At 48.9% G+C, this 57,671-nt stretch carries 42 protein-coding genes and 1 riboswitch (1 of these 43 running past the window's edge); of the genes, 30 read left to right on the plus strand and 12 right to left on the minus strand.

All coding sequences use genetic code 11. The features are described 5' to 3' along the window. Nucleotides 1–673: 673 nt before the first annotated feature. Both BMY11_RS00015 and BMY11_RS00020 read right to left on the minus strand, forming a co-directional pair. Nucleotides 674–1,075 (minus strand): VOC family protein, encoded by a 402-nt coding sequence (locus BMY11_RS00015; RefSeq protein WP_090572429.1) that lies wholly within the window; start codon nt 1,073–1,075, stop codon nt 674–676. 306 nt (nt 1,076–1,381) lie between these two features. Then, a complete protein-coding gene (locus tag BMY11_RS00020; RefSeq protein WP_177182414.1) occupies nt 1,382–2,149 on the minus strand; it encodes a VOC family protein in 768 nt (255 codons plus the stop codon). 460 nt (nt 2,150–2,609) lie between these two features. On the opposite strand from BMY11_RS00020, the gene BMY11_RS28645 reads away from it, so the two are divergent. The 5 genes from BMY11_RS28645 (at nt 2,610) to BMY11_RS00040 (ending at nt 6,160) form a co-directional block, all read left to right on the plus strand. Next, on the plus strand, nt 2,610–2,777 hold the full coding sequence (locus BMY11_RS28645; protein ID WP_177182415.1) for a hypothetical protein: 168 nt from the start codon (nt 2,610–2,612) through the stop codon (nt 2,775–2,777). Nucleotides 2,778–3,762: 985 nt separating this feature from the next. Beyond that, nucleotides 3,763–4,530 carry a hypothetical protein gene (locus tag BMY11_RS00025; RefSeq protein WP_090572431.1) on the plus strand — a complete coding sequence of 256 codons (768 nt, stop codon included), beginning with the start codon at nt 3,763–3,765 and terminating at the stop codon, nt 4,528–4,530. 211 nt (nt 4,531–4,741) lie between these two features. Continuing rightward, on the plus strand, nt 4,742–4,990 hold the full coding sequence (locus BMY11_RS00030) for a hypothetical protein (RefSeq protein ID WP_090572432.1): 249 nt from the start codon (nt 4,742–4,744) through the stop codon (nt 4,988–4,990). Between the two features lie 458 nt (nt 4,991–5,448). Next, complete coding sequence (locus BMY11_RS00035; RefSeq protein ID WP_090572433.1) at nt 5,449–5,931, plus strand: DUF2975 domain-containing protein; 483 nt, start codon at nt 5,449–5,451, stop codon at nt 5,929–5,931. 10 nt (nt 5,932–5,941) lie between these two features. Next, nucleotides 5,942–6,160: a helix-turn-helix domain-containing protein gene (locus tag BMY11_RS00040; protein ID WP_090572434.1), complete on the plus strand. Its 219-nt coding sequence runs from the start codon at nt 5,942–5,944 to the stop codon at nt 6,158–6,160. A gap of 56 nt (nt 6,161–6,216) precedes the next feature. Here the strand turns inward: BMY11_RS00040 and BMY11_RS00045 are convergent, their stop codons facing one another. Continuing rightward, on the minus strand, nt 6,217–7,578 hold the full coding sequence (locus tag BMY11_RS00045) for a hypothetical protein (protein ID WP_090572435.1): 1,362 nt from the start codon (nt 7,576–7,578) through the stop codon (nt 6,217–6,219). Between the two features lie 352 nt (nt 7,579–7,930). Between BMY11_RS00045 and BMY11_RS00050 the strand changes: the two genes are divergently transcribed. The 6 genes from BMY11_RS00050 (at nt 7,931) to BMY11_RS00075 (ending at nt 25,944) form a co-directional block, all read left to right on the plus strand. Further along, the gene (locus BMY11_RS00050) at nt 7,931–8,611 is read left to right on the plus strand and encodes a hypothetical protein (RefSeq protein WP_090572436.1); all 681 of its coding nucleotides are present in this window, start codon (nt 7,931–7,933) and stop codon (nt 8,609–8,611) included. A gap of 190 nt (nt 8,612–8,801) precedes the next feature. After that, a complete protein-coding gene (locus BMY11_RS00055; protein WP_090572437.1) occupies nt 8,802–11,576 on the plus strand; it encodes a hypothetical protein in 2,775 nt (924 codons plus the stop codon). 5 nt (nt 11,577–11,581) lie between these two features. After that, nucleotides 11,582–15,070, plus strand: a complete 3,489-nt coding sequence (locus tag BMY11_RS00060; RefSeq protein WP_143069181.1) for a DUF6603 domain-containing protein — start codon at nt 11,582–11,584, stop codon at nt 15,068–15,070. Then, nucleotides 15,067–18,459, plus strand: coding sequence for a hypothetical protein (locus BMY11_RS00065; protein WP_090572439.1), 3,393 nt, complete (start codon nt 15,067–15,069; stop codon nt 18,457–18,459). Before BMY11_RS00060 ends, BMY11_RS00065 begins: the two co-directional genes overlap by 4 nt. A 17-nt stretch (nt 18,460–18,476) precedes the next feature. Continuing rightward, nucleotides 18,477–24,068, plus strand: coding sequence for a hypothetical protein (locus BMY11_RS00070; protein WP_090572440.1), 5,592 nt, complete (start codon nt 18,477–18,479; stop codon nt 24,066–24,068). Further along, nucleotides 24,061–25,944 (plus strand): hypothetical protein, encoded by a 1,884-nt coding sequence (locus BMY11_RS00075; protein ID WP_090572441.1) that lies wholly within the window; start codon nt 24,061–24,063, stop codon nt 25,942–25,944. The genes BMY11_RS00070 and BMY11_RS00075 overlap by 8 nt, the downstream gene beginning before the upstream one ends. A gap of 228 nt (nt 25,945–26,172) precedes the next feature. On the opposite strand, the gene BMY11_RS00080 is transcribed toward BMY11_RS00075, so the two are convergent. Beyond that, a protein-coding gene (locus BMY11_RS00080; protein ID WP_371262741.1) for an IS3 family transposase occupies nt 26,173–27,344 on the minus strand; the annotation gives its coding sequence in 2 pieces (ribosomal slippage) (nt 26,173–27,071 and nt 27,071–27,344; 1,173 coding nt in all). Between the two features lie 517 nt (nt 27,345–27,861). Here BMY11_RS00080 and BMY11_RS00090 point away from each other — a divergent pair. Beyond that, entirely contained in the window at nt 27,862–28,350 is a 489-nt protein-coding gene (locus BMY11_RS00090) for a GNAT family N-acetyltransferase (protein ID WP_090572443.1), read from the plus strand. Nucleotides 28,351–28,516: 166 nt separating this feature from the next. Here the strand turns inward: BMY11_RS00090 and BMY11_RS00095 are convergent, their stop codons facing one another. Beyond that, on the minus strand, nt 28,517–29,113 hold the full coding sequence (locus tag BMY11_RS00095; protein WP_090572444.1) for a hypothetical protein: 597 nt from the start codon (nt 29,111–29,113) through the stop codon (nt 28,517–28,519). A 209-nt stretch (nt 29,114–29,322) separates the two neighbouring features. Here BMY11_RS00095 and BMY11_RS00100 point away from each other — a divergent pair, with 209 nt between their 5' ends. The 6 genes from BMY11_RS00100 (at nt 29,323) to BMY11_RS00125 (ending at nt 33,530) form a co-directional block, all read left to right on the plus strand. Next, nucleotides 29,323–29,790 (plus strand): hypothetical protein, encoded by a 468-nt coding sequence (locus BMY11_RS00100; protein ID WP_090572445.1) that lies wholly within the window; start codon nt 29,323–29,325, stop codon nt 29,788–29,790. Between the two features lie 43 nt (nt 29,791–29,833). Next, nucleotides 29,834–30,208 (plus strand): hypothetical protein, encoded by a 375-nt coding sequence (locus tag BMY11_RS00105; RefSeq protein WP_090572446.1) that lies wholly within the window; start codon nt 29,834–29,836, stop codon nt 30,206–30,208. A 398-nt stretch (nt 30,209–30,606) separates the two neighbouring features. Next, on the plus strand, nt 30,607–30,996 hold the full coding sequence (locus tag BMY11_RS00110) for a hypothetical protein (protein ID WP_090572447.1): 390 nt from the start codon (nt 30,607–30,609) through the stop codon (nt 30,994–30,996). 238 nt (nt 30,997–31,234) lie between these two features. Continuing rightward, on the plus strand, nt 31,235–32,371 hold the full coding sequence (locus BMY11_RS00115; RefSeq protein ID WP_090572448.1) for a serine hydrolase domain-containing protein: 1,137 nt from the start codon (nt 31,235–31,237) through the stop codon (nt 32,369–32,371). A gap of 52 nt (nt 32,372–32,423) precedes the next feature. Beyond that, nucleotides 32,424–33,062: a GDSL-type esterase/lipase family protein gene (locus BMY11_RS00120; protein ID WP_090572449.1), complete on the plus strand. Its 639-nt coding sequence runs from the start codon at nt 32,424–32,426 to the stop codon at nt 33,060–33,062. Between the two features lie 54 nt (nt 33,063–33,116). After that, complete coding sequence (locus BMY11_RS00125; protein ID WP_256217241.1) at nt 33,117–33,530, plus strand: cupin domain-containing protein; 414 nt, start codon at nt 33,117–33,119, stop codon at nt 33,528–33,530. Between the two features lie 91 nt (nt 33,531–33,621). Here BMY11_RS00125 and BMY11_RS00130 read toward each other — a convergent pair whose 3' ends face one another. Beyond that, nucleotides 33,622–33,885 carry a hypothetical protein gene (locus tag BMY11_RS00130; protein ID WP_090572450.1) on the minus strand — a complete coding sequence of 88 codons (264 nt, stop codon included), beginning with the start codon at nt 33,883–33,885 and terminating at the stop codon, nt 33,622–33,624. Nucleotides 33,886–33,985: 100 nt separating this feature from the next. Here BMY11_RS00130 and BMY11_RS00135 point away from each other — a divergent pair, with 100 nt between their 5' ends. Together BMY11_RS00135 and BMY11_RS28650 are read left to right on the plus strand one after the other, a co-directional pair. After that, nucleotides 33,986–34,741 carry a DUF429 domain-containing protein gene (locus tag BMY11_RS00135; protein ID WP_177182416.1) on the plus strand — a complete coding sequence of 252 codons (756 nt, stop codon included), beginning with the start codon at nt 33,986–33,988 and terminating at the stop codon, nt 34,739–34,741. A 19-nt stretch (nt 34,742–34,760) separates the two neighbouring features. Next, nucleotides 34,761–34,922: a P-loop NTPase family protein gene (locus tag BMY11_RS28650; protein WP_177182417.1), complete on the plus strand. Its 162-nt coding sequence runs from the start codon at nt 34,761–34,763 to the stop codon at nt 34,920–34,922. A 145-nt stretch (nt 34,923–35,067) separates the two neighbouring features. Here the strand turns inward: BMY11_RS28650 and BMY11_RS00140 are convergent, their stop codons facing one another. After that, nucleotides 35,068–35,877 carry a methyl-accepting chemotaxis protein gene (locus BMY11_RS00140; protein WP_218150156.1) on the minus strand — a complete coding sequence of 270 codons (810 nt, stop codon included), beginning with the start codon at nt 35,875–35,877 and terminating at the stop codon, nt 35,068–35,070. A 203-nt stretch (nt 35,878–36,080) separates the two neighbouring features. Here BMY11_RS00140 and BMY11_RS00145 point away from each other — a divergent pair, with 203 nt between their 5' ends. Genes BMY11_RS00145 through BMY11_RS00155 form a run of 3 tightly spaced genes read left to right on the plus strand, consistent with a single transcriptional unit; the run spans nt 36,081 to nt 39,399 of the window. Continuing rightward, the gene (locus tag BMY11_RS00145; RefSeq protein WP_090572453.1) at nt 36,081–37,364 is read left to right on the plus strand and encodes a phytoene desaturase family protein; all 1,284 of its coding nucleotides are present in this window, start codon (nt 36,081–36,083) and stop codon (nt 37,362–37,364) included. A gap of 18 nt (nt 37,365–37,382) precedes the next feature. Beyond that, the gene (locus tag BMY11_RS00150; RefSeq protein WP_090572454.1) at nt 37,383–38,303 is read left to right on the plus strand and encodes an RNA polymerase sigma-70 factor; all 921 of its coding nucleotides are present in this window, start codon (nt 37,383–37,385) and stop codon (nt 38,301–38,303) included. Nucleotides 38,304–38,355: 52 nt separating this feature from the next. Beyond that, the gene (locus BMY11_RS00155; RefSeq protein WP_090572455.1) at nt 38,356–39,399 is read left to right on the plus strand and encodes a DUF4037 domain-containing protein; all 1,044 of its coding nucleotides are present in this window, start codon (nt 38,356–38,358) and stop codon (nt 39,397–39,399) included. 322 nt (nt 39,400–39,721) lie between these two features. Here the strand turns inward: BMY11_RS00155 and BMY11_RS00160 are convergent, their stop codons facing one another. Continuing rightward, on the minus strand, nt 39,722–42,547 hold the full coding sequence (locus tag BMY11_RS00160; protein WP_090572456.1) for a GxGYxYP domain-containing protein: 2,826 nt from the start codon (nt 42,545–42,547) through the stop codon (nt 39,722–39,724). A gap of 219 nt (nt 42,548–42,766) precedes the next feature. On the opposite strand from BMY11_RS00160, the gene BMY11_RS28655 reads away from it, so the two are divergent. From BMY11_RS28655 to BMY11_RS00170, 3 genes are read left to right on the plus strand one after another with little or no spacing between them, the layout of a single operon-like run. Continuing rightward, entirely contained in the window at nt 42,767–42,931 is a 165-nt protein-coding gene (locus tag BMY11_RS28655; RefSeq protein WP_177182418.1) for a hypothetical protein, read from the plus strand. After that, nucleotides 42,855–45,230, plus strand: coding sequence for a GH116 family glycosyl-hydrolase (locus BMY11_RS00165; RefSeq protein ID WP_090572457.1), 2,376 nt, complete (start codon nt 42,855–42,857; stop codon nt 45,228–45,230). The genes BMY11_RS28655 and BMY11_RS00165 overlap by 77 nt, the downstream gene beginning before the upstream one ends. A gap of 31 nt (nt 45,231–45,261) precedes the next feature. Beyond that, entirely contained in the window at nt 45,262–46,302 is a 1,041-nt protein-coding gene (locus BMY11_RS00170) for a protein kinase family protein (protein ID WP_090572458.1), read from the plus strand. Nucleotides 46,303–46,361: 59 nt separating this feature from the next. Here BMY11_RS00170 and BMY11_RS00175 read toward each other — a convergent pair whose 3' ends face one another. Further along, complete coding sequence (locus BMY11_RS00175) at nt 46,362–47,279, minus strand: aminoglycoside phosphotransferase family protein (RefSeq protein WP_090572459.1); 918 nt, start codon at nt 47,277–47,279, stop codon at nt 46,362–46,364. A gap of 241 nt (nt 47,280–47,520) precedes the next feature. Next, nucleotides 47,521–50,436, minus strand: coding sequence for a family 78 glycoside hydrolase catalytic domain (locus BMY11_RS00180; RefSeq protein ID WP_256217242.1), 2,916 nt, complete (start codon nt 50,434–50,436; stop codon nt 47,521–47,523). A 348-nt stretch (nt 50,437–50,784) separates the two neighbouring features. Here BMY11_RS00180 and BMY11_RS00185 point away from each other — a divergent pair, with 348 nt between their 5' ends. Together BMY11_RS00185 and BMY11_RS00190 are read left to right on the plus strand one after the other, a co-directional pair. After that, nucleotides 50,785–52,017 carry an MFS transporter gene (locus BMY11_RS00185; protein WP_090572461.1) on the plus strand — a complete coding sequence of 411 codons (1,233 nt, stop codon included), beginning with the start codon at nt 50,785–50,787 and terminating at the stop codon, nt 52,015–52,017. An 18-nt stretch (nt 52,018–52,035) separates the two neighbouring features. After that, nucleotides 52,036–53,808 (plus strand): Rieske (2Fe-2S) protein, encoded by a 1,773-nt coding sequence (locus BMY11_RS00190; protein ID WP_090572462.1) that lies wholly within the window; start codon nt 52,036–52,038, stop codon nt 53,806–53,808. Between the two features lie 54 nt (nt 53,809–53,862). On the opposite strand, the gene BMY11_RS00195 is transcribed toward BMY11_RS00190, so the two are convergent. Further along, a complete protein-coding gene (locus BMY11_RS00195; RefSeq protein ID WP_090572463.1) occupies nt 53,863–54,108 on the minus strand; it encodes a hypothetical protein in 246 nt (81 codons plus the stop codon). A 115-nt stretch (nt 54,109–54,223) separates the two neighbouring features. On the opposite strand from BMY11_RS00195, the gene BMY11_RS00200 reads away from it, so the two are divergent. Further along, nucleotides 54,224–56,056 carry an ABC transporter substrate-binding protein gene (locus BMY11_RS00200; RefSeq protein ID WP_090572464.1) on the plus strand — a complete coding sequence of 611 codons (1,833 nt, stop codon included), beginning with the start codon at nt 54,224–54,226 and terminating at the stop codon, nt 56,054–56,056. A gap of 242 nt (nt 56,057–56,298) precedes the next feature. On the opposite strand, the gene BMY11_RS00205 is transcribed toward BMY11_RS00200, so the two are convergent. Next, nucleotides 56,299–56,715, minus strand: coding sequence for a cupin domain-containing protein (locus tag BMY11_RS00205; RefSeq protein ID WP_090572465.1), 417 nt, complete (start codon nt 56,713–56,715; stop codon nt 56,299–56,301). Nucleotides 56,716–56,895: 180 nt separating this feature from the next. Between BMY11_RS00205 and BMY11_RS00210 the strand changes: the two genes are divergently transcribed. Beyond that, a complete protein-coding gene (locus tag BMY11_RS00210; protein ID WP_090572466.1) occupies nt 56,896–57,447 on the plus strand; it encodes an ATP-binding protein in 552 nt (183 codons plus the stop codon). Between the two features lie 76 nt (nt 57,448–57,523). Then, a riboswitch (cobalamin riboswitch) is annotated at nt 57,524–57,671 on the plus strand (it continues 55 nt past the right edge of the window).

A 57,671-nucleotide genomic window follows, 5' to 3' on the forward strand; every position in this document is an offset into this window, starting at 1 on the left:
CTTTTATTATATGGGGGTCTTTATTCATTTTCATATACAGCTTAATAAATCTCAGTAGAATAAGTCATGTTAACAAAGGTAATTGAGCTAACGAGGAACGATAGTTCAACGAAACAAGGAGCACTTTGCCGTTGGCAGCGGCTCCATGTGTGTAAAGTGTGCAAAATCGTTTTAGGAGCTGTTTGGATGAAGAAGAAAAGTACTTACATAATAATTCTATTATCATTCTTCTTAGTGATACTTAGCTTTAAATGTATTGAATCCCAAAGTCAAAGAAGAGAACTTCAAAAATCAATTGATACCTCGTTTAGGTATCAACTAGGTAATGTTCTAGGAAGCTTCGGTATGCAAGTAATGATTATACGTACAGATCGATGATTTCAAGTGTATCTAGTGTGGCAGCGATGTCGGAGCTGACTTCTTTTGAGGATGTTAACGATGATCTAGATATAAGCTTACACAACCTCTATATTTCATTAAGAGAAGTAAAGTCGAAAGACAGAGTCTTAGCACGAACCGAGGAATTACACGAAGTATTTTTTACATTGGTTCAAGATCCATCAAGTAAAGAAGCAACTAATAAATTGATCCAGATCGCAAACGAAACGTTTTTTAACGTCAAAGAATAAATCAAAACACCGGTGACCTTAAGCAGGTGACCGGCGTTTCCATATTAGAGTTTCGGCATTTTGCTCTCATCCATGTACAGCAGGTTCCAGCGGTGACCGTCCAGGTCGGCAAATCCTGCGCCGTACATCCACCCGTCAATTTCATTCGGCTTGCCAAAAATGCTTCCTCCGGCAAACTCTACTTTTTGAATAAAGGTATCAACTTCTTCTCTGCTATCAGCACCAATGGAGAATATTACTTCTGCGCTATGGGAAGTATCTGCGATTTTCGAACCTGTAAATTTCTCAAACTCCGCATCCGGGAACAGCAGAATCGTTGTTTGGCCTATGGCAAGTTTGGCTCTCTCGTTACCAACGCTCACCGCATGGAGTCCAATCTCATTGAAAAAGGCTGTTGACCTCTCAACATCTTTGACTGGCAGGTTAATCCAAATTTCCTGTGACATGGTTGTAGCCTCCTGGAATATATTTTCAACTTCTACTACTATACTATACTATACCTACTTCTGGCAGCAGAAGCGAGCAGTCTGCCAACGTAGCTGCTCCTTGTTTCGTTGTTTATATCATTCCTTAAGCTAACGGAGAACAACACTACAATAAAGCAACAGCCTGCTGGAGAAATCCAGCAGGCTGTTAAAAAGTGTTTAGATTATAAAAAGACGAGCTGCTTGTTACGTTAGCCATTCTGGAAACGGTGGTAAAAGCTGCGAAAGCCCCTTTCGATCAATACGAGAGGGCTTTCAATGATATGATTAGGCTTCGCCGCTCCTTCTCATGCCTCCAAGAATAATGCTGTACCCGTCCGGGTCCGTAATACGCGCATCGAGAAAGTCCCATCCATCATTTGAGGTTTCAAACGGTTCCGTTCCGATCGTACCGCCTTGGGATCGTACTTCGTCAACGATAAGAAGTACATCCTCCCATGATACATGAACAAATGTATCCCACGGGAAATCGGGGCCTTCCCATAAACCCTCAACGTCTCTGACTTTAGCGCATTGGGCATTCGGACATACATCGTGCGGAGATGCCGCCTGCTGCAAAATCACTTCCATCACAGGATACGGTGCCTCCGGATCACCTCGTCTTGCATACCCGGAATCGTTCACCTCGTCGCATCCCAGCACTTTTTTGTACCAGTCTAGCGATTTCTTCAAATCGGAAACAAGGCGTACTTGAACCGTCTTTATAAACTTATCTTCCGGCAGCTGCGAAATCGGTTCTTCCGTCTGTGAACGGTTGGCGCTCAAAACAATGTTGTAACCGTCATAATCGGTAATATGCGCTTTCATGTAGAGTCGGCCTTCGTGCGCGTATTCATAAGGCTCTACTGAAATTTTACCACCTCTGCTGCGTACTTCCTCGATGATATAAGCGAGGTTATTCCACGCGACCTCAACTAAAGAATCACAGCCATACGCCGAGCTTGCCGCTTCCGCTAGTTCATCCGTGCACTTCTGTGCAACTGCGTTCGGGCGAATATGGTCCGGCGAAGCGGCTGTGCTGACAATGAGCCCCATGCCCCCTCTGTCTCCCCGAGTTGCATGTCCATAGCCACTGATGTCGTGACATTGCAGAACATTGCGATACCATTCCTGAGACTTTCTGATATCGGATACTAGACGTACAGGGAACGTTAATCCAAATTCTCCTCTTCCGACCGGTTCGTTGGAAGTCCAAATGACAGCTCCTCTGCTACAAATATTGGTGATACCATCTTCGCCTGACAGGCTCCACAACAAATATATCATATGAACTTAAACCAAACTATTACTTAATTGCTATAATTATCCTAAATATAAAATAGCTGTATCCAACAGGATCTATATTAATTGCAAGTGGGAGACTGCCATGGCTCAGCCAGGGGGAGGAATGACCGCAGTAGCATCGGCAGCCTGTTCCGAACGGGGCAGAATAGTTGAATAAGCAATATCTTTTATATAATGAAATGAAGGATACGTTGGGGAGGGATACAGTGCTATGTCACATCCGTATGGACAATTTGAAGGCTCACCATTATGGGAAGTTATTAATAAAGGGATAAATGACCTTGTAGAGAATAACGACCTCGAAGAAATAACAAAAAGAGAATACATAGTTGGCTATCTTTGTAAACTAATCAATGAATCAATAATGGCAAAACCCTAAATAGTAGGTACTGAACTAACAGGACACGTTAGCTGAACAAACAAGGAGCAGTTTGCCGGCGACAGCTGCTCCTTGTTTCGTTGAAGTAACGGGCAGAATAGTTCCATACATATGTGTTAAATGTAGTGTTCTGTCCATACATAACCCGGGGATATCGAACGATTGCCTTCTAATTATTTGGGAGGCATTTGGACGAACCGGATCGATCGAATCGCGAAGTTATACAACGATCATTCTTCTGAATAATGCATTTATCAAGGGAATGTTTCGATCTGTTCGAGGAAAGAAATAGTTGAGTTTGTATTGAGTAGTGGAGCTCATATTTTTACTAGGATAGAAGATATTGAAGGTTATGAGCGAGTTCATTATTTATTCTTTCCGCAACTAGGAGCAACAGTACCAAAAAGGCATCCGGCTCTTAAAGCACATGGGAAGCATTCACTACAATCGTGGAATTAATGTATAATTTTATTTAGTAAGAAAGATGGATTGCGAAGTTTTTAAAGTCGGAAGGAAGGAGCGAAAGGGTTTTCTGAAACGAGAGTATGACGGGGCTATTTTTACGAGATTCCGCGAAGTATTATCTTGAAAAGGGAGCGTGCATGACATGGAATGGGCATTGGTAATAATGACGGGTATTATTTGTATAACTATTGGCGTATGCGTATGGATTAATCGAAATAAACCGAGAAGTGAACATTGTGCAGAATGCAAACAAAGACTACAAAACAATTAAATAAAATGAACACGACTCATCTTTTGGGCTTTTCTATCATAATAGCCGCGTGCTACGCGGTTTTTTATTTTATGGATACGACTTCTTGTCCTTTCCAAAAAACAAGAAGTTGTATATTCCCGATAAAATGATTTTAGAACAAGGCTATCTGCGTGGTAACCATTTACGTTCTTTTGAACTAACGAGGAACGATAGTACATCCAGGCAGCCTGTTATGTGAATGGGCCCAAAAAAGGGAGGGCAATATGAATGGACAGGATTCAAGAACTTGCATTTGTTTTTCCACAGAACACAGAAGCAGAGCGAGAGTGGGGAGCTCAATTTAGCAATATTCTGGAGGGAATCCCTTCGAGTAGGCTAGGTAGTACGGCTTTGCCTAGAATCGCATTTCGGTGGGAGAAAGTAGCATTACCAACTGTCTCGTGGAGCAATATAACGGACTCGGAAAACACATTCCCTCTTGGCCATGCAGTTGATCAATTGGTATCGGTGCAGGAGGAAGCGATGTCAATCGAACAACTATACCGGCGACTTGAAGGTAGGCTTATTGGTATGGATCATGCAGGCATAAACATTCCTGCAGCATCAATGCCGCCTTTAAAGTGGAAGGACATGCTTGTGGAACTCGCAAAAAGAGCTGCATTATATCGCTACCCGGGTGAGGACTGGCCGTTCATCATACCTGCGGAGGAAGAGGAATTCGCGACTGATATTACTAATTTTTCAATCAAACGCACACCAAAGTTTGAGCTCGTTTACGATCAGTACACGAATGTTCCAATTTTCCAATTTGCGTTAGAAACAGATCTAACGAGAGACGAGTTAGAGAACCTTTTCCCTGACCCGATTGGATTCGCGATTCCTGGTCTGGACGAGATTTTTCGATCACTATTTATTCGTCATCCTTGGGAAGGGGAGATGGCCATCCGGTTTGATCTCTACTATAAGCCTACTAGCAATGAGCTGTCTGACTGGGAGACCGGGGAATGGTTAGTTGTGAGCGGCGGACGAATGTAAGATGATTCCTAACGCTCGGGTACCAGGAGCATGCCAATTCTGATGTTTAGCCGCGGACAATCGATGCGTGTGGGTAGCAGATTTTTATGGACGATCTTTCAATCTGTCGTGGTATAATATATGAATGGAAACTATACTTCTACAAAAATGGTAGCCGAAGGGTTTTCTCTTAAATTCTTTGATTAGACGCTAAAATCGGAGGTAAATCATTGTGAAGAAGTATTTTACGAATTTCACGAAAAAGAACATGTTAATGATTTTGGGCAATGCGTTGGCGTATATTATCTTAGGATTTCTTCTATTAATGGTACTGGTAATGCTTGGAGCTATAGAAGGCGATGCGATAAAAGGAATTATCAATATATTTGTTACAGTTATTGTAGGTTTGATGTTATTAGGCGTTATTGCTTGGTGTGTAAATGCATTTTTGATATCGCGATTTGTTAAACGCGACAAATAGTAAGCCTAAAACCCGATCTCTGGATTGGGTTTTTTTGATTCCGAATGGCTGTTGACAACAGATCAGGAGATGTAAAAACGAAATCGAAAGTGAAAATAGGGTATATATGACAACGGATCGGATTAGTAATTAAGTGTTGAGTTTGCAATACAGAAGAAATGGAGGCGATAGTAAAATGGAGTCGAACTGCGAAGGGATGGAAATAATCTTGGGTTTATTCAATGCTAACGAGCACAAAATCTCGACCCCCTTATTAAATATAACTTAGACCCGCAGCCTGTTGCTGTGGGTCTCTTTTTTAGTCCCACTAACGGACAGCTTTATTGAACAAGTTGTAAATCAAGCATCAATATGCTACATTAACAACAATAATATAATAAAAAACAATACTAATTTATTGTAAAACAATAAACGGTATGTTAGAATTTTTTCATAATTAGATTAGCGAGGTGCTCTTTATGAAACGGGGAACAACACTCTTTTTGAAGATGGCTGATATTCTTATTGGAATCCCAGTTCTTGCCTTCTGCATATTTTTGGTGCCAAGGATCGGGAATTTTGCTGGAGAATCGTATCCAGATATTGCTTATATGAAATCGCTCGTTTTAATTGATATGTACGCGGCAGCGATACCTTTTTACTTTGCTTTGTATCAAGCTTTTAAGCTTTTGAACTATATTGACCAGAACCAAGCGTTCTCGGAATTATCCGTAAAGGCTTTAAAGAATATTAAAGTCTGTGCCATCACAATCAGTACTGTGTACCTGCTAGGTATGCCGCTCTACTATCTCATGGCGCAGAAGGTTGACCCTCCAAGTTTCATGCCAATCGGATTGGTTATTATTTTCTCATCTATGGTGATCGCCGTGTTTGCTGCTGTTCTCCAAAGACTTTTGCAAGAAGCTATAAAGATAAAATCAGAATCTGATTTAACGATCTGAGGTGAATATCATGGCGATTATCATTAATGTTGATGTGATGTTGGCAAAAAGGAAAATGAGCGTAACTGAGCTTTCGGAGAGGGTTGGAATTACGATGGCGAATCTCTCTATTCTGAAGAATGGGAAGGCTAAAGCGATTCGTTTTTCAACATTAGAAGCGATATGTAAGGCTTTGGAATGTCAGCCGGGTGATATTTTGGAGTATAAAAGCGATGAAGAAACTCAATAAAAACAGACAATAAACAAGCCATGCGCACCTGTGAGTGCACATGGCTTCATTTATTATTAGCCGGAAGTCGCCGCCAGCTTCTTCACGTTCTCCCGGAGCTCCTCGATCAGCTGCGGCCACCATTCCGTCTGCTCCGACCACGCCGCGGTCTTTGTATCCGCCTCCGACCACACTTTCATGGCTTGATCCGCGATTTCCGTCGTCGCCGTCAAGCTGCCGTAATCCTTCACGAGCCACTTGCGTCCAATCTGGGCATGCAGCACCTCATCCGCCCAATCGTAATCCTGGATCAGCATGGCGATTGGGTTGCCCGTATCCTTGGCGATTTCCCATTCCTTCTGCTTGCCGGTCTGTTTCGGCATCAGGCTTTGCTCGATCCGCCACAGAATAAGATGTGCCTCTGTAGGGCTGAGATCCGTGTTCAGAATCATGGAGGCCCCCATCGGAATCGGATATTTATAGAACGGGACGCCGCCGTAATAGAGACCAATTTCTCCGAGCATCGCATGCCTTGTTTCATCCCACAGCTGTCGGCTCAGATCGGTGTAGTACTCCCACGGTTTGCCCTCGATTTTGTATAAAATAGGTCCCATCCATTCTGGCACGTCCATTTCCCGGAGCCGTTTGTAGACGAGGGAATACGCGCGCTCTTCCTGGGAGCAGCTTTCGTCCCAGAAATACGTATCGATTTGTGCGGATGTATTGTAGGGGTCAATAAACCGTTCATCTCTTCTCGGCACAGGGTCCATCTCGTACTTCTGCCCGTCGGAGCGCGGCGTCAGTTCACACGCTACTAGCATGTCATCGCCGAATATGCCGCCGGCCTCACGAAGAAATGATTGGAGATGTTGCTCCCACTGCTCCGCATGACGCTCCTTCTCAGGCGAATCGACTAGTGCGGCCAGCGCCTGCTCGCCCCATGCTAGCATTTCCTCTTGATCCTGCAGCATGCCGCGCAGCAGGCGGTAGGTAGGGTGCTCGGTAATCCGGTTCATCTCATCAAGATATCGGTTAAGCGCCTTGATGGCCTCCGTGCGAATGACGCGATAAAATCCGACGAGTAGCTCGATCGTATCATCACCGCGGATCGCTTCGTCGAGCCAGACGCGAAGCTTCTCATCTGGCACTTGGTCAAGACCGAGAGGCGGCTCGCGCATCTCGGACACTCGTTTGCGGATGGCGGCGCTGTGTTCGGCGTCAAGCCACAGATGATAGCCGAAGGCGCATTTCACTTCCCACTCTGGCACTCGGGCCAGATGCGCGGCCAGCATTTGATTGAGTCCTTTGGAAATATAGTTAAACCGTTTCAGCAGCTCGACGCTCCGGTCGACGGTGAATCCGGGCTTGCATGCATCTTCGTACGAGCAAATGCCAGCAAGAGGAGGTATTCCTTTATTGTCAATAATCGTTCTCTTCAATTGCTTGCCACTCCCTTACGGATACGATAATATCTTTATTATAGTAGTCGTTGGGGAGTTATTCTTGGTCTAAAGAACCTCATTTCTTTGTCAAAAACAGTTATATGATTCCTCCAATAATTTTCGAGGAATCGCAATATAGTGCTCAACTATGCAAAATCTACGATTGAGCTAACGGGACACGTTAGTTGAGAAGACAAAAGAGCAGTTTGCCGGTGGCAGCTGCTCCTTTTTTCATTAAGCTAACGGGCAGGATAGCGGAATCACTTCGCGAATACCTTAGGCATGGCGAATTTACGAAGTTCGCGAAAAAGACGTTATAAGAAATCGGCGAGTTCAAGAGCGAAGGGAAATGATGAATATGTTTACTTGGATATCTCTTTATACTAAACCTGAGAAATCCGACATACCTAATCATCGTGAATCGTTTTACCTCAAAAAAATCCAAACAGAGCACCCTGAATCTATAACTGAATTAGCTTTATTTTTCATTGCAGGGTCGATGATTGTTTCAGAGGAAATGATGATAAGTCTCCCAGTTCGAAACGAAGAATCAAAAGCACTTATACATGAAGAGATGGCAGTTCATTTTGAAGATGTTAAGCTTGTTTACCGGGATGATCAATTGACGAATATAAATATGCGACTACCTAAGGTAAAGTCGAAGGAGCTTTTTAATTGTTCTGTTTCAGACATTAAGGAAATGATGTTTGATCTCTATAGAACAAATGAAATGAATAATTGGACAACCCCACATAGAAGATCTTTTAGCCATTACAGGATATTGAATAGAGAATTAGAAATACTAGAAGTTCCAAATACAGATAAATTAAGGAAGTATATTGTAGAAGAATATTTTAGATATAATGAATCCCTTTGTTTAATTCCTTCAGGATGGAATTTTAAAGAGAATTTGAAAAGTTCATTAGTATTAAGATTCCTTTCAAGTTTTGTTCCACTGATTAATATAGGAGTAGATAATGTAAGAAATGATGTTGCATTTCTAGAACTGAGTTATGGATTTTGGGAGTAATTCGAAGAAGTCGCCGACATCTTATAACACCATATTCACGCTTCATGGGATGAATTTTATGAACTCATTAACATTTAATTAATTGTCCATAAAAACAGGTAGATTTTTCTAGTTTTTTCGATTAAGCTCTAATCGAGTTTAATCTATCTATTGCCGGCATGCCGCGTTAAGAGGGGAGGAATTCGCTATTATGGTGAACATTCCGAGAATCAATCAATATTATCCTAGCGTTCCGTTGTCGGAGCTTAGCGATTTATTCGCGAAGGGTAGCAATCGAATCGATAATCAGCGGGCATGCTTGTTAAGCTTTTTGCCTAAGACGCTTAGAGTGGGCGTCAATCTGCCCTTTAACAACAAGTACGTGCTCTTGATCGAGAACACGGCAAGCGTGGATAGCATTGATTGGAGCCACGAGCTATATCTGAACGGCGAGCGCGTTGACGCGAACGGTTTTCTAACAGCTTCGACTGAGGCGAGCGATGCGGAGTATGATATCGGCTTCGAAAATGATGTTTTTGATGCAGCAGGCGGAGTACCGCTGTTCGATAAGCTGCAAGTTACATGTGTCGTAAGGAAAGGCGCCGAGGAGCTAAAGCTGAGCGTAGAACATCAGCTGATTAATCTCTTGAACGTCAGTGAATTGGGTCTAATGTCGGCCAACCAGACGATTGCATTCGCGGGCAATCCGGATTCTACCAATTATTTGATCAACCATATGAAGGATTATTTGCCCACAGGATTGATCCAATGGAATAGCAATATTGTAGAAATCGGTCCCTCGGAGAGCGAGGCCATGCAAAAAGTCATTGCTTCGATCATCAACTGCAATTTGCTGGTTGCTTCGAACACTAGCCATTCATCCAATATATTGTTTGATTTGAATAACTTTGCGAATCGAGATTTGAAATCTTTAATTAACGATGACGCGAGATATGAAGGCAACTTCAGCAACGGGATTTGCGCCGTTCCTGTTCATATTTTAAGCGATATTATGCCTGTCTCGACCTCAGTGCCCGATTTCGATACGGTGGATGTCGGATCGGGCAATCCGGTATTTAACATTATCCGGGACAATGGGCTAATGACCTTTAACGACATAGAGGGGGAAATATTACGAACGGTACCTCAAAAAATCATGGATTCGAAGTTTCGAATAACCAATGATATTCCGAAGCTTGTCGAGCTATACAATTTGACCTTATTCCCGAAATCAGCGATAAAGCTGACAGCGATCGTACTTAAATATTTGTTCGAATGCTCGAAGAAAAACAGCTGCAACGAGTGCAAGAACAAATCGATCACGTGGCTCTTTATCCAATTCAGCGATATGAAGGACCATCCCGATTTTCTAAAAAGTCTACTGACGCATTACTTCAGGGAACCGATCAACAAAATCGAGACTTTCTCGGACAAAGCTGTAAAGACAGCCGAGATGGCATGGTCGCCCGCGATCTACACCGTGCTCAACGTTGCGCCAAGAATCTTGAAAGCTTATTTCGCCAGGAAAATTGTAAAGCAAATCGATGGCACGGAATATGTATTCGATTTTGAAAGAATCGATAGCAGCGCAGTAAGAGTAGACGTTAATGGCGTGCGCTTGAACGATCAGCCTACTTACGACAACGTTCTCGGCAGGCAAGTCTATTTAATCGTAGAGACGCTGCATTGCAGATATAAGGAACTTACGCTACAGGTCCAGCCTTTGGACAACACGCTTAACGACAGCACTGCGAATTTGGAAATATTGGCCGGAAACAACATCAACAATTACATTTCTTTGCTGGCCAAAGCAGTCGGCAATCACGACGACTTAAGAAATACCAACAATGACGACTTCAGCGATACGACCAAACGGTACTATCAGATCGACCATCAAGACAAGGCGATCATTAAACTATCTTTAAAGCCAAGCACGCGAAATGTGTTCGATGCTTGGGCCAATCATTTGGCAGGCAACACAGCCGAACTGAAAATCGTGGCGGGGTTGAAGGACAATACTTCGGCTTTTTTTGGCAAAGACGTCAGCGGCTCACGCAAAACCGATGAGTTTTTGAGCCCGAGTGATAATTACAATAGCGGTACAAGATTTAGAATCGTGAATCGGATCGCCTATGAAATCTACCATATCGCAAATGAGTGGAACTCGTTAGCGATCGTAGGCGGCAGCAGAAGGAAGCTCGGCAAAGTCGAGAACCGATTTATTAAAGAGATCCCTGACTTATCCCCTCATGAGCCGATTAGAATCGTAAATTTCTACTACCACGACCAGTTGGATAACGAAAGATTCATCGCCCCGTGCAACTTCGTCAAGCCGCGTAGAAGAACTAATGGAGCAAAGCTTGCTGACAATTCCAATCTCGTCAATGTACCGGCGGGCTTTACGAGCGATGGGGCTGCTCCGGGGGGAGACGCTTTTTGGAACTATTATTATGCGAACGGCGATGTCGTCACGAGAGACAATCCAGCAGCAGGAGGCAAAGACTATGGCATCATTCGATACCGGCTTGCTTCCAATGACGCGAATGATTTGGTAGAGGTAGTTCGGATGCCGGATTTATTGAATAAAACCTACGAATTCAACGGAACGCAGTACAACATACACTATACTTTTACGAATACGCAAAGGAGATATGCAAACCCGGGGTGTTTCGCTGCTTTCGTCGGCGTTTTGGCACAGTTGAACTTTCTAAATGTGCAATCGACGGGAATGTGTTTTGCAGATGCTACCAGCTATCCAAGCATAAGCCACCCGAATGGAGACAGCATCGACACCAATCCTTTGGATACGCCGGCGGAACGTAGGGCGATCATCGCCGCATTCAGGCAATGGGGATTCACGCAAATTATTTCGGGAACAGCAGCCAAGTTCAACGGCGACGGAGCCGATCTGCATAGAGCAGATCACGACACGCATCTGCATTCGGGAAATTTTGATGTAACAACAGTCGAAGATATGGTCGGGTGAAGGATATGGACAAGTATACCGTCTCAGAGAGAACGCTTATTGAAGCGACGCATTTGCTGTCACCTTTGAAAACGCTTAATTCAGCTGACAAGGTGCTGGATTTTCTCGCAAAGCTGGGTATTAAAGTGCCTGTGGTCGATTTAGTTACCGTTTTGTCGCAGTCCTTTGCCAAAATCGACGCCGTCGTGTCCGCGACGAAAGCGGTGATTGATGCCGACACCGACGAGAAAAAGCTCAAAGCCTTGCTGTCTTTGCTTCCGGTAATCAAAGAAGCGCTGAACGAGCTGCAAAAGCTGGAGGCCGCAATCAGTGCCGCTCCCGGCATTTCCCAGGCATTTATTCAGAATGCGCACATCGATCAATTGCCGAGAAGACTGCTAGACTATTTGATATTCGATAATTTGCAAAAAAGATATCCGAAGCTGTTCGGTGCCCTCTATCTTATGGGGATATTGGACGAAGATCTGCTTGCAAACGATGATGCCGTCTTTCAGTCCGCTTGCAAGTTAAAAGTCGTAAACTGGGATAAGCTTCCGCGATATTTAACCGAGCCCGGCAAAGTCTTCGATGAATTTTACCAGTGGAATACAAATTTCAATGCGGACATTTTTCTTGCGAGACTCGATCGGTTTCTTAGGGCAATGGCAGTTCAAGGCGGGCTATACAAACAGAACGACAACGTCAAAAATGCGCTCGGGAACTCCACCGCAGGACTGCGTGAGCTAAGAATTCCGATTTTCTCCAAAGGACATTATCCGGACTCGTATATGCAATTAGGATTGAATATTAGCCCGGCTGAAGCGCATGACGCTAAGAAGAAAGGCATTGCGTTCATACCGTACTTCAGCGGTTCCTCGCAGCTCGATTTCGCATTAGGCGACGGCTGGGAAGCCTTACTGCAAACAAATTTGAGTATCGATTCGGGATTAGGTCTCATTGTTCGCCCGCCATTCTCCCTGGATTTTTTGCAAAATTTGTTCACGGCACCCTTAAGCGCCGGCAGTCTGGATACAGGCCTCGCCGTTCAGCAGAAAAAAAACGCAAGCAACGGGGAATTCGAGGCTTTTTACTTGTTCGGGGACAAGAACAGCACGCATTTGTCCGTCTCCGGAATATCCACGAAAATATTCGGAAAGTCAACGCCTTCGGGGCAAGACGCAGGCGCGGAAATCGCTATTAAAGCGATCAATTTGCTCATCACGACAGGCGAAGGGGATTCGTTCCTAAGTTCCCTGCTGCCGTCGTCAGGCATCGATGCAACTTTCGAACTGGCTGTCGGCGTATCCTTGTCGAAAGGGGTTTACTTTAAAGGAAGCGCCGGGATCGAAGTGCAAATCCCCGCTCACATTCAGCTTGGTCCAATAGATATACTGGGCTTGACGATTGCCATTAAGCCCAAAGACGGCCATATACCGATTGAAGTCACCTCGACGATCAAAGCAGAGCTTGGACCGCTAAAAGTCGTAGTGGAAAATATCGGCTTCTCTCAGGAGCTTTCGTTTCCCGCGGATCGAAGCGGCAACTTAGGTCCAGTAAATACGAAGTTCGGCTTTCGTCCACCCAATGGCCTTGGCATATCCATCGACACCGGCGTGGTCAAAGGCGGCGGCTATTTGTATTTCAATCCGAACAAGGAAGAGTATACGGGTGCGCTCGAAATCGAGATTTCCGAGTTCCTGACCATTAAGGCAATTGGCATACTAACAACGCGTATGCCGGACGGCTCCAAAGGATTTTCGTTGTTATTCATCCTCACGGCGGAATTCGGATCGCCGTTACAGCTGGGCTTCGGCTTCACGCTAAGCGGCGTCGGAGGATTGATCGGGCTTAATCGCACGATGCTGCTGCAGCCGCTCACCGAAGGCGTGCGCACAGGCGCGATCAATAGCGTCATGTTCCCGGCGAACGTTGTGGAGAACGCTCCGCGCATCATTAGCGACTTGAACAGCTTTTTCCCACCGCAAAAAGACATTTTCCTCATCGGTCCGATGGCCAAAATCGGCTGGGGCACGCCGAACCTCGTGACGCTGTCGCTGGGTGTCATAATCGAAATTCCTGGAAATATCGCCATCTTAGGCGTGTTGAAAGTCGCGCTTCCGGATGAGGAAGCTGCGATTTTATGCTTGCAGGTGAATTTCATCGGAGCGATCGAGTTCGATAAGAAGCAGGCATGGTTCTATGCGACTACTTATGAATCGCGGTTGCTAACCATGACGATAGACGGCCAGATGGGCGTACTGGTCTCTTGGGGCGATGAACCCAACTTCGTTGTTAGCGTCGGAGGATTCCATCCTGCGTTCAATCCGCCGCCATTGCCGTTTCCCGAGCCTAACCGCATCGCGATCAGTCTCCTTAATGAACCGCAGGCCAGAATACGCGTAGAAGGCTATTTCGCAGTCACTTCGAATACCGCCCAGTTCGGAGCCAGGGCGGAACTGTACTTCGGGCTGGACGCGTTTAAAGTTGACGGGTTTATCGCCTTCGATGCACTATTCCAATTCTCGCCATTCCAATTTATTATCACGATATCTTCGTCGATGTCCGTCAAAGTGTTCGGCGTCGACTTATTAAGCGTGCGAATAAACGGTTCACTAAGCGGCCCGACGCCTTGGCGTGTCGAAGGCACCGGCTCAATTTCACTACTGCTCGTCGATATTGACGTCGATTTCAGCCATAGCTGGGGCGAAGCGGCCAACACTGACTTGCCGCCGATCGACGTAATGCCATTGCTCAAAGCGGAATTGGAGAAAGTCGAAAACTGGAAAGCTGGCGTGCCGGATGCGAATCGCATTCTCGTGTCGCTTCGCAAAATCAAAACGACCGAGGGCTTGATCCTGCACCCGTTAGGCACGTTGCAGATCAGCCAGCGGTTCGTGCCTTTGCAGCTTGGCATCGACAAGATTGGCGCGCAAAAGCCTAGCGACGCCAATCGATTTAAGGTTACCACCGCGAATGTAGACTCCGCAAAGCCCGCAATGGAGGAAAAGGGCGCCTTAGATGAGATGTTTGCCATGGCGCAGTTCAATAACAAAACAGACGCTGAAAAGCTGAGCGTTCCCGCTTATGAAAAGGCAAAGGGTGGACTGGAATTATCCGTCGAAGGCGTACAGACGAAGACGGCAAGCGCGGTGAAGCGCGTCGTGCGGTACGAACAGGTCATTATCGATACGAACTACAAGCGCTTCGTCATTCCGTTTTTCAGTTTCATCAGCGTGCTGTTCAATTTCTTCCTGCAAGGCAGTGCCGTCACGGAATCCCCCTTGTCCCGCAAACGTAAGGCGCACAAAATACCTGCTGCAGAGAAAATTAAGCTCGGTTCAACCCGCTACGCCGTCGTCTACAATCGCGACAACTCGCCCTTCAGTGCTGAAGCAGCCTCATTCGAAAGCCATGCGCAGGCGTTGGATTTCATGAAGCAACTTATGAAAAAAAATCCGAACCTGCGAGACGAATTGCATGTCATTCCGCAGGCTGAAACGAGGAGGGCCGTATGACAGAGGAAATCGCTTCCTATTCGTTCCTCCCGTGGATTCGCAACGGGATCGCGAATAACATTAAGACACAGGATCACGACTTGAACGTCGTGCTGCGGGCTTCCGTCGAAATCACTTTGGACCTCAAAGGCGAAGGGATCGATGGCGAAAAACAGGATTCCGTAACGAAACGTATCGCCTTATACGGGCCTGGCGACATTATCGGTATCGATTCGAAAGCGATCATCAAGACGGAGCCGCGCAACTGGATAACGAATTTCGAGCCCAATTACATTCCATCTATTGAGTTTTATGACGAGGACTTTCCGTGGCGCTACACGCCTGCGGCGCCGGACAATCTCGGCAGGCTGCGTCCCTGGATTATGCTTGTCGTACTGACGGAAGAAGAGTTCGAGGACGGCAAAGACATCACAAATAAGCCGCTGCCATACATCGAAGTCAACGACGCAGGAGACGTGCTTCCGCCTGAAGGCCAGCTGTGGGCATGGGCACATGCTCACGTTAATGAAGACATCGTGAAATTGGCCGACAACGTCAAAAGCAGTGATTTGAACGCTCTGCTTCCGCGGCTGAGTGAAGCTGTGAACCGCAATCCGGATTTGGCCTACTCCCGAATCGTCTGCCCAAGGAAAATGGTTGCGAATAAGGCTTATCACGCGTTTCTGGTTCCGGTGTTCGAAACCGGACGTTTAGCTGGACTAGGACTAGACATCCCTTCGAATTGCCCAGCAACGAAATCGGCCTGGAGCGCGAATGACGCTGCGAAGCTATTCCCTTATTACCATCGTTGGTACTTCCGGACAGGCACGGTTGGCGACTTCGAATATTTGGTGCGGATGCTGGAGCCGAAGTCGGTCGACAGCCGCGTCGGCAGGCGAGATATGGATGTGCAAGCTCCCGGCGCGCCGGTTAGCGGAATTACGGATTCGCGGCTAGGCGGCATTCTGAAATTAGGCGGCGCCCTGCAAGTCCCGTTCGCCTCGATGACGAAAGAAGACAAGGACGTCGTGCTGACGTATGAGAACTGGGACCGTTTGCATGATTTGGACTCGCTCAGCACCGTAAAGAAAAACGAGCTGTTCGAGAAGGACAGCGTTACGAAGTTGCCGCGGACCGAGCCGCATCCGTTTCAAAAGCAATTGGCCTCATTTATTAATCTAGCGGATGAATACGCCTATGAAGAGGCTGCTGCCGCCAATTCGAATTCGAGATTGGACGCGGATGACGATCCAATGATCGTGCCTCCGTTATATGGCCGCTGGCATGCCATGATCCACCGTTTGTTGAACAATCGAGACGGCTCGCCGATCCCTAACAACGACAACTGGATTCATGAACTGAACCTCGATCCGAGATGGCGCGCGGCCACGGGCTTTGGCACGAAGGTCATTCAACAAAAACAAGAAGAATATATGGACGCGGCTTGGGGACAGATAGGTGACATTCTCGAGGCCAACCGCAAAATCAGGCAAGCCCAATTGGCGAAGGAAGCGTCCAAAGCCGTTTACAACAATCATATTAAACCGCTGGAGGAGATTAGCCTCGAGAAAACACTAATATTTACTGCTCCACTGAATAAACGGATCTTGACCGAGGATACAACGATATACCATCACATCCATACGAGCCGCATTCCACAAGCGATCGTCTCCGCGCCGATGAGACGGATCGTCCGTCCTTCCGGACGCGTCATGCGCAAGCTACCGTTTGCAGACAGGGCGCAAACTGATCGGCTTCTCGAAAAAATCAACAGCGAGATAGTGTCCCCCGCGCCTCCTAAGTTGACGCCTGAATCGCTACCGACACTAGGAGAGCTTGCGAAAAATTTGAAGCGGTCGATCGCTCCCGACATCGTTACGGAGCTTATCTCTAAGTATAGTTGGGTGCAATATTGGCCCTTCATGTTGGCCGTGGTGCTCATCCTAGCGCTTATTGCATTTTTATTGAAAGCGCCTATGTGGATCGTCGGCCTATTAATCGGGGGCTTACTAATTGGATTTCGTTATTTGGCCAAATTAGCGAAAGGCGTAAAGCAAGCCGAGTCTGTGCTGGAACAGAATCAAAATCGGGAAGACGTGTCCAAATATCCGCTTAGTCCAGACTTCAAAATTGTTAGCGTCGGAGATGCCTTTGTGCCGAGCATCGGCAGATTGGATAGCGAGGAAGCGGTTAGATTCAAAAACGCAGTGCGTGATGTCCATGCATTCGTGCAAAGCAGCGGCAAGGCTGGATACCTGCCAACGCTGAAGGAGCTTGAAATACCACGTATGGCGGGGCAAATGATCAAAGGACTTAATCCGGAATTGACGATTCCGGAAATGGTACTAAGCTACATACAACTGCCGGGGTCGTACTTTACACTTGCAGGTGAAAGTATTGTAGAAGCGATGGCCTATCCGCAATTCGATATGCCGATGTACGAGCCGCTGCTCAAAATATCGACGGAATTGTTTTTGCCGAACATCAATTTTATTGCGCAAAACAGCATTTCGCTTCTGCAGACGAACCAGAAATTCATCGAGTCCTATATGGTCGGCTTAAATCATGAATTCGCCCGAGAGTTGCTGTGGCGGGAATTCCCGACCGACCAGCGGGGCAGCTATTTCAGGCAATTTTGGGACGTAAGCAGCCGTTATGATCCTACCATTCAAGATTCGGAGCAACGCAAGGAGAAGCTGCGGGACATCCCGACATTGCATAGTTGGCCGCAAGCTTCGAAGCTAGGTGATCATGATCAACGGGAAGCCAATGGTGAAAAGGAAGAAGAAGCGGTATTGGTCATTCGCGGCGAATTGTTGAAAAAATATCCGACTGCTGTCATTTACGCTCAAAGGGCGCAATGGCAAAAGAAACCGGATGGCACGATCGACATAACAAAGGAACGGCTTCCGGCAGAGCTGACTGCACAGGAGCAGGCGAATCCGCCGCATAGCAAATTCAAAACGCCATTATATGAGGCGAAAGCGGATCCCGACATCTATTTCATAGGATTCGATTTGAAAATCGAAGAAGCGATAGGCGGAACTGGCGAGCATCCAGGCGACGATCCAGGCTGGTTTTTCGTCATAAAAGAACGTCCGGGTGAACCTCGGTTCGGCTTGGATATCGGTCAATCCGAGAATAACGTATGGAACGATCTGACTTGGGAAGACGTCCTGCCTGGCGGCGCGGACGGCGACTTTATCAAGATCGACGCGAACACGGCGGAAATACAACTGACTGATCCGCGTGGCCGTACAGAATTGGCTGAAAAACAAGAACAGTATCTCGAAGACAAGAACATCAAGTGGAACAAAGATTCGAACGCGGACGAACTGGCATACATTTTATTCCAGGTCCCGGTGATGGTTGCCGTACATGCGTCGGAAATGCTACCCAAAAAACAATGAAAAGGGACTAGAGAATCATGACAATATTTTCGGAAAACCAATCATTGCTGTTGCAAGCGCGCAAACAACGGGAGCTAGCCGAGCTGGAGCATTTCAAGACGAAAGAAAAGCTTGCTCGCATAAAGCGTGACAAAGCCAAATTTCAGCCGGATTCGTACTTGAGTGAATTGGAGAAGGAAGAAGCGACGTTCGAAGAGAAGCTCAAGCAAATCAATGCTTTACTGGACGAGAACAAAGTCAAAGAGCTCAGCAAATTGGAATTGTTTTTGCCGTTTACGAACCCGATCGACCATATTTCGAAGCTTGACGACCGGTATCCGATACTGATGTTTCCGCTGCGCATCGAGACGAGATTCAAGACCGTTAAAGAAGGCAGTGGGCTTGAAAAGCAACAGCTTTGGGTCCGGGTGTTTCCCGATGAAATCGCGATCGATTCATTCGAAGAGCTGATATCGGAGAACGAAGTCAGGAACGCGAAAGCGTACTGGACTTCCATGTGGCAAGCAGGCGACATCGAAGCCGGCCAGCGCGGCGCATGGCGATCGCTCGTGAACAGCCATGGCTCCGGTAGGGCGTATTGGATCGTGCAAAACTATCGTCCGCTCAATGGGGATGAGAAGCCCGAACGCGTTTCCGATAAGAAGACGAATTTGATTATCGCAACAGAAGAGCCGCCTGTGAAAGAAGACATGGACGCGATTTTACGTTTTTGGAGCGCTATGTGGCAGGCGAACGGAGATAAGGAGCAACAAGCGGAGGCATGGACGCAGCTTGTCGATCGATATGGCGATCAGCAGGCGCAGGAGCTGTGGGAAACATACAAGCCCACGGACTTCCCGTTCGCGCCGCGAAGCGAAGAAGATGCGGAGTATGAGGCAGCTTTCCTCGTTTTTCCGAAGGCTTCCGATTTGGATACGAAGTTTCAAGCATGGGCTAAGGCGCCTAAAGTGCGCGTATTACCGGAGCGTTTCGTATTACAGGGCTATACCAACAGCAACGACAAGCCGTCGCTCGAGGAAATCGGTAATGTCATTCCTTCCTCTCTTTCGATCGGACCCAATCCTTCCGCCGACGAAGGCGAACCGTTCAAGATTGCGGAAGAAGACCAGGTATTGGACGGCAAAAAGTACAAGAAAGGCGATTTGATCGTAAGCGACGAACTGAAATGGATGGTGGATTTCGAGGAGGCGATCGCCAAAGGAATGGGCTTCCGGGTGGATCTAACTCCAGAGCAGGCCGCGAACGGGTTCAACCGCCTATTCGTAGTCGGCGTGCGCCTTAGCACCGATCCGATCGAAGGAAAAAACACGCTTGAAACGCTGATCGATCATCACCATCATAGCCGCAAAGGTTTCGGTTTGATTCCGCAAGGTACGCCCACGAACAATACGGAGCAAGTGTCTTCCGCCTATAGTTGGCGCGAAGACGCCGACGACAGCTTCGACATTTATTTTAAGCATCAGCAGAAGGAAGATTCCACGGCATGGGCAGACAAAAGCGACGGTCTTTGGCTGGCGCAAGCTTTAGGCATCGATAATGCCGCCATTAACCATGCAGCCAACTATTACGGAACCGATCAAAGCGAAGCGCGGGCGATCCAGACGGCGCTATGGCCGGCTACGCTAGGCTATTTCATGGAAACGATGATGGCGCCTGTGTTCAGCGAGCAGACGATCGCGCGGACGAAGGATTTCTTTCAAAGCTATGTTTCCGGACGCGGCATGATTCCGACCATTCGCGTCGGCAAGCAGCCTTATGGCATATTGCCGGTCGCGCCTTTTTCGCGCATGAACTGGTTTGCTTCCGCTCGCTTGAAGCCTATTTATTCCGTCGGCGACAACAATGACAACAAAGACAACAACGCTTCATATTATCAGGAGCTGTATGGCGTGCTTAAAACAATGGATGACGAATGGACAAGGCTGCTGCCAAACGTCTCTTTCGTCGGCAAGACCGGCGATGACGATCCACATCAAACGCTGCTTGATGTGCTTGGCCTTCATCCAACGTCCGTCGAGTTCCATTCGCGCCACGCCCAAAGCTTCGAGCATGTATATAATGTTCAAAATTTACAAGGAACCTTGAACAAGCTCTCCAATACGGCCCAATATATGCAAAGAGGGAAAGACCTGCTGGTGCAGTTAGGGTACAATGCCGACAGTGAGGACGATCTGCCGGACGTATTGAAGATGCTGTTTTTCGAGCGCAACGACTTGCTGAAGGGGCCGCTGATCGACGACGTGCCGCTTTCCGAGTTCGATGCAATTAGAAGTTATACGAAGGATAACCGGAATTACATCGACTGGCTGATCGCGGCGGCGCATAATTCCCACGATACGCTGCGCTCGCAGCAAGGGTTTATCGGGGATAAGCCGCCAACAGCATTATTGTATCTCATGGTGAGGCACGCGCTGGATTTAGGCTTCATCGACGCTAGCCTTCGCTTGCACGCTAGCGCCGGTATACTCGAACCGGCAAAAGTAAAGAATGCGCGGAAAGAACCTAAATTTATTCAAGTGCAGGATCAAGAGGATTTGGGTAGCCGTTGGCAGCACCTCTATAAATATGAACCTCGCATTATGCAGGACGGCTTCCTCGAGAAGGGTTTATTGGTTGGCGACTATATTCCAAAGATCGTTCATTCGCACGATGAAACATCGATGTTAAGCGAACAGCTTAAGGCGCTGGAAATGATTAAGGATGTGCCGACAGCGCGATTGGAGCGGATATTCACGGAGCATCTGGACGTTTGCGCCTATCGTTTGGACGCCTGGATGCTTGGGCTAGCGAATGCCGAGCTTGCGTTCATGAGGGGCATCCAAAACAGCGATGGGCACGATCGTGCTGCCGAGCAAGGCGTTTATATCGGCGCATACGGCTGGCTGGAGGACGTGCGTCCGGAAAATAAAAAGCTTGAACCGGTGAAAATTGACAAAACGCTTCAGCAGATTTTTACCGCTGCGGATGAGCCATTACTGGCCGATCATTCGAACCAGGGCTACATTCATGCGCCTTCCTTGAACCAAGCGGTTACGGCCGCTGTATTAAGAAACGGCTATATCGCAAACGCAAGCGCCTCCAATCCAGGCAGCATGGCGGTCAATTTGTCATCGGAACGCGTGCGTCAAGCGCTTTCGATGATCGAAGGCATTCGCAATGGCCAATCTCTGGCGGCACTGCTAGGGTATAAGCTTGAACGGGGATTGCACGACAGGCATGATGCCGAAGTAGACGCCATTATTTTCGATCTGAGGAATGCATTCCCGCTAAACGCCAACCGCTTGCCGTCTACGAAAGAAGATAGTGTGGACGATATTCGTGCAATCGAAGCGAGGAACGTCGTCGACGGGCTGGCGCTTGTCGAACAAATCCACAAATCGGGCAACGCATCCTATCCCTTCGGGCTTGCGCAATTGCCAGCAGTAACTGCGGAGCAAAGGCAAGCCATTGATGCTGAAGTCGAGCGTATACTCGACATCAACGATGCCGTCGCCGACTTAGCTGTCGCTGAAGGCGTACATCAAGCCGTTCAAGGAAACTATGATCGCGCGGCCGCATCGATGGATGCGTTCAGCAAAGGAAACTTTCCGCCTATTCCCGATGTTATCCGCACGCCGCGCAGCGGCGTAACGCTAAATCATCGCGTAGGGCTGCATTTCAACACCGGCCTTGATCCCGCGGACGCCAGCAATGCGACGCTTCGCTCGAAGGCAGAACCGGCAGTCAACGAGTGGTTGTCGGGCATCATGCCTCCAATGGATAAAATTGTTTGTATAGTCGCATTTAAAGATCCTGCTACGGCTGCTTTCATCACGAAGACGGTCAGCATGCAGGAGCTGGGGTTGCTTCCGATCGACGTACTATATATGGGCAATATGGAAAGCGAGCAAGCGATGACTTCCCTCGACGATGCGATCTTGGCCTACGCAAGAAGCAGGTACAATCCAAGGCCGGAGGAAAGAATGGAGCTTCAGTTTTTCACCAAGACGCCAGACGAGACGATGACCACCTTATTCGAGCTTGCGCCGCTGCTCAGCAGCGCGAGAACGCTGCTTCTACGATCGCGCCCTTTGACAGCAGGCGATATGAAGTTCGGGGCCGGTACAAGCAAGCCGGACGAAGTGACCGCCAGCTTAAACCCGCTAAGAATTACATTGGCGCTAGACGCGCTCGGCATTACCGAAACGACAGGTTTGAGGAAAACGCTTAAGCAATATGCCGAGGACATTGCAGCTTGGACCAACGAAGAAAAAGCGGCGAACATCGAAACGATTTTGAACCGCGGAATCGACATTTACAAGCAATTATCCATGTTCGGCCTTCCACATTCCGGGTACGGACATATGCTCGAATGGCGAAGGCGGCAATTCGAGGCGCTGTTTACTAGAATCAATTCGCTGATTACACGGTGGGACGAGAAGCTTGCGGCATTCGACGCCCTGATCAACGCATACGGGACATCTTCGGACAAGCTTTCCTTGCTGCAGCAAACGGAGCTTACATTATCGACCGAATCTACCCAAACGCCGCTAGCGATTACGTTAGATGCTTATAAAGCGCAATTGATCAATGGGAAAAGGGACGCATTTCTCAAAAAGCAAGACGCTTTTAAGAAGTTATTGAAAAAAAACGAATTGCATGAGTTATTTGCAGCGCTTGAAGCCGAGCTAGCCGGTCTATCATCTTTCGACGCGGCAGCATTCGAGATCGAGAAGGAAAAGCGGCAGCTTATCATATTTGCCGACGATATGCAAAGAGGAACGGAGAGTTTGCGGCTGGAATTGGATAAGCGCGCCTTGCAAGCGGCGAAACTCGTACAAGAGTATGATGAAGCTATCGATGCCAATCGGAAGGTTGCGGCTTTATTGGAAGCCGGCAAACTTCTGTTCGGTGACGATTTCAGGATCGTGCCGGAGTTTAGTTTATCGGATCAGCTATTGGAAGAGTGGACAACGGCCTTTGCCGACAGTGAACAGCTACTCGCCTATCAAAAAACAGGCCTTAATCAACCGTTTCCGATCGACGATTGGCTTTACGGTGTTGCGCGCGTACGCGACAAAATGCGGCACGTGGAAAATATGACGATGCTGGCGGACGCGCTGATCGAGAAGGAGCTCAAGCTTGAGTCTGTGCAATTCCCGTACCGGAAAGCGGACAGCTGGCTTGCGCTGGAGTATCCGGCCTCGTACAAGATCGATGAAGACAAGCTGCTCTACACCGCGATGTACCCGCCGGCTGCGGGTGGCATTCAGCGCAGCCAATGCGGGATTCTGATCGACGAGTGGACGGAGGTTATACCTGCAGAAGAGGAAACGACGGGGATCGCCTTCCATTACGATCGGCCTAATTCGGAAGCGCCGCAGTCGCTGCTGTTGGTTATGCCGTCGGATTTCAAGCAGGCTTGGCAATGGCAGGATGTTGTCGATTCGCTTCACGATACGCTGAATATGGCGAAGAAACGGGCTGTCGAGCCGAGCCATATCGATTCGACGGATTATGCCCGTTTCCTCCCCGCGCTCTTATCGGCGGTTACCGTATATCCGGTTACCGCAGCGCTTCCCTTGGCCTTGAATAATGAATTTTATCGGGAGTTGAAAAGCGGTGAATGAATTTATATCGATCGCTAATATTCAGGAAGTCTTCGACAAAGTGCGTAAAATTCCGTCTATCCTGATGTGGAACAGGCTTGAAGGCCGTCCACGCACCCTAAAATTCGATCGTGCCTTAAGGGCGGAAGTGCGAGATCCTCTGTTCCTTTTGACTAAGCAATGGCAGATGGGAGAATTCCAAGGAGATGACGCCGGCTCGCCCGTAATCACGAAGGTGCATATGGAGACGACGCGATTTCAGAAATATAAAGCGAATTCCCATCCGGCACAAAAGTTCGAATCGAACATACCGTTCGAGACGAAAGTTGAGCATCGTACGCTGCCGTTCAAAGCGGGAGACCAGGAATTGTCGCTCGACATCCGTCTGTTAATGGGCAGGCAATGGCTGAAAATGGCCGATTCGCCTGAGCTTCATGGGCTGAAGAAGGTTTTCATTCAAGCCTATTCCATTAAGCAGCCTGACCCAGCTAAGCCGGAGGATGCACATATATGTGCGCATCTCGGCGTTTGGCAACGGTATGCATCAGTTGCGGGAAGAGCGATGGACGGTGCAGCCCTCTACACTTATGTGAAGGCGTCGATAAGTCATCATGCCTATGACAAATTCCCGACGCCGGACAGGCAGGCGTTGACACAGATGCAGATGACGCTGATCGAAAGTCTCGAGACCCGGTTTACGGCTTGGTTCGAGAAATTGTTCAGCCAACCTGCAGAAGAAAATCAGGATGCATGGCTGCCTTCGAAGCTCGAATATCAATTTTCTTGTTCGGCACCCAGCAATGGCGAGGAAAAGGTATATTCGGCGGAGGAGTATTATCATGGCAATCTCGATTGGTATAACCTGAATTCCAATCGCGCCGTCAGATCGTTGGGAGAGGCAGATGGATCGGATACGGCTGCTGCGCTGGAATCGGCACTTACACAATCGTTTTTTGCTTCGCAGATCAAATTCGACGGCATGCCGAATACGAGGTGGTGGGCATTCGAGGAAGGTAAGACGAACTTTGGAGATATCAAGCCGGATAAGACGGATTTGAATAAGCTGCTATTGATGGAATTCGGCCTCGTCTATTCTAACGATTGGTTTCTTGTACCGGTTACAGTCGGAACTGGCTGCATTGCCAACGTCAAAGGGATGACGGTCGATAACGTATTCGGAGAACGGATATGGGTTCAGCCTGCGGGCGCAGGAAATGATCAGGATTGGCAGCGTTGGAGCATGTTTGCGTTAAGCGTTGAAGGCAATAATCTCAATGGATCTGTGGATTTGAGCCTTATGGTGCTGCCGACAGTGCCTAAAATTCAAGAAAGCGAGCCGGTAGAGGACGTGTACCTCGTTCGTGACGAAATGGCCAATATGGTATGGGGCATCGAGAACAAAATTTTGCTGCCGAACGGAGATTCGAAATCAGGCAGAGAAGCCGCATTGGAATTGCATAATTACTATCAGCGGTTGCTCGGCGGCGCTACGGCAGGGGGATCGGATGCAAAGGCGGATATCAAATATGAGCTCATGAGCACGATGCCTGAAAATTGGATTCCGTTTATTCCAGTTCACGTACCGGGCAACAACAGAGAAATACAGCTACAGCGCGCGGCAATACCGCGTATTCTCGAAGGGAATGCGAGCAAGCCGGATAAGGTTCGTCCTCGCACGACGCTGCTAAGCGTAGGCTTGGATCAGCAGCCTAAAATCGCCTATCTGTTGTTCGAAGAAGAAGTGCCAAGATCTGGCGTGCGCGTCTATCAGAGCTATCAACGCACAAGATGGCACGATGGGCGTGTCTATAATTGGCTCGGCATACGGAAGCAAACCGGCAGAGGAGAAAGCCTCAGCAATCTTAGATTCGATGTGCTGGCAGATACGAAGAAATAGATTGCTAACACCCCGGTCTTCATTAACTGAGCCCCTTATAGTGGACATTGGAAAAACACCCTGGTGTTGAAACTGATGAAAACGATAGGGGGTGCTTTTCATTATGGCAAAGTAGGGCAATTTTGTAGCACAACTACACTTCACATGTCGGGTGACAAGAACATAGTCCGAATGAAGTCCGCGTATGTGGTCTTACCCCCGTCAAGTAGACAGTGAAAAAAAGTCAGGTTATGCAACGGCCGTTTCCCGGTACTCAACCGGGGGACGGTTATTTAATTTCTTCTGAAATCTGTTGTGGTTATAAAACTCTATGTATTCTTCAATCGCTATGTAAAGCGATTCAGCTGTTTTGGGGCGAGTAAGATAAATCTTCTCTGTCTTCAGATGTGAAAAGAAAGACTCTATACATGCATTATCGTGACAGTTTCCACGCCTTGAATGGCTTGCTATCATCCCATACTCCTCTAATCGCTTGTTATAGTGCTTTGTTGTGTATTGAAATCCTTGGTCTGAATGCAGCATAGTGCCGTGGAGTTCTGTGGCACCATGAAGCTTCTCAAGCGTCTGCATGACGAGCTTCAAGTCATTACGTATCGAAAGGTGCCAGGCGACAACTTCGTTATTGTAGAGATCCTGAATCACCGACAGGTAATAGAACTGCTCTCCTGCACGAACATAGGTAATATCGGTAACCAGTTTGTGAATGGGTCTATCTGACTGAAACTCCCTATCGAGGCGATTAGGGTTTACAACGCACACTTCTTTACTGAAGAAGCGTCTTTTCTTACGTATAACGGACTGGATCTCGAGACGCTTCATCAATCTGTAGACACGTTTATGGTTAATGTGGAGGCCTTCTTTTCGCAGCGCTATGGTCATTCTTTTGTAGCCATAATAAGGATGGAGACGATGTATGGCCATGATATGATCCCTTATCGTCTGTTCTGCTTGTCGTCTTGCGTTTCTTTGTGCACGGGTCTTAAGCCATTTGTAATAGCCTGCACGAGAGACCTGAGCAATCTCAATCAGCCAGCGTAAAGGGAAACGCTGGCGCATCTCTTGAATGATTGAAAACCGTTCGCCTTTTTGCGTCACTCCTTGTGTAGATTTGGATACTGCTTTTTTAGATATTCATTCTCCGCCTTCACATAAGCCAGTTCTTCTTCCAGACTTGCGAACTTCGTTTTGGGCCTTCCTTTGTGGAACGTGTTCTGTCCACGACCATCTTCTAACGAAACTCCGTTTTGGGACTTCTTAACCCAAACGAGCACCTGACATTTACTACGTATATTCAACTGTTTCGCTACTTCTCGAGAACTTACCCCTGACTCATACAGACGAATGGCTTCACTTTTTAATTGCTCTGTGTATTGGATGAATACTTGTCCCTTTTTTGCCATGAAAAAATCCCCTCCGGTTGCAGCTTTCAAGTCCATTGTACCAGTGGACTTTTCTTCACTGTCAACCATAAGGGGATAATATCAATGTTGCGGGCTTTTTTAGTTATCGGATCAAGTTCTTGTCATTTTACGATGTCAAGAACATTGTCCGATTTCCGATTCCCGTTTAGTGATAAGAACATTATCCGATTACCGACGAGACTACGACAGAAGGGGAGGGGGATTAAGCTAACGGGGCAGTTATGCGGTATCTTTTATTTATACTCAATTAATACCGTGAATATGGTTTTGGAATTTAATACCATTATGTTGAGTCGTCGGCACAAGGCAGGCATCACAACCCTTCTGAAGATTGCGTGAAGATGAGCGCATTAACAGTAGAGTAGAAGAAGCTTGGAATGAATGACCCAATACAGATTTTGCAAATGATCGTTCAGATGAAAGGATTTGAAAGTTAATAGCACCCAGATATATAAACGTTTCATCATAATAAATTATAAAGATAGAAGGTGTTGTTATGATAAAAATTGAATTAATGGAAGCTTCCGTAGACGAGAAATGTGTTGTTCACAATCTATCTCAGTTCTACCTTTATGAATTCAGTACATACATGTCTTCCATTGCATTGGGGGATAATGCGCTTTATAATGGGCTTCCTGATTTGGATGAATATTGGGAGCATCCTAACCGAATAGCATTCATTATTCGGGTAGATAGCGAACTGGCGGGGTTTGTTCTTGTTATCAAAGGACTAGATGATGAACCGAACCAGATTGGTGAGTTTTTTATAATGAAAAAGTTTAACGGTAAGGGTGTTGGAAAGACTGTCGCTACAAAAATTTTTGACATGTTTCCAGGAAAATGGCTTATTCATGAGATGTGGAACAATTATAAAGCTCAAGCATTCTGGCGTAGTGTCATATCTTCATATACGAGTGGTGAGTATCGGGAGTATTACGATGACCGTAGAAGACCATTTCAAGAATTTATCACAAACAAAACTTAATGGTATATCTTCTATTATAATTGGACTATGCATCTATCGTTGAACTAACGAAGAACGATAGCTCAATTCAAAACGAAAATGCAACCGATCAATTTGTCGGTTGCGTTTCACAAATATAATATCTCATAAATAAGAGAGACGAAGGCTCGAAGCCAAACATCTCTTATTAATCTGAAGATAATCGTCTATTTAAAATAATTAAGCATGAATTTGTTGAATTTATTGAATTAATAATGCTCTCTCTTATTTCTTTAATTGCTTGTGACATAACATATTGAGGATTAACTAATCTTATATTCGGGGGTTGTATATCTGCCCATTCTTTCCATTCCTTGATTCTTCTCCAGTTTGAGGAATGTATCTGAATGATAAATGTACAATTTATGATGTTTCGATCATTTGAGCGAAAATGCATAATCTCATCGTCATTTAGTTGTGGAATAACTCCTTGTTTCAAAATATTCTCCCATGCGGAGCAACGTAAGTGGTTAGAACCTGAGTTCAGAGGCTCAAATAAACTTTGAATGATAGGACCTTCCGTTGCAAAGACTTTCATTTTTTGAAGCAATTGAAGATTGACGGCTAATTCATCTTTTAAATATTTTAAACATGCTTCCTTAGTATCTTCTTGAATTTTAATTTTCTCTTGTTCTTGAGCTACTTTATTCGTTTTTAATTCCTTGCTCGATATTAACTGAGCACCAAGAAAGCCAAGACCAGTGCCCAATAAATTGAAGGTGAAATCACTGAACCATCCCATCATTACATCGACGCTTCCCTTCTCACAGGGGTTAATACTCTATTAATATGAGAAGATATTAATTCTAGTACTTTTCATAAAACGATAGTTGCACTACGAAGAACAGGCTGCAGATCGATCGGCACCCTGTTGCGCTAACGGGCAAATAGCTCAATCAGACAAAGGGTACAATCCATATATCAATTAATACATTGGTACTAGGAAGTGAAAATGTGAACAAACAATCCTTGCTTGAATGGGAAGCTAAACATAACGCAATAAAACAAACCATTGATGGCTTCTGGAGTTGTTTTAGAAAATGGCGAAAAGAAGAAAAGGATGATTATCATAAAACATTCTATGGTAAGTTGTATGAAGAATTCATTAGTGTACACGAACGAGCAATATATCTAAAATATACATTTAGTCTTGAAGAAGCAGTAATTTTTTGTTCAGTCTATATTTTTTATTTGGAAGAAAGCATCGGTACATATGACATTGAATTTACTTTAGACGGGCAGATTGCCGACGACTATTTAGATTTTGGCGATGTCTTACTTAAAGATAGGATTTTAAAAATAAAACATAATTTAAGAATTGCTCGTAATGCCTTGAAAGAGGGTGTTGAAATAAGAACCATTTCAAATATTACCGAAATTGATTCTAAATACATACAGATTTTGAAGGAGAAGTATTGTTAAGCTAACGGGCACAATAGTTGAATATGCCATATAGGGTGATGAAATGAAATTAATCGGTAGTATAACAGAACAGGATTTCAGACGTCAGCTTTTGAGGTCGCATGACGCTCTGTTTACTCAAGTTCCAGAAGGTAATACGAAACTAAGGATACTACAAAATAAATATTCTAACTTAGCTACGGCGTACAGCCTCCATTGGATACCAGAGCAAGGGGAAGACATAGTAACTTACCTTATAAATACGGATATAGTTGCGATAGTCGAGACCGACCGTCATGATTCGAGCGTAGAACCTATAATTAAAACAATGACGGTTTCAAAATACAAGATTGGACTGTCTATGAAAGACCAAATTAAATTGGCAGTTGCTCTAGATTTGGCTCAAGAAGATTTGAGGCGCAATGGAACTAACAAGTAACGGGCAGATTAGTGGAACGATTTGCTTATATTTCAAGATACTATTATCGTGTTGCAATTTATATATTACATAGTTTGCAGCAAAGTTTAATTTGGTTTTTATTCTTTTTACTATTTATAAGTTTGTTAGTTACTTTTAGGGTATCGGATTCGAATCGAAGCTTTGGTAAACAATTCTTTAGTGTTTGCATTGGTCTTTTTTTTTTGGTGGATTGCTGTAATAATTATAGTGTTCGTTAAAGCATTTTCGTTATATTTATATCATTCCTTAAGCTAATGGGTAGAAGAGTTTAATATCGAGGGACGAAATGTACTCATTATTTTATAACGTAATGAGGAAAGCGCGACAAAAGAACAATTGGGACGTATAATTGGGATCCAAAAAGTGGGGTTTGAACGATGAAAATACTTTTTCGCATGATGATTCTTTTAGTGATTGTTACTTCTATGACGTTTCTATTCGGTTGCAGCAACAAAAGCGACAACCAGTCAGAAGATGCAGTTGTAAAAGAAGAGAAAATAGTCGGTAATGAAAAAATCGAATTAGGATTGTCAGAAGACATAAAAAAATTAACAATAACACAATTGAGTCAAATATCGGAGGATATGACTTACAAAGAGGTTGTAAGTACACTAGGTAATACCAAAGACATTGGTTCTGGGTTATATATATTCAGATATGAGTATGAGGATGGTCAATTTCTTGACATTACCTTTGGAAATTATGATGAAACAATACGCAAAGAAAATTATATAGCCATTCAGAAAATGATAAGTGATACTAATTGATTAAACTAAACGGGTACGGAAGTACAACAAATGTAACACGATTGAAATCCTGTCTTCATCACAGTTTAATGAAGTGCGTCTATAATAAATCTCAACCCCCTTTAATAAATATAACTTAGACCCGCAGCCCGTTGCTGTGGGTCTCTTTTTTATTTGAAATAACAGGGAGGATAATAGAATTTATCTGAAGAAATTTAGTTAAAGAAATAAAGAGATCACTAGTAGAGGATGAGGAATTATGAACTTTACACCACTATCCCGGTTTATCGATCGAATCACCTCCTGGCGCATTCCGTGGGCGGAAGTGCTTGTTATGCATCGCAATGAGATTGTCTTCCGCTACCGAGCAGGCTTCGTCGATCTGGAAGCGAAGACCCCAATTGATGAGGACAGGATTATCTATCTCTATTCGCTGACGAAAATACTGACGTGCACGGCCGCACTTCAATTGGTTGAAAAGGGAGCGATTCTGCTCGGCGATCCGATCTCCGCCTATCTGCCAGAGTTCACCGAAGTGGTGGTGGGAAAGAAGCAGATGGAGGATGGTGTTACAACGAAGTTGTCGGAACGTCCGATCACGGTTCGCGATCTATTCACGATGACAGCCGGCTTCTCCTACGACCTCACTTCGCCTTCCATACGGGAGGCTGTGGAACGAACGAACGGCCGGGTGCCGACTCGTGAGTTTGCTAGGGCCCTCGCCAAGGAGCCGCTGCTGTTCGAGCCGGGGACTCGGTGGAACTACAGTCTGTGCCATGACGTTCTTGCAGCGCTTGTTGAGGAGGTCGGCGGAAGGCGGTTCAGCACATACGTGCGTGAAGAAATTACTGGACCGCTAGGAATGCTCGACACAGGTTTCCATCTGTCAGAAGCGCAGCTTAGCCGTCTTGCGCCGCAATATGAATTTAATGATGCGCTTGGCAAGGCCGTTCGAATGGACGGCAACTGGTACCGCATCGGCATGGAATTCGATAGTGGCGGAGCAGGCCTGCTGTCAACCGTAAGCGATTATTCGCTTTTCCTGAACACGCTGACCAATCGCGGCACAAGCCCGGATGGCGTTCGCATCTTGTCACCTGCCAGCGTCGATCTGATGAGGACTGACCATCTGACCGAGCACACGCGGAGCGACTACAACTGGGAGCATCACGCCGGTTACGGTTATGGGCTTGGTGTAAGAACCCATATCTCTAAAGCGGGCAGCGGTTCAATATCCCCGCTCGGCGAGTTTGGCTGGAGTGGCGCGGCCGGCAGCTTCGCGATCATCGATCCCGAGTCGCAGTTGACCGTCATGTATGCGCAGCATTTGGTGAACAATCAGGAGCCTTACGTACATCCTCGATTAAAAAACATTGTGTACTCCTGCCTGTCGTAAGGGATCCGGACAGAAGACCGCGGCTCGGGAGTTCGAAATAGGAGTGATCGTTATGAACGATGCCAAGCTGAATGAATACCGCATGCTGAACCAGCACGCCCAAAAAGGGCAAATCTTATTTGTAGGATCTTCGTTAATGGAAGCATTTCCAATTTATGAAATGCAGCTGATGTTGAAGCTTGGTCTTGACCTTGTTATCTATAATCGTGGAATTGGTGGTACGACGACCGCAGATTTGCTGCAATCGATGGATGCGTGTATTTTTGATTTGGAGCCAAGCAAGCTCTTTATTAATATCGGCTCGAATGATATTGGAGCCACGGGGAATGACGGGTATAGCAAAGACACCCTGCTTATGAATTACACTACCATTTTGGATCAGATTAAAGAACGATTACCGCAGTGCGAAGTATTCGTGATGGCCTACTATCCGATCAATGCGCAAGCGGACTTTGGAATCGATGCAATTGATAAGATTCCGATGTTTACTACTCGAACAAACGCCAACATTCAAGAGGCGAATGAAGCAATCGAGCAATTAGCCAAGCAGCATGGATTTTCATTCATTAACGTGAACGAAGGCTTAACAGACGAGGAAGGGAATTTGAAGCCGGAATTCTCCGTGGAAGGCATCCATTTATGGCCGAACGCCTATACGGTCATACTGAATAATATGAAAAGGTATTTGTAAATCCAGACAATAAGTTATATTTCACTTACCCACACTCGAAGGAGACCTTACCTCATGTCCGGAATGAACTTCATATCATCCCTCTTAAACGGCCAGTCTTTTCAGCCATCTGGATCGAAATTGGTCATTGCAGATTGGAAAGCAGAAGGGACGCCAGAGGGCAGTGAACCGATGCCAATTGCGCCACTGCACCGGCATCTTGTTGATGATGAAGCGTGGTATGTACTCGAGGGACGGCTAGCTTTTCAAATTGATGATGAGATTATTGAAGCTAGTAGCGGACAAGCGGTCATCGTACCGAGCGGAAAGGCGCATACGTATTGGAATCCGGCGCCAGAAGAAGCGCGGTATCTGCTTATTATGACGGCTACGATTAGCACGCTTATCGAAGAGGTCCATAGGACGACCGACCGCAGCTGGGATAAAATGAAGGCGTTGTTCAGCGAATATGAGTCGGAGCTTCTGTAAGTTGAGACTCGAAGCGTCTAGCTCCTTTGCTTATCGCAGCACCAACTTGTCCCAAAAGAAAGAGCAGCTTAAGGAGCTGCTCTTTCATCTATTAACGGTAGCGCTTCAGCAAGAGGATGCCGCTAATGTCGGATGTTTTTTTGCGGTAGACGATTTTGAAGCCGATGTCGTTATCAAGCAAGCAATTTAAGGCGTTTATGAGCAGACCACCTGCAAAAAGACTATTCCTGCAAGGATAAGCGCTGCCGATGACGCGGACAGAAACGATTCTGCGCGCAGAACCGGAAATCAGAGGGTTGCGTGACCAAGTAATAAGCACCAGATCAGGCTGTTGAACTGCTTTTGTACGAGCCATTTTAGGGTTCCCCCTTTCGAGTTTGATCCCTATAGTAAATGCTAGTTTCATAGAAAAGGTGCAAATGCTCGCGAAGGTGAAAGGAACGAGGGAACTGCAAATGCCACGAGGAATTGGAATTGACGGCTGCCGATCAGGGTGGGCGGCGGTAATAATGGAGGACTCACCAGCAACAACCGAGCTACTATTGGCTCCTAACATAACGGAGCTATGGGCACTGCTGCAGCCCGAGCGCTGCGAAGATATACTCGTCTTCATTGACATGCCGATCGGTCTCCCGGAAGGCGAGCAGGGCAACAATAACACACATTCACTGCGCATAAGCGACGCCGATTGCCGGAAGCTGCTGCCGGTGAAGCGCAAGAGCAGTGTGTTCAACACACCGACCAGGCAGGCGACGTATTCGGGGACGCCATCGGAGACGAATTTTGCAATCGTGCAGAAGAAGCTGTCCAAGCAATCGGAGAACATCATTCCGAAGATAAGAGAAGTGGATTTGTTCATGAAGGCGAACCTGCCGTATGGAATTCAGCATCAAATGGAGGAGTCGCACCCAGAGCTAAATTTTCAACGTTTCAATGGAAATATGGCGCTTACGCATAACAAGAAGACGAAGGAAGGGATTGTCGAGCGCTCCCTTATTTTGCAGAACGCCAGCATTCCCGCAGCAGTGATAGAGTCCATGCTCAGCCATGCTCGGGCGAATGAAGTCTCTAAGGACGATATACTAGACGCAGCCGTGCTTGCTCTAGCGGCGTACAACATCAGCTCCGGTATTCGGACCAAGCTGAAAGTGTCTCCGAGCGAGCAGTATGATTACGCTGGTGAACTCGAAATGAACATTAGCTACTGTTAAAGGTGGTGAGATCCGTCAAGTGAGAATACGAATTGTCGGAGGCTGTGGCAGCGGCAAAACATACATTGCTGGGCAGCTCGCGAAGCGCTATGGCATTCCTCATATTCAGACCGATAATCTCGTCTGGGATCGGAGCGATGATTCCAAGTATCCGGAAGCGATCAGAGATAGGCGCATCTAGCGAAGCGTTATATTGTGAAGCTCAATACGGATATTTTGGATATATTGCTTCAAACCTATTCGATCCTCGAAAGGGAATGGCGATAGGAGAAAGGAGCCTGAAGAACAAGCCATGTGCTTAATGGCCGTCCGACTCCTTTTTTGCATTATTTCAACGTACTGGCGATGTCTTCAATGTGCGAGAACGTCGAGTTCAATTCCTCAAGTCCAGCGCTATGCTCTTGTGTAATGGCTGCGATTTGCTGTACCGCATCGTTCAAGCCTTGGTAGGCTTTTAGAATAAGCTCAAGCTGATCCTTGCTTGTCTGTGCGGCTTCCTTGCTCTTATCGGACATTTTGCGAATCTCGGTAGCGACGATATTGAAGCCTCTGCCTTGTTCCCCCGCACGTGCCGCTTCGATAGCAGCGTTGAGGCCAAGCAGATTCGATTGGGAAGCGACTTCCTCGACGAACAGGAGTGTCTCTTGAATTTGCTGAATGTCTTTCTTCACGACCTGTGTCGATTCCGATACTTCATGCAGTCGCTGTGTAATTTCGTTCGAGCCGAGCGAGATTTGGTTCGTTGTCTCCGACATGCCCGAGAGCAGCTCGATCAGCTTCGTCGATGCATCCCGTAGCGAGTACATCTGTACCGCTGATGAAATAATCGCTACAATCCCGATCATCTCCTCGTTCTCGTCGAAGAGCGGGATGCCGACCGATTTCACCGGTACAGGCAGTCTTGCACTAGCTGGTAAATCTTCCGTCTGGCGACTCTTCGTGTTCATGACTTTCTCCGGGATGAGACCTTTAAAAGCGCTGATTGGCATACCGACCTGCAAGTCAAGGCTCACTGTCGTGCCAGGCAAGCTATGAATCAGCTTCTCCGAATCGAAGATAGCGATGTGCGCATCGTCGGGGTACAAAGCTTGAATGCCTTTGGCGAGTGATATATATTGCTCAAGAATCATGTGCATTAGGAAATCCTCCGAAGTTAGAGTTTCATTATTTGATAGATACAGCATATGTTACTAGAATGCGTATAAACCAGTGACCATAGCACTAAAAACTGACATGCTTCGTCAATTTTGGTTTACCGCACTTTTTTCTATCCCTCTGTCACAAAATCCTCCTTTCGTTCGCCTTATCTCATGAAGACCACATACGGAGGGTGATTGAGATGCAAATGGCACACTATGATACAGCTGTTATTGGCGGAGGGTTGGCAGGATTGCTTGCAGCGCTTGAACTGGCGAAGAAGGGGCGCTCGGTTATCGTCATTGAGAAGTCGAGCCGGCTCGGAGGGCGGGCTATGACGAATACGCAGCACGGCATTCAATTGAATATGGGCGGTCATGCGCTGTATAAGACAGGGCGTGCCTATGAGATTTTGCAGGAGCATGGCATAAGTCTTGAGGGAGGACCTCCTTCCACGAAGACGAACGTCATCTGGAATAAGAAGCTGTATTCGTTATCGCCAGACCCAATTAGTATGCTGACCTCGAAGCTGCTGACCCTGTCTGGTAAAATAAACCTGATGCGTCTCATGCTGAAGCTCAGCAAGCTGGACGCGCAGCGGCTGCCTGTGACAATGAGCATACGCGAATGGGCAGAAGCGGAAGTGACTGACCCGAAGGTCAGGCATGTTTTCTATGCGCTGTGCAGAACGGCTACGTATACGCTTGATCCCGACTTTCAGCTTGCGGCACCGGCGCTTGCGCAAGTGCAGCGATCGTTGAAGGGCGGTGTGCTCTATGTTAATGGAGGCTGGCAGACCATTATTGAGCAGTTGCGGCAGAAGGCGCAGCAAGCAGGGGCGCACATTGTCAGTGGCAAGTCCATTCGTGAGATACAGCATGCGAACGGCCGTGTGCAGAGGCTGGTTTTTGCAGATGGCGAGGAGCTTGCCGTCTCGAACGTGATAAGTACCGCATCGCCATCGGAGAGCGCGAAGCTGGTGCAAGGAGCAGAAGCGACAGCGCTGCAGCGCTGGAAGACGGAAGCGAGGCCGGTGACGGCGGCATGTATGGACCTTGGCTTACGCAAGCTTCCGATCAAAGGGCGGCATCTTGCGCTTGGCCTTGATCAGCCGGTATTTTTCTCCGAGCATTCAGTGAGTGCGAAACTGAGCGATAACGGCGAAGTCGTCGTTCATTTGATCAAATATAACAGTCTCGGAACGTCTGATCCGAAGGCGGATGAGAAGCTGCTGCGCGAGACGATGTCGATGCTTCATCCGGGATGGGAGCAGGAGGTCATTGCCAAGCAGTTTCTGCCTAACATAACCGTCGTGCATGATTACCCGCACCGCGGGAAGAAGAAAACGGCAGTAGGCCCGGAAGTGCCGGAGATTCAAGGGTTGTATGTGGCAGGTGACTGGGTGAGTCATGGCGAGCTGCTCGCGGATGCTTCAGCGGCAAGCGCCAGAAGAGCGGCTGAAGCGATTGTTAGTAAACACGCTTAAATGTTGGAGGTGCATTTTATGGAACAGACAGAAGGAGCTGGAGCGGCTGCTAAGGTTTATACTACCTATAGATCGCTATTGTTTGCGCTAGCTTACCGCATGCTTGGCAGTGTAATGGATGCAGAAGATATCGTGCAAGAAGCTTTTCTCGCGATGAGTGAGATGAAGGTGGAGGATGTGCGGCATCCGAAGGCGTACTTGTGTAAAATCGTCACGAACCGCTGCATCGACCGCCTCCGATCAGCGAGCAAGCAGCGCGAGGTGTATGTTGGACCATGGCTGCCAGAGCCGTTAGTGGAGACAAGTCATTCCGTCGTTGATGAGCCGTTCAGCTCTTATATGCAGAAGGAGTCGCTGTCGACCGCCTACCTGCTGCTGCTTCAACAGCTCTCCTGGGTGGAACGGGCAGTTTTCCTGCTGCGTGAAGTGCTGCAATACGAATACGATGAGATCGCAGAGATTGTTGGCAAGAGCAGTACGAATTGCCGTCAAATCTTCCGTCGGGCGAAGCTTGCGATCAGCGGTATTCCAGAGGATGAGCGGGAGCTCGCTGGCGTGAACGTTCAGCAGAAGGAGACGACCCTAGTCGAACAGTTCGTGCAGGCGCTCGCCTCCGGCAACATGCCGCAGCTGCTAAGCATTGTGAAGGAAGGAGCCGTTCTCTACTCGGATGGCGGCGGCAAAGTAAGGGCAGCGGTTCGACCGATTGTTGGAGCGGATCGCATTGCGGCATTCTTCTTCGGACTGCAGGAGAAGCAGCTGCCCGAAGGGAATAGCTTTGCCTTTGCACCTGTGAACGGAGCTACCGGAGTTATTGGCTATGCGTACGGACAGCCTTATTTTGTCCTCACGGTTGAGATTAGGGAGGAGCAGATCGCTTCGTTGTACCTGGTGGTCAATCCGGATAAGCTGAAGCACGTGGTACCTATTAACAGCTGAGAAATAGGTGTATATTAGGTGAATGCAAGCTTATGGAGGTTAATGAGGCCAGATGCAGGGGATCGAATTAAGTAGAAAGTTTTATCACGATATAGTAGAACCGCTCATGCGCGAGTACTCGGAATCGGACGATTATGCCGCAGCATTGATTGGACCAGGCAGTGAAGTGCTTGGCTTCGATACCGAAATGTCGCAGGATCACGACTGGGGACCGCGTGTATGCTTGTTCCTTGGTGCTAGTTATCCAGCTGAGGCGTCAGATGAGCTGCGTACGCTGCTTGAGAAGCGGTCGCCTAAGCAGTTTTATAGCTTTCCTGTGGATACAGGAATGACGCGAATTACGACAGTGAATAGCTTTTTGAATAGTAGACTTGGAATAGATATGCATGATGAGATGGATCTGATCGACTGGCTCACCTTCCCGTCGCAGACGCTGCTTGAGCTAACAAGCGGTGCTGTGTTTAAGGACGGAGCCGGTCAGTTGGAGGAACTGCGCGATCGGTTCGCTTATTATCCAGATGACATCTGGCTCTACCTGATCACCTGCACCTGGCAGCGGATCGGGCAGGAGGAGCATCTGATGAACCGGGCCGGCTATGTAGGCGACGAGCTTGGCTCCGCCGTCATGGGCTCCCGCATCGTTCGCGATGTGATGAATCTGTGCTTCCTGATGGAGCGGAAGTATGCGCCGTATCCGAAGTGGTTCGGGACTGCGTTTAAGCAGCTGAACTGCGCGGAGCAGCTAATGCCTCTCTTGTGGGAAGCGCAGACGGCTAAGAACTGGAAAGCGCGGGAGGGCGCATTGGGTCGCGTGTACCGCATATTGGCCCGGATGCATAACGATTTGGGGATAACAGAAACAAAGGTAGGGGAGGAAGCGATGTCTTTCTTCACTCGCCCCTTCAACGTCATGAACGGCGGCGACATTGCGCTATTGCTCAGGGAACGAATCCAGGACAGCGATATCCGCTGGCTGGCGGAGCACCGTCCAATCGGCAGCATCGACCAGATTACGGACAATACCGATGTCCGTAACATGCCGCAATCGCCATCAAGCCGGGAGCGATTGAAGGCACTCTATAATCGCGTTGAATAAATAAACCCGCCGTCATGCTGCATGACGGCGGGTTTATTGCTGGTTAGATAATCTGGCGATTGAGCTGCAGGAGCTCTGAGAGTCGGAAAACGCGACTCTCAGTCCCCGAACAGCCGCAGTTCTGCTCCGAGAGTTAGAAAATCAAACTCTCAATGACCAATCGCCGCAGAAACGATAGATTTGAAGCTCTGAGAGTCGGAAAACGCGACTCTCAGTCCCCGAACAGCCGCAGTTCTGCTCTGAGAGTTAGAAAATCAAACTCTCAGCGACCAATCCCCAGAGAAACGACGGTTTGTGCGCTCTCATCTCGGCATATCCTTACCTAGTTAATCGTCACGCTATCCGCGGTGATCGTCGAATTATCATAGTACCACACGCGATACTCCAAGTTCCGATTCAGCGTCTGATTGAAGCTGAGGCTGAAATCCTGATACTGATTCGCCGCTGTAAACTGCTGCCGTGTGATGTCCGCTTGCACAATGCTCGTTCCCGATGTAGCATCGTAGACGTCTATTTTCACAACATTCGCGTTATCGACGGTGTTGTTGTCTACTTTGAGGCGGAACGTTACCTTGCGGCTGCCTACCGGAACATTCGAGTCGTATGGACCGTACACCATATGTCCTTGACCGTCCAGAGCTGAAGAGGCCTGCCAGCCATCACCGCTCACGCGTCCAATGCCATGCCCGATATACGCACCTTCTGCTTCGTATTTGCCAAGCCGCTTGGTCACCGTAACTTTATCAATGCTAATGGTCGCTTTATCCCGATAGTAGGCTCTATATTCGAGCGAGCTGCCCGCTGGATTGTTGAACGAGACGCTGAAATCCTGATACGTGTTGTTGCTCTTGAATTGATTCCGGTACACGTCGAATGTCGACAGCACCGCCCCCGTCGCATTATCGCGCACGTCGACCGTAACGACATTGTCGTTCGTTCCTGTGTTTGTATCAATCTTCATTTTGAAAGTAGCCGTATTCATGCCGACCGGAATGCTACTGTCGTAAGGGCCCCACAGCATGTAGTCAGCATTGTGCGAAGCGACGTTCGCCGACCAATCGCTTCCGCTTGCCGCACCAGTCGTATGCGAGAAATTGCTCTCCGCCTCATACGTCTTGACGACGGTGGATGGGTCAATCGGCAAATTGTTATTTTCGCGCATCAGTTGGAAGTACGTATCTGGCCTTACGAATACAACGTTGCTGTTGCTGCTGAAGTTATTAACGGCATCTACAAAGTTCTGATAATTCACATCCCACGGATTCGCTTGAATGCTGACAAATCGAGGGGATGTTCCGTTCCAGCCTGCTATCGCGCCATTAATCTCTGAGATGAGCGTAGCTAACGAATAGCAATACGTCGCGTTCAAGCCTTGGACAGGCAACGTATTGTTGTAAACCGTTATCGCTCCGCCGCCAGCCATGGACGTTAATCCAAGCAGGGAAGGGGCATTTTGAGCAAAGCTATTGCCGACGTTCGTATTAATGCCGCCCGTAATCGTATTCCAGATCGTCGAAATCTTCAGTCCTGCTCGGTTCATATAATCATTAGACAACGCGACGAAGCTGTCGAGATACGATTGATTACTCCAATTATTCGGGTACGTATAGCCGACCCCTGAAGGTCCAGCAATTAACACATCATTCGCCGTTGCGCTTGTGTGCAAATAGTTAAGAAGGCCGGGCATCGCATCAAGCATAGCCGGGGAGACGGTCCAGCCGAGAGGCACGGTTCCTCTGTTCGAAGAGTCCCACAGCTTCTTGAACCGGTGCTCCATATATTGCAAATTATCGCCATCGCTTAGAATGAGCGACACATAGATTTTGTTCTGAAGCGGAGGCTTATTCGGGATCGGCTTCACATTCACCGTTCGCGAAGTGCCGCTGAATACCGTTAAGTTAGAGGAGAAGTCGCTGGCTACTGTAGAAACACCGTATGCCGAAGCCGCTTGAACGCCTATCGCTTCATCCGGCCACCATCCCATATAAACACCGCTGCCGTTTGGCATCCCGGAGAGGAACGATTGCAACAGCGTATTCTCAGCGGGAACGGAAGGATCAAGCCAAATAATTGCAGCGCCGGTTGCCATCGCATAATCGCGCAGGAACCCTTTAATCGTCGGATTCAGCCCGATAATCATTTTGTGGGTAACGAGCGACCAGTAGTTGTTGTACATGTACTGATACACGGCTAGCTTGCTGCTGAAATCACCGCGTAGGTCATCCAAGATCGGCAAGCTGTACGGGGCAGAGGTCAGCTTGGTGACCAAGCTTGCCGGAGCAACGATACCGTTCGATCGAGAAGCGATGAGCGTAGCGAGGTTAATCGTATCTGGAACAGCATCATCATAGACGACAATGCCGCTAATTTCGCTGGCGTATTTGGTAATGAGCGACCAGTTATCCGCAACATCGGTGTGGCCGATACCGAGCGCATTCAGCCAGGTGTCTTTTCCGTCTTCATTTTTCACGGCGTCATCGTATGTATAAATTCTTGGCTGCGTTTTGTTGACGAGTCCTTTAAGCGTTGTAAAAAGCACAGATTCATCGACTTTACTATCTGGATGCGTGCCGACAGCGTCTACCTTCGTGTAGGCTCGGCCGTACCAGTACACCCTGAATTCAAGTGAATGCCCGGCAGTTGCATTCGTGAATGGCAAAGTGAATCGTTGGTAACTGCCAGCCTGTGTCCACTCTTGGCGGTGAACATCTCGCGTCGCCAGCGTCGTGCCGCTCGTACTGTCTCTGACATCTATCGTTACAATGACATCGTTGTTAACGGTATTGTTATCGACAATCATATCGAAGAATGCTGTATTGGCTCCAGTTGGAATGTTGGTGGCGTACGGGCCATAAACCATATGCGCGTTAGCAGCATCAACGCCGGTCTGCGCGAGCCAGCCGTTGCCGTCCAAATGGCCGGTGCCGTGTCCCATCGTCTCCGCTTCGTATTTGTATTCGGTTACAAGATTCATTTCGTCAAGTGTCGAAGCTGGTGCGGAGAAGGATGGAAGAATTTGTCCCGAAGGCCAAGATAGTCCTGCAGCCTCCGCCTTGGGGAGCGGGGTAAAAGGGGATGAAGCTGCTGCGATGACTAGCGCAATGAAGGTCGTGCCTAACCTCTTATTCCATTTCCAGTTCCCTTTCATGTGTATCCTCCTTTGAATGTGGTGGAGCCGCATAGATGCCTCTGATGAGAGAAGTTTGTCTATGCATGATATATATAATCAATATAACTAGAGAAAATGACTGTTCTTTCATTTCAAAATGATTCTGGTTTTGGTATAGGAGGAAATCCCACTTCCGCTGCGAATTACTACATGATTCCGTTAATTAATCAACGCTACTTTAGTAAAGGGGTTAATTGAATGAAGCAGCAAGTGGATTCGAAGGCGAAAATAAAAACGTATCCGAAAGACGTCCTGTTCGCTCGTGGAGAGCAGCGTGAGTTCAAGCATGATGCGAAAGAAGCCGCTTTTCTGCTGCGGTATTGGTACTGGCAATATTTCGCTCGGGGCACGCGGCGAGCTTAGAGATTTTGAAATTTTTAACCGTCCAGGGAAGGGCAATCAGCTCTACTACAGCTTCTTCGCGATTTGGGCGAAGACACATGGCGGCGGCGAGCCGATCGCCAAAGTACTGGAAGCGGAGCTTCAGCCGCCATATGGGCTGAACGGCAAAGGGTATCACGCCGGCACGATGTCAGGACTGCCGCGATTGAAAGCATCGAAGCTGCGCGGGGAGTATCCGCTGGCCGAGGTGGAGTTCGAGGATGCATCACTGCCTGTTAACGTAAAATTGGAAGCGTTTACGCCATTTATTCCGCTCAATGCGGACGACTCCGGCATTCCTGCGGCTGTGCTCCGCTACAAGGTGAGCAATCCGTCATCGCTGCCTGTCGACGTATCCATTGTAGGGAGCCTGTCCAACCCAGTTGGCTGGCAGGGACTTGATCGGTTCGACAATACGCTCGTCGCCGAAGTCGGCGTGAACGAGCTGCGTGAGGATGGTCGGATTACAGGCGTCCACTTCACCTCGCCGAAGCTGCCTGCTGATCACCTGAGAAACGGCAGCATGAGCTTAATCACAACGTCAGAGGATGTCACTATGAAGCCGACTTGGCAGATTGGCAGCTGGTGGGATGGAGCGCACGAGTTTTGGGATGATTTTGCCGAAGATGGAAGGCTCGAGCAAATTCCGGTTGTCGATAACGGGCAAGTGGCGATTGCGCCGCAATCACGGCTGCGAGTAGGCTCCATTGGCAGCTATGCGACACTGCTCCCGGGCGAAGAGAAGACGTTCGAATTCGTGCTGGCGTGGCATTTTCCGAATCGGCCGAAGCATTGGGATGAAGATTATCAGGTTCAGCCGGGGGAGATCATCCGCAACCATTATGCGACTAAGTTTGCAGATGCTTGGGACGCTGGACGCTACCTGATTGAAGAGCTGGATCGTCTTGAGAAGGGCACACGGTCGTTCCATCAAGCGCTGTTTAGCAGCACATTGCCTGCTTATGTCATTGATGCGCTGTCTGCGAACATGACGGTGCTGCGCAGTCCGACCTGCTTCCGTGTCGAAGGGGGCACCTTCTACGCGTTCGAGGGAAGCCATTCGCAGCATGGCAGCTGCCACGGAACCTGTACACATGTATGGAATTATGCGCAGACAGCGGCATTCCTGTTCCCTGAGCTGGAGCGAAGCGCGAGAAATGTAGAGTTTCTCATTGAGACAGACGAGACCGGCAATATGGCATTCCGCACGCAGCAGACGTTCGGCATGGGGCGTCAGAACATGCCGCCTGCCGTCGATGGTCAGATGGGCACGATTGTCCGGCTGTACCGGGAGTGGAAGCTAAGCGGCGACCATGATTTCCTGCACGGCGTATGGGAGAAGGCGGGGCTGGCGCTGGATTTTGCATTCGGGCACTGGGATTCGGACGGTGACGGCGTACTGGACAGCGAGCAGCATAATACGTACGATATTGAGTTCTTTGGACCGAACTCGCTGGCTAACTCGCTCTTCCTCGCAGCGCTGAAGGCTGGTGCTGAGATGGCGGCGTTTGTTGGTGACACGGAGCGGGAAGAGCGCTATGCAGCGGCGTTCGAGCGCGGGCAGAAGCGGGTCGACGAGCTGCTCTGGAACGGCGAGTACTACGTGCAGCGCATTGACGATGTGAATTCGCATCTATATCAATACGGCATCGGCTGCCTGTCGGACCAAGTGTTCGGCCAGTTCCTCGCGCATGTGGCGGGGCTTGGTTATATATTGCCGGAAGCGCATGTGAAGCAAGCGGTCGCTTCGATCTTCCGCTACAATTTCCGCACGGACTTCTATGGACATGCCAATGTGCAGCGCACATATACGCTTAATGATGAACAGGGGCTGTTGCTTTGCTCGTGGCCGCATGGCGGACGTCCTAAGGTTCCATTCGTTTACGCGGACGAAGTGTGGACGGGAATCGAGTACCATGTTGCCGCTCATCTCATCTACGAGGGCATGATTGAGGAAGGGCTGACGCTTGTAAAAGCAGTCCGCGACCGTCATGATGGCTACCGTCGCAATCCGTGGGCGGAGGAAGAGTGCGGCTACCACTATGCGCGTTCGCTTGCGAGCTGGGCTGTGCTGCTATCGCTCAGTGGTTTCACCTACGATATGCGTGAAGGGACGATCAGCTTCGCGCCAGTCATCGAACAGGACGATTTCAGCTGCTTCTGGAGCACTGGTACTGCTTGGGGCACGTACCGCCAGCAGCGAAACGCCTCAACAGGTGAACTGGAAAAGTCTCTGGATGTGCGATATGGGGATGCGGGAAGTGTGCGTTTGAAGGGATAGAAGCAGCAGAGATACAAGGGGATTGAACATAGTGAATTTTCTAGAAGCTCTGCGTAGCTCCTTTGAAGACGAGGAGAATATTATTCTTTGCAACTCCATTCTTGGCATGTCAGACGCCGCTCAAATTGTGGTTGATATGGACCATTTCTGTGAAAGTCATTTTAATAGCCCGATCCGCTCCTGTCTGTCCATTAGCTTTAGCGTCGGCGCTTCATTTGGCTTCGAGCTGGAGAACGGCAAACAAATCTTTGTCAAAGTGCACAAGCCTACATCTGCGGATACGATAACAGCCATTAGCAAACCTTATTTAACTGCTGTTTCGAATGTGCAGAGAGCCCTTGCGGGGAGTGGATTTCCTTGTCCTCGCGTCCTATTAGAGCCGACGGAGTTAGGTTATGGAATTGCGACCGTTGATGAATTCGCAGCGCCAGGCGAGCTCAAGGATGCCCATATGCCAGAAATTCGTGCGTCAATCGCACAAACTTTGGCTCAATTGATTAAGAGCACCGAGCCTTATAAGGATACGGAAGGATTGGCTACCGGGCGATTCTGTGCGGATAAAACGTTATATCCGATTCCTCATAATGACTTATTCAACTTTGAGCGCACGGCAAAGGGAGCCGAATGGATAGATGCAATCGCCGAGAGGACTAAGGCGGTCGTTACCCGGATAAAGGGCCGTGAAGTGCTTGGCCACCTGGATTGGTCGCTGAAGCATTTTCGATTCAATGGCAACGACGTTGCGGTGGTTTATGATTGGGATAGTTTGAAATTAGAAGATGAGCTCAATGTCCTCGGGATTGCAGCTGCTACTTTCACAACCACATGGGATATTCCGGTCAAAGTCACGCCGTCTCAGGAAGAGTCGCATGCGTTCGTGGGCGAATACGAGCAAGTGCGTGGTTCGAAGTTTTCTAGCGAAGAGTGGGCCAAAATATCCGCAGCGGCTACTTTTGTCATGGCATACGTTTCGCGCTGCGAGCATGCGCTTGACTCCGAAAGTAATAATTACGAGGGAAGCTTCCGGCAAGCGTTAGCATTGATGCGCGGGGATTTTTATTTGGATATCTAGCTTTGGAATGGGAGCTGCTTTCCTTTAGGGGAGGCAGCTCTCTCTAGTATGTTGCTGTTCTATTGCTTGTACCAGTTCGGGATGACGCTGGTGAAATTCCGGTGATCATCCAATAGGGTACGAATGCGATCCATCATGGAATCAATGTCCTTCGGCACGACCTTCAGAGTCCATGTGATTGTTCCGAATATCGTCATAGCCGCATATAGCGCGTATAGGTTCCAGAAATTTTCTTGAACGTGGTTGCCGTCAAAATATCCGTCGATTTGCCCAATTGAGAATGGAATGCTGACCTCTCGGCTGAAATAGGCGACTTTAAAGAAATCATGATACGGGTCACCCCAATCATAACGATTGAAATCGATGGCCGCCGCGTAAGCGCCATGATGAATGAGCAGATTAGCCGGATGGAAGTCGTCGTGCTGAAACCGATTCGGACGACCTTCAAGCAGCGGCAAATGTTGATCGATAAAAGCAATAACGGCAGCTTCCTCGGGAAGCTTAACTCCGCAGCGGAAATATTCATCCATCTGGCGGTTGTGCTTCGCAATCCTGCGAGTTGACCACTGTTCCATGGGCATAGGCGCTTCCACACTGTGCATCAAGCGCAGTTCCCGTCCCGCTGCAACTCCCACATCGTACTGTTCATTTTCCGACATGGAGGGTAGTTTTTCTAAAGCGTCTTCCCCTTCTACATATCGCAACACCATGTAACATAACTTAAGCTCTTCGAGTGTGCCAAAAGCAATAGGCTCAGAGGTTCTAACGCCAAATTGATGCACGCGTCCAATTGTTTCAAACTCCAGGCGTTTCTTTTCACTCTCGCTGATTGTCGCTGTGCGGAGCACATAGGTAGGATTGTCGCTGTTCTCGTAGATGAGGTACTTGCTGTCATAGGAGAACCCTTTGTGGATCTGAGAAACAGCCGTCGCTGTGCGTAATTGCGGGATGAAAGCTTGAATATCGGTGAGTTGCATGAGTAGACTCCTTTCGACATAGAAGTGTATAAGTAAATTTCAACGCATTAGATGGGAAACCCTTCCAAGTAAATCGGTAAAAAAGTGAAAGAAGTGAAAGAAGGGTACGTGTTACCCTACATAGGCGGAAATCCGGCGGAAACTTGCGGGGTGTAACGTCCTAATAGTCGTAGACCCCATTACAATACAAAAAAAACGGTGAAAGTCACCCCATAGAGTAGACTCCCACCGATTTCCTAACTTACCCGATTCGAACCTCATCAATTGCAAGCTCGTAGCCTTCCGGCTGCTCATACGCCAGCTCAACATGCTTCGGTGCAACGACGCGAAGCTTCATGACGTTCGCCGCCGTATCCAGCGACCAAGAGACGTCGATGCGGCCGCTGCCTGGCATCGGCACGGAGCCGCGCGCCCATGATAGGCCGACCGGCTTCGGCGCAATGGACACCTTCGTCCAGCCCGGGCTTGCGCCGCGTACGCCTAGCACCTCGGCGCCGAGGAAGAACGCCGGTCCTGCGGACCAAGCGTGGCAATGGCTGCGCGTCAGCATCTTCGGATTATGCGTAATGCCGCTCGTCGGATACACTTCCCATACACTTGTCGCGCCGTTGTCGACCATTGCTCCGTATTGGTGCAGAATATCCGCCGTCATCGTGTCCTGATGCCCAAGCTTTGCAAGCGCTTCGTAATAGAAGAAGGACATGAACGGACTGCCAATCTGGACAAAATGAGCCGGCGGCTCAACAACGTAACGATCCAGCACCTCAGCGCGTTCACCTTCCGCAATGTCGCAGAGCATGGCGATGACTTGTGTTTGCATACTCACCGTTTCGGATGGACGACCATCAATGTGGATGCAATCCAGATAAGCAGCGCGGTCTGCATCCCACAGCTGCGCATTGATCGCGCTGCGAAGCATCGACGCTTGCTCCAGTAGATCAGAGCCGCCAGCCTCATCGCCTGCGGCCGATGCGAGAGCAGCGGCATCGCGGAGCGACTTCACGAGGAACATATTTTGCGGTGAGACGACGCCATCGCCTGGCTGCTCGAAGTTCGCCCAGTCGAGCAGGTTCCAGCCCCGCTTGCAGAACAAGCCGCGTTCATCAATGTGCTTCAAGTAATGCTCCAGCGTGAACCGGACATGCGGCCACATATCCCGCGCGAACTGTTCATTGCCGGTATATTGATAATGCTCCAGGCAAGCGGTGACCCAGAAGAATGTCCAGTTCGGTATAACGCTGCTCCAACCGCTTGGTACTTGATCGCCATAGAGAGGTGATTGGAATGTAGAACCGGGAACAAGCCGCAAGCAGCGCTCAACGATATCCGCATCGCCAAAAGCGTAATAGTTGATCAGTGAAGCATTGCGCGCATCGCCGACCCAGTACGTCTGCTCGAAAGCAGGGCAGTCCACGAACGTATCTTCCATACAGAGCCGCGTCGAATCACGGCTAATCCGCCAAATCTCATTCAACATCGCGTTGCTGGATTGGAATACACCGACATTTGCGACAGGGAAATTGCTCTGCAGCAGCTTCACTTCTACGAGCTTCACAGGACGCGAGGCACCGCGCACCGTAATCGCCAAGTAGCGCAGTCCGCGGCGTACAACCGACACGTACGATTGTCTGCCTTCTCGGCATGTGTAGCGGAACGTGTTGTCCAGCTCGTACGTATGCTGGCGCCAGCCGTCACGCATAAATTCAAAGCCATAACCGTCGATGACCGTACCTTCAGCCGCATCGACCTCGAAGGCAATAAAACCGGACAACTCCCGGCCAAAATCAATGACGAGCTCGGTATCCAGCTCCGCATGTACAGGCACGACACCGGTATTGCCGCTAGCGAGCACGACTTGTTGCAATTGAACCGGTACAGGCTGCGGCTGCTCTACGACATGCCATACGGACTCGCCGTACACATCGGTACGAGTGAACAGATCCTCCGGCACCTCACGCACCGATTCGGAGAAATCACTTAGCAGCTGCTCAGCTGATCCGACCCCCAGCATGCGGTCATACTCCGGCTGCTCCTTGCGCATGGAAGATTCCGGCTGATGGTCGATGTGCTCGGCCCAGTCGAACGCTCCAATTGCCGCGAACGGAACGGAGCTGGACACAGCGCCTGTTTCGTCATTGCCGCTTTTGCTGCCCGCAAGCGGAGAGCGCACCTCGAACGGCACATCCGCGTGGAGTCCGAGGTGATAGCCATGACCGTGCGAGCCACGGCTTAGATCGAACAGGAGGAAATGCTCGCCCGCAGGTAGCTCCGCCGTTACGAACTGCTGAGGACTTTCGCCATAATAATCTGCACGATCGAGCCATTTGCCGTTAATGCTGACCCGAAGTGGAATTCGACCATTGTCGACGCTGCCAATTGTGAACGCTGCCGCTTTTGAGAGTGTCACTATCGTTGCCATAAACCCAATAAAGGAAGTCGGATTCGCATGATTGACGCTATCTGGAATGAGCAGCGTCCGAACATCGAACACTCCATTCCAAGCGGCTGGCTTCACGAAGTTCAACTCTTCTACGCGGGCAGGGTAGATCGGTTCTTCGGTCAGATATGGAATGGAGCGAGGTACAAGGCTCGTCCACGGCGCCATGCCAGCATTACCAATGACGACAGCCGATTCCCAAGTGGAATCATCGAACGTCGCTTCCGTCCATGTATCGTTTACGCTTCTTGCATCATATCGCTCGGCAAAAGCAAGCTGGCACGAAATACGCGACGAACGCGCATCGTAACCGTCATGAACCGTAGTCGTCCAACTCGAGTCTGTTGCAGCGATGATGCGCTCGGTACCGTCCTCTACAGCCGTCGAAGCTACTTGCAGCAGTAAGCCGCCTCTGCCGCGCAAATATTGGAACGTCGCGACGCCATAATGCAAGACAAGCACAGCAATCGTGTTGCTGCCGGCTTTCAATAGATGTCCGATCTCATATTCATCATAGGCAAGCTCGAACGGCCAAGACCGAACTGGTCCGCGTCCAACCTGCACTCCATTTACATAAAGCACATAGCGAGAGTCTGCCGTCAGCTTCACAGTTGTATTGCTGCTGCCCTCCGCCTCGTATTTAAAGCTATTGCGGAAACAACGCCACGCATTGCGCGGGCTTTCTTCGCCAGAACCCCAAATCCATGATGCATGCCACATTGATAAGCGGCCTCCTTCTATTGTAGATATATCGTTATCTCCCTCATTGTAATGGAGAATGTCCGCGCTTACAGGGTTTGATTCGGACATTATAGGGGTCATTTCAGACATGTAACCGTTCAATCTTGAGCTAAAATTCCCGTCAAGTGAAGCATAAGAGCCCGAAACGACCATATCCCTGCAAAAAGGCTGATTTTGCCGCTGAATCGGGACGTAGGCCAAGCATATCCATTATTTTCGCACGAGAGGGGGAAATAAAGCGCTTACCATAATCAGTCGCTATGATACAATGTCAGCAATTGGATGAGCAGATAGCTGCTTGTCTTGCAGGAGGAGGACCTTTCGCACATGAAGGCAAGTTTCGGAATTCGATGGAACAACCCGTTTAGAAGCGCTCCTGTACCGAAGGAACGACAGCTCGGCAGAGAGGCGATCATTGCGCTTATCATTCATGGGTGCTTTCAATTCGGCGCATCGATGTCCGGTCTCTTTCTGAATTTGTATCTATGGCGCCTCACGCAGGATCTGGCGGTTAACGGGTTCTATAACATGATCGTATTCTTGTTCACGCCTGTCGCCTTTGCACTCGGCGGATGGATTGCGAAACGGAAGGACCGGATGGTCACCTATCGTCTCGGCATCCTGACAATTGCGGTATTTTACCTGCTCGTCGTTATCGCACAGGAGAAGGTAGCGGAGTGGTACATGCTATTCGCCATCTTCCAAGGGATGGCCAGCGGGTTCTATTGGACTGGATATCTCGTGCTGCAATACGATGTGTCGACAGAGAGTAACCGGATTCGTTTTCTCGCGATTAATATGATTGTCTTCAGTTCCGCGGGGCTTGTCGGACCAGCGCTGGCAGGATTTATCATTCGTATGAATGATGGTCTTCAAGGCTATATTTTTACGTTCCTTATTGCTTTTGTTATGTTCGTGCTCGCTTCCGTTATCAGCTTCCGGATCCCAACCGTTCCGCTCCATCATCGAACCTATCATCTGAATCTGATGGGCATCGTCATGCGCAAGAACGCGGTGTGGCTCAAAGGACTGGCCTCGTTTTTCGTGCTCGGCTTATTTCAAGGCATTATGCTGTTTCTGCCGAATATATTACTCTATCAAACCGTTGGACGAGAGGACTGGGTTGGCTACTTCGGCGTCTTCTTCGCCTCGCTTACCGTTGCAACCGGCTATATCATCTCGCGCAAAGCGAAGAAAGAGCAGGTACGGAAGTACGTGCTGTTCTCGACGACCGGTATTCTGTGTGGGGCGGTGTTCCTGCTCTATGACGTATCGACGTGGACGGTGGTTATTTTCATGATTATGTTCTCTATTTGTAACCCGCTTGCGGTCAACACACTGACGTCTTACTATTACAGGCTGATCGGAACACTTCCGCTAAAAGGACAGCTGAAGGTAGAGTCGGTCGTCATGCGCGAGGTGTTTCTGAATGCGGGACGGATACTGTCGATCACGCTGCTGCTGAGCTTCTCCAAGAATCTCGACTCGATCTGGCTGCCGGTTGTGCTGACAGGCTCGGCTGCAATGCAATATGTGTTGTTCTGGCTAATACGAGAATAAGATGGAGGAGATGGATGGATGAGTACGAAGACAGATTGGATTCAGGCTGGCAACGTCGCAGAATTGCGGGAAAAGGGTGCTACCGTCGTTCGAGGTGGAATTGCAGTCTTCTCCCATGAAAATCAAATCTTCGCCGTCGATAACCGCTGTCCGCATCTCGGTTTTCCGCTGCATATGGGCAGCTTGTGCGATGGAATCTTAACCTGCCACTGGCATCATGCTCGGTTTGACGTATGCAGCGGTGGGACGCTTGACCCTTGGGCGGACGATGTGCCGTCTTATGAGGTGAAGATTGAAGACGAGCAAGTCTATGTGAATCCGCGACCGAGATCGGCGAATCATATCGAGAAATACAAAGAGCGGTTAATGGAAGGGCTGCAGCAAAATATTAGCATCGTCATCGCCAAAGCCGTCGTAGGTCTCGTTGAAGCGAATGTGCCCGATGCAGAAATCGCGCGGATTGGCATTCAGTTCGGCACCGAGAACGGCAATGGATGGAACTCAGGTCTCACGATACTGACCGCAATGGTCCGGATTATTCCGAAGCTCGATAAGCAGGGACGGATATTGGCGCTCTATCAGGGGCTTGTTCATGTTGCACGGAACAGTTCTGGCCGAAGCAGCCGCCATCTGCTAGGAGCGCTTCCGTCAGCGGACGTATCCTTCGATAGACTGGCTGGTTGGTACCGCAATTGCATCGAAGTGCGGGATACGCAAGGGGCGGAGAAGCTGGTTGTTACCGCGATTGAAAAAGGGATGAGTGTGGAGCGGATCGCGGATATGATGCTCATCGCGGCAACGGACCATTTCTATCTCGACGGCGGGCATGTGTTCGACTTCCATAACAAGGCGTTCGAAGCGCTGGAGCTTGCTGGGGACGGACAAGAGAAGCGAATCCTGACATCACTTCTGCATATGATGGGCAATCCGACTCGAAGCGAGGAACAGCACCATTGGCAGGCGCCGGTTAACCTGGTCGAGCCGATTCAAGAAGCGGTGAGGCAGCTGGCGGAGCGAGGTGCTGGTGCAGGCGAGAACGCGGGCAATGGAGAAGGAGTGAAGGCGAATCAGGATGAGGGGTTCATCCTGGAACAGCTGCTTAGTGAACAGCCGCTCCAGACGATTGAGCTTGTGAAGAACCTGCTGCTCTCCGGCATGCCGCCGGCGCAGCTGGCACAGCTCGTGACGCTTGCCGCAGTGGAGCGGGTCGTACGCTTCCATACGCAGAACGACTTTCGCGATTGGGTCGCGGTTCTGCATACGTTCACGTACGCGCATGCCGTACATGAGCGGCTGCTGCACTCGGAAGAACCGCTGCTGCAACGGGCGATCTTCCACGGGGCGATCAGCGTCTATCTCGATCGCTTCTTGAATGTTCCGGCGGCGAAGCGTCCGAAGGTGGTGGCTGGCAGCGGGGAGGCAACGGCTGTGCCGGGTACGGAGGAGCTGCTGCAGCTCCTCGATCAGCGTCAGCAGGTCGATCGCGCGGCACAATGGGCGGCGGATTATATTGCGCGCGGCGGAGAAGTAGCGGCGCTGCTGAACACGCTTGGCGCAGCGTTGCTTCGAGAGGATGCGGAGTTCCATACGTTCCAAATGTACGAGGCGGCTGTAGCGGAATATGAGCGCTGGTCAGTAAGGCAGGATGCTTTTGCGCTTCGTGCTCAGGAGACGATGCTGCTAGCATGTACGCGTTACCTGGCAGCACACGCTCCGACAGCTCGCGAGCTCCCGCATACGGCGCAGATCGCGTGGCGGCTGCATCGAGGCGAGCGATTGTTCGAGGAGTAAAAAAGAGGAAGGCGGTTTTTCACTTTATATAAAGTGGAAGGCCGCCTTTTGCAATCATTCAGCATGAATCTGCTCACCTCGCTCGCATTCTGAACGATCGGGTTTTGAGGATGTTTTGGCCAGCAGCCATTTGCTTAAATAGCTGGGCAGTTTGAATCTGGCTGCTGGCACTGCTTTTTGTGCTTGCTGTTTTACATTTGCCTGGCGGATGTGCTCGGAGCTTTGTATATTCCGCGCAAGCTCCTCTTGCTGATACTGCCACAATTTCTCATTTGTGTAAGTGCTATTGTGCTGTAACATTTTGTTTCCCCCTCTGCTATTTATAGCTTTATTATGCGCTCGCTAAAAGGGGATAAAAAGAGTAGAATCTTCATAACAGACTTCCCCTTTTATGACGATTAGGAGGTAATGCGAGGTGCACAGCGGAACAGCGGAACGATATTTGGACTTGTATAAGCGGTTTGCAGAGGAATCAAATTCAATCGGCACCCCTGTTGAAGTCTCGCTCGAAGAGCTTGCAGAGGTGCTCTATTGCACGACGCGCAACGTAAAGCTCGTGCTGCGCAAGATGGAAGAAGAGGGGCTTATCCAGTGGCTACCGGGACGGGGACGCGGCAACCGGTCACGGCTTATTTTTTTGGTGGAACGGGATGCGAAGTTGCTCGATCTGGCGCGGCAAATGGCACAGCGCGGCGATTATAAGCTTGCTTTCGAGCTCATTCATAAGCATGGTTCGGGGTCTCATGCGAAGGAACGGTTCGCGGAGTGGCTTGATCAACATTTCGGCTACCGCGCGGAAGCGGGCGACGGAAAGCTGCCTGTTGATACGCTGCGGATGCCGGTCCAAAATCCGATCATTACGCTCGATCCGGGCGATGTCTATTTTTCGTTCGATGCACATATGGTCCGGCAAGTATTCGACTGCTTAGTTGAGCTGGATACGGCAACCGGCCGGGTAGTCCCAGCGCTCGCCCATGCTTGGGAATGCAATAATGATGCGACGGTATGGCAATTTCATCTGCGTAAAGGCGTTCATTTCCATAATGGACATCCGCTGACGGTGGAGGATGTTTTGTTTACGCTTGAGCGGCTGCGGTCGGGTAAGTCGCATAGCTGGGTGCTGCGTTCGGTTTTGATGATAGAAGCGGTAGGGCCGCGCACAATCCGCATTGCGCTTGCGAAGCCGAACCGAATTTTCCATCGTTTCATGTGCTCGACGACGGCTTCGATTGTACCGAAGGAAGCGGTGCTAAAGGAGGGAGAAGCGTTCTGGCGCAGCCCGGTCGGGACAGGGCCTTTTATGATTACCGAGTGGAATGAGGACCGGCTTATGCTTGCGGCAAATCCGAGCTACTACCGTGAGAGAGCGCATCTGGATGGCGTCGAGATTGCCTTTATGCCTCCGGAGCACGGTGTTTCCTCGCGTAAATGCTGGGAGAAGCTGCTGGTGGATCATAACAGCCAAGAGCAGCAACCGGATATGGATTTGGATTCGGTCGAGGTTCTCAGCCAAGGCTGTACGCTCATTACTTGGAACATGGGGCGCCAAGGTCCTCAGCAGTCGCCGCTCTTCCGCAAAGCAATCGATCTGCTGATTGACCGGAAGCGGATGATAGAGGAGCTTGGCGAAGAACGGATGTATCCGGCACACGGATTCCGCCCGGATGAGCATACGCCGTACCGAAGTGTGCGGTATGATCCTGTTGAAGCGGATATGCTGCTGCGCGCGGCAGGGTACGATGGGACGCCGATTACGTTGTTTGCGGGCAGCAGCTATCGAGGGGATACAGCATGGATTCAGGCTCGCTGTGCTGAGCACGGTATCCCGGTCAATATCCAAATCCAGGATGGCATCGACTATAAAAAGCGGAGAAATGTCCAAGAGGCGGATTGCGTGCTGTACAGCATTGTGCTGGATCAGGACGAGGTGTGTGAGATTGAATCCTACGAGCAGCAAGGCAGCTTCTTAAAGGAGCACCTTCACCCTGAATTCCGTGAATGGTCCAAGCGTCAAATCGACCTCGCGCTCGCCGCCAAATCGACAGATGAGCGGCGCATCCTGCTCGGACAGATCGAGGAGCGGCTTCGCGAGGAGACCTATGTGCTGTTCCTCATCCACCGGAAGAACAATGCGGCATACCAGCCGGGGCTGAAAGGCATAACGGTGTCGCCGCTCGGCTGGATCGATTTCAAGGATGTTTGGGTGCAGAGCGCGGAGAAATCGACTGTCGGTGTCGGGGGCGAATGAACGCTGAGCGTCAGAAATGAACGAGTGAAAGTCGACTGAGAGAACTGAGAGAACTGAGAGAGCACATACGTGCTCTCAGCATCCAAAATGCGCCGAAAGTCGGCTGAGAGAACAAATATGACCTCTCAGCGCCGAAGTTCAACAAACTAACCAATATTCTGAGGCTGAGAGAGCACATACGTGCTCTCAGCATCCAAAATGCACCGAATGTGTGCTGTGTGAACAAATATGGCCTATCCGCCTCAAACCGGCCGCAGCCCTTCCAGCTCCGGCAGCAGCGTCACGCTCTCCTGTTGGTTCGGATCGGTGCGGGCGATCACGGCTGAGCATGGCTCGGTATCGGAGACGTTATACGTCAAATGCGGGACACCGGCTGGGATGTACAGGAATTGCCCTGCCTCCACCTCGACATACTGCTCGAGCTGCTCCCCGTGCCACATGGCTGCTTTTCCACGGAGCACATAGATCGCCGTCTCGTGATCTTGATGCAGATGCGCTTTGCTGCGTCCGCCTGGCGGTATGGTCAGCAGATGCATACAGATTCCCCTCGAGCCTGTGCTCTCTGCTGAGATAGCCTCCATATAATCAAATCCTTGGTTTCCCTGGCTCTCACTCGTCATACGGATCACTTTGCATCCTGGTCCCGGAACGTTACTCATGCAGCACGCCTCCCCGTATAAATAACAATGCTTCTCCTAACATATTCCACATTTTAGAAAACTCGACCTCCAACCAGACCACCCAAAACTTCCCTAAATTTCCGCAACGTACACAGGACTTCCCCCTGTACAAGCGAATAGAAATAGCAGCCATCCCAAAATGTGAATGGAGCTGAATCCATGACCAGACTAGTAGTCGTCACAGTAGGCGTAACCCATAGCGGTAAGTCTACTTTCGCCCGAGCATTAGAGCATCAGCTGCCAAATTCAGTTGTGGTCGACCAGGACAACCATGCGGAGTTCATCAACTCCTACTACATGAAACTTAGGCCAAAGGATGGCCCGCCTCAGCTCAAATATGCCGTTACCCAAACGATAGTAAATTACGCGATCCATCAGACCAATCTCCATCTCATCCTCTGCAACTCCAATCGGGACCGAGAAGGAAGGGAGCAGCTTCTGAAGCATTTTCAGAATGAGGGCTTCATCACCGTACTGGTCGAATTTGATCTCCCAGATCATATCCTCCAGCAGCGAGTGGCGAACAGCGAGCGCAGCAAAAAGATTTTCCGGTCTGCCTCATCATTCGAGGAGGTGCTCCGAAGGCAGCAAGCAGATCCACACAACGTCGCCATGAATAAGCCTACAGCTGAAGAGGCTGATTTTATGTACACGATACGGTCCACTGACGATGTGCAATCCGTCATTCAGCAGATTATCCGAATTTTTTGAAAAGGAGCTGCAGCGAAAACGGCCAAATCCTAGATAGACAACTCTAGTAAAAGCCAGTATGATGGAACGATGAATTGAATATCGGATCCGTAAAGGTGCAGTCTTGCAACAGCCAAGTGACTGCTTAAAAGGGAAGTTCGGTAATAATCCGACGCGGTCCCGCCACTGTAATTGAGGAGCGACTCTAGTAGAATGCCACTGGTTCGTAAGCTGAGCTGGGAAGG

The sequence above is a fragment of the Paenibacillus sp. OV219 genome (assembly GCF_900110075.1).
In the GTDB taxonomy this organism is placed as follows: domain Bacteria; phylum Bacillota; class Bacilli; order Paenibacillales; family Paenibacillaceae; genus Paenibacillus_Z.

Coding starts and splice junctions, on each gene's coding strand:
- BMY11_RS00015 (WP_090572429.1), bottom strand. CDS start 1,075: ATGTCACAGGAAATTTGGATTAACCTGCCAGTCAAAGATGTTGAGAGG.
- BMY11_RS00020 (WP_177182414.1), bottom strand. CDS start 2,149: ATGGGGCTCATTGTCAGCACAGCCGCTTCGCCGGACCATATTCGCCCG.
- BMY11_RS28645 (WP_177182415.1), top strand. CDS start 2,610: ATGTCACATCCGTATGGACAATTTGAAGGCTCACCATTATGGGAAGTT.
- BMY11_RS00025 (WP_090572431.1), top strand. CDS start 3,763: ATGGACAGGATTCAAGAACTTGCATTTGTTTTTCCACAGAACACAGAA.
- BMY11_RS00035 (WP_090572433.1), top strand. CDS start 5,449: ATGAAACGGGGAACAACACTCTTTTTGAAGATGGCTGATATTCTTATT.
- BMY11_RS00040 (WP_090572434.1), top strand. CDS start 5,942: ATGGCGATTATCATTAATGTTGATGTGATGTTGGCAAAAAGGAAAATG.
- BMY11_RS00050 (WP_090572436.1), top strand. CDS start 7,931: ATGATGAATATGTTTACTTGGATATCTCTTTATACTAAACCTGAGAAA.
- BMY11_RS00055 (WP_090572437.1), top strand. CDS start 8,802: ATGGTGAACATTCCGAGAATCAATCAATATTATCCTAGCGTTCCGTTG.
- BMY11_RS00060 (WP_143069181.1), top strand. CDS start 11,582: ATGGACAAGTATACCGTCTCAGAGAGAACGCTTATTGAAGCGACGCAT.
- BMY11_RS00065 (WP_090572439.1), top strand. CDS start 15,067: ATGACAGAGGAAATCGCTTCCTATTCGTTCCTCCCGTGGATTCGCAAC.
- BMY11_RS00070 (WP_090572440.1), top strand. CDS start 18,477: ATGACAATATTTTCGGAAAACCAATCATTGCTGTTGCAAGCGCGCAAA.
- BMY11_RS00090 (WP_090572443.1), top strand. CDS start 27,862: ATGATAAAAATTGAATTAATGGAAGCTTCCGTAGACGAGAAATGTGTT.
- BMY11_RS00095 (WP_090572444.1), bottom strand. CDS start 29,113: ATGATGGGATGGTTCAGTGATTTCACCTTCAATTTATTGGGCACTGGT.
- BMY11_RS00105 (WP_090572446.1), top strand. CDS start 29,834: ATGAAATTAATCGGTAGTATAACAGAACAGGATTTCAGACGTCAGCTT.
- BMY11_RS00110 (WP_090572447.1), top strand. CDS start 30,607: ATGAAAATACTTTTTCGCATGATGATTCTTTTAGTGATTGTTACTTCT.
- BMY11_RS00115 (WP_090572448.1), top strand. CDS start 31,235: ATGAACTTTACACCACTATCCCGGTTTATCGATCGAATCACCTCCTGG.
- BMY11_RS00120 (WP_090572449.1), top strand. CDS start 32,424: ATGAACGATGCCAAGCTGAATGAATACCGCATGCTGAACCAGCACGCC.
- BMY11_RS00125 (WP_256217241.1), top strand. CDS start 33,117: ATGTCCGGAATGAACTTCATATCATCCCTCTTAAACGGCCAGTCTTTT.
- BMY11_RS00130 (WP_090572450.1), bottom strand. CDS start 33,885: ATGGCTCGTACAAAAGCAGTTCAACAGCCTGATCTGGTGCTTATTACT.
- BMY11_RS00135 (WP_177182416.1), top strand. CDS start 33,986: ATGCCACGAGGAATTGGAATTGACGGCTGCCGATCAGGGTGGGCGGCG.
- BMY11_RS00140 (WP_218150156.1), bottom strand. CDS start 35,877: ATGCACATGATTCTTGAGCAATATATATCACTCGCCAAAGGCATTCAA.
- BMY11_RS00145 (WP_090572453.1), top strand. CDS start 36,081: ATGCAAATGGCACACTATGATACAGCTGTTATTGGCGGAGGGTTGGCA.
- BMY11_RS00150 (WP_090572454.1), top strand. CDS start 37,383: ATGGAACAGACAGAAGGAGCTGGAGCGGCTGCTAAGGTTTATACTACC.
- BMY11_RS00155 (WP_090572455.1), top strand. CDS start 38,356: ATGCAGGGGATCGAATTAAGTAGAAAGTTTTATCACGATATAGTAGAA.
- BMY11_RS00160 (WP_090572456.1), bottom strand. CDS start 42,547: ATGAAAGGGAACTGGAAATGGAATAAGAGGTTAGGCACGACCTTCATT.
- BMY11_RS28655 (WP_177182418.1), top strand. CDS start 42,767: ATGAAGCAGCAAGTGGATTCGAAGGCGAAAATAAAAACGTATCCGAAA.
- BMY11_RS00165 (WP_090572457.1), top strand. CDS start 42,855: ATGATGCGAAAGAAGCCGCTTTTCTGCTGCGGTATTGGTACTGGCAAT.
- BMY11_RS00175 (WP_090572459.1), bottom strand. CDS start 47,279: ATGCAACTCACCGATATTCAAGCTTTCATCCCGCAATTACGCACAGCG.
- BMY11_RS00180 (WP_256217242.1), bottom strand. CDS start 50,436: ATGTGGCATGCATCATGGATTTGGGGTTCTGGCGAAGAAAGCCCGCGC.
- BMY11_RS00185 (WP_090572461.1), top strand. CDS start 50,785: ATGAAGGCAAGTTTCGGAATTCGATGGAACAACCCGTTTAGAAGCGCT.
- BMY11_RS00190 (WP_090572462.1), top strand. CDS start 52,036: ATGAGTACGAAGACAGATTGGATTCAGGCTGGCAACGTCGCAGAATTG.
- BMY11_RS00195 (WP_090572463.1), bottom strand. CDS start 54,108: ATGTTACAGCACAATAGCACTTACACAAATGAGAAATTGTGGCAGTAT.
- BMY11_RS00205 (WP_090572465.1), bottom strand. CDS start 56,715: ATGAGTAACGTTCCGGGACCAGGATGCAAAGTGATCCGTATGACGAGT.
- BMY11_RS00210 (WP_090572466.1), top strand. CDS start 56,896: ATGACCAGACTAGTAGTCGTCACAGTAGGCGTAACCCATAGCGGTAAG.